The organism is Algoriphagus taiwanensis (assembly GCF_036245645.1).
GTDB classification, from domain to species: Bacteria; Bacteroidota; Bacteroidia; order Cytophagales; family Cyclobacteriaceae; genus Algoriphagus; species Algoriphagus taiwanensis.
The window spans coordinates 1-57,671 of record NZ_BTPE01000017.1; the positions used below are offsets into that span (position 1 = coordinate 1).

Sequence of the window (57,671 nt, forward strand, 5' to 3'; positions counted from 1 at the left end):
GAAGAATGAAGCATGAAAAAAGGGCTCCGAAAAACGAAGCCCCTTCATTCCACTTGGCAGATTCTATTGCTGGTAAGTTGCTCCTCAGCAGAGCTTATGTCCTCTTCAAACCTGCACGGGATTTTAAGAAATTTTCTAATCAAAGGCACCAACTATTTTTGACCACATTACCTGTTTTTCCATAAATCGGCTTCCGAGGGAGGCTGGACTATGCAGACCCTGAATTTTTTCTCATTCGTTTTCGAAAGGAGAAATCTTACCTATTTTTAAATTTCGAAAGCCTAGGTACTATGTGGAGAAGACTATTAAATCTACAGGATAAACCTGTTTCTCTTGAGGAACTCCAATACCGAATTGCCGTCATTTTCGTTTTATTGACCTTTGCAGCAATCGTGATTTTCGGTTTCACGGATTATATGCTTGGACTCAATCCCATACTGGGCAAAATCAGGATAGTTTATGCTCTTGTTTTTGTTTCACTCTTTGTCCTGATGATCAAATATCAAAAGGTCTTTTTGGCCATGAACCTTATGCTCGGGCTGATTCTTACCTTTAGTTTTTTTAACTATTATTTTAACGATGGGTTTCAAGGCCCTACCATATTCAACCTATTTGTTTTTGTCGTTGCTATTTCCATTTTTTTCAAAAACCCTGTAAACATCATTTGGTGGTCAGCAGCAATTCTGGGGTATTTGCTTTTGTTTTATTTCGAAATTGAGGGCTTTATTGAAGTTCCCAAAAATTACGATTCACCTCAAAGCCTATTTTTGGACAATGCCATTTCGATCTTTCTCTGTGCCATTTTCATATTTATAGGGATTTACTTTTTGATCATAAATTATCAAAAACAGCAGGAGCGATTAATGCTACTCCAAAAGGAAAATGAGAAAAACCTGGCAGACCTCACCTCACTCAATCTCAAAAAAAATGAACTCATTGCCCTGCTATCGCATGATCTTCGTGGCCCAATTTCTACGCTTGGGTCTACCTTGGAATTTGTGGATAAAGGGATTTTGGATGAAAATGAACTGCATCAGATCCTTTCAAAATTGAAATCTCAGAGCTTTCAATTAAATCAAGTGCTCAATAATACCCTGGCTTGGGTATCCGCTGAAATGCAGAATACCACCGCAGAAAGGCATCTTACCGATTTGGCAAAGCTTGGAGAAATCATGCGGGACACCATGGAAGGTCAAGCTCAAAGTAAAAATCAAAAGATCCAGTTTACCCTTCGAGGGGTAAATAAGTCTATTTTTCTTGAAAGCAAAGAAGTCAAAATTGTTCTCAAAAATCTCCTGGATAATGCCATCAAATTTTCCAAAATCGGCACTACCATCAAATTGAATCTGGATGTACAGGACGGCAAGATTCGGTGGGAAGTGGTAAATCCAGGAGAAATGATCCCGGATAATATTAAGGCTGGCTTGTTTGAATTTAAAGGGAAAAGTTCTCTCGGCACCCAAAAGGAAAAAGGAACAGGAATCGGATTGTCACTTTGCAAGAAGATCGCAAAAAGCCTTGGAATGAGATTAGGCTATCAATACGATAATCAGGAAAATATATTTTTCCTGGAAATTGATTTGGAGTCAAACTAAAACAACCCGTAGACTCTTTGCCCCATGAGCTCCAATCACTAAAGACTGCTCAATATCGGCTGTTTTGGAAGGGCCAGCGATAAACAATCCAAACCCGGAATGGGCAGCACCAATTTTTTCATATGCCTGATGCATGTTTTCTACCAGACGTTCCTTCGAAAGTACCAATACCAAGTGCTCGGTAATGAAAGGCATGGCGCGATGAGGTAGCTGGGCGTCTTCTAGCCAGATTGCCCCATTTTCTGCTACTCCAAACTGTCCCTCCAAAATGGCTAATTGCAGGTTTTCCAGGTCGTGCGGATCTTCCGGCAAGGTCACTGTGGAAAGCCTTTTGTATCCAGAAACCGATGAAAAAATCCGATTCATTCCGCAGGTTTTTATCCAGGATTCAAATGCCGAAGCATCCATCACCTCTGCTTTGTTTCCGGTCAAAGAAACGGTGAATTGTTTTACCAAATCACTATTCATCCTGAAATCCGGCACATCTGGCAGGGGCTTGGGTTCACGTTGGATTCCTCGGATTGAGTTCAAAATGTCTTCTCTGCTGCTCATGGTCTGTTTCTTTTGAACCAATCTTTGAAGGACATCTCAGGAGTTTCTGGCAGATTTCTGCCTTTTCCCCAGCTGTTGATAGGATGATAAATAAGGGATTTAGGCAGGTTTTTAAGTGCAGAACGCATCAAGTTGCCTGAAATTTTATAGGCTAAAGGGCTTTTAAAAATTCCGCTTGCCAGCTTCATAGAGAGGCTTTTTCCTAGTTCTCCATGGGTTTTTGTGATCTCTTGCCTCCATTCATACAGTTGCTCATGGATGTTGATCTTGACCGGGCAGACATCCGAGCAGCTCCCGCAAAGGGTGGAGGCGAAAGGAAGCGTGCTGTGTTTTTTCATGTCCAATCCAGGCGATAGGATAGATCCAATTGGTCCAGGGACAGTACTGCCATAGCTAAAACCTCCGCTCCGGCGATAGATCGGACAGGTATTCATGCAAGCCCCACATCGAATGCATTTGAGAGAATTGCGAAACTTCTCCCTAGCTAGCTGGGCGGTCCGGCCATTATCAACTAGTACTACATGAATTTCCTTCCCCGGGGATGGGCTGCGAAAGTGAGAGTTATAATTGGTAACGGATTGACCGGTGGCAGATCGGGCTAAAAGTCTCAAAAAGACTCCCAAATCGGTTCTTCTTGGAATTAGCTTTTCGATCCCCATGCAGGCAATATGCACATCTGCCAGATGTACGCCCATGTCTGCATTGCCTTCGTTGGTGCAGACTACAAACTCACCGGTTTCTGCAATCCCAAAATTAACTCCGGTGATGGCTACTTTGGCTTTTAGAAATTTCTCGCGAAGGTGAATCCTTGCTGCTTGGGTCAGGTAAGTCGGGTCTTCATTTCCTTTCTCTGTATGGAGCTTTTCATGGAAGAGTTCAGAGATTTCACCCTTTTTCAGGTGAATAGCAGGAAGGACAATATGGCTAGGTGGTTGATTTAGGAACTGGACTATCCGCTCTCCCAAATCCGTGTCCACCACTTCGATTCCATTCTTCTCCAGATAGGGATTGAGATGGCATTCCTCTGTCAAAATGGACTTACTCTTGACGATGGCTTGGCAGTCGTTTTTTTGCAAAATCCCCAAAACAATCCGATTATGCTCTTCTGCATCCTTGGCCCAATGGACCTGGATTCCGTTTTTTAGGGCGTTTTTTTCAAACTCTTCCAGATAAAAATCCAGCCGGGACAAAGTATGATCCTTGATTTCAGAGGCGAGATTGCGGAGATTTTCCCATTCCGGAATGGTTTTGGAAATCCGGTCCCGCTTATCCCGGACAAACCACAAAGTCTCATCATGCCATTTGGCTTTGACCTGATCTTTTAGAAATTCTGCTGCTGCTTGGGGATGACTCATCGGGTGGCCTGATTTAAGATTTCTGCTACATGCATAAACTTCATCGGACTGCCTTCCCGACTCGCTATACCCTGCAAATGCATGATGCAGGACATATCTCCTCCGGTAAGGATTTCTACTTGCTTTTGCTGGTGGTCTTCTAGTCGATCTTTACCCATTTGAATGGACAGGGCCTCTTCTGTTACGGAGAAAGTACCTCCAAATCCGCAGCATTCGTCGGTTCGACTGAGTTCCACCCATTCCAAACCTTCCAGATTTTCCAAAAGTTTTTTCGCTTTGTTAAATGGAGAAATATGCATCTCCGAACTAGAAGCCAATCTTAAACCCCGCTGTCCATGGCAAGAAGCATGGTACCCGACCCTATGAGGGAAAGCTCCCTCCAACTGTTCCACTTTCAAAACATCCGTCAAAAATTCCGTAAGCTCGAAAATTCGGTCATGAATCTCCTGCTGGGTTTTTTCCATGCCGGAGATGGGAGGAAAATGCTCCTTGACATGAAGGACACAGCTTCCTGAAGGAGCCACGATGTAGTCAAACTCACCGAAAATTTCCAAAAAGTGTCGGCTTGTACCCACGGTGTCCCGCTCATACCCTGCATTGGCCATGGGCTGTCCGCAGCAAGTTTGCTCCAAGGGGTAGCTCACCTTACAGCCCAGTTTTTCCAGTAGTTCCAGAGTAGCTATCGCCACCTTGGGATAAAACTGATCCACGTAGCAAGGAATAAAAAGGCCAATATGGGGAGTTTGGGTATTCATCGGGTAGAAGATAAGATCAAAAATTCATATTGACGAGCATAGCGGCCCCTAATGCAGAGCCATTCGGAAAATCGCTAGGGATGATCTCCTTTCCGGGAAGTTTGATTCGAAGCATTTCCAGAAATATGTCATTGGCATTGAATCCTCCGTCCACATAGATTCTGTTCACTTCTGCACCCTCCAAAACCAGTTGGAGTGAGGCCACCTGGATGTCAGTCAGCTCATAAATAAAGGTGTAATAGGCTTCCGTAAACTCAGGAAAAGAATTCCAATCTGACTGTTGGGCTCTTCCCAAGCCGTAATCCTGGGGCTTCAAATAGTGAAAGCCGATTCTTTTTTTAGAGTTTTTAGCTACTTTTTCGAAAATGGCCTTATCGAATTTCAGTTTTTTGTAAGTGCCCAAAGGGAGGTCCCAATGAGTATACATTTGCTCCACTTGGTACTTATGTTCCTCCCCGATAAAGAGTCTGGAAATTTTTATCGGCTGGCCTGAAATACTCAAGAATTGAAGGCAGTCCTGATTGAGCTGGGCTTCAGTCAGCGCGGTTTTGTTAAACGGATTGATACTGATCGCCCAAGTGCCTGTAGAGAGCAAAACAAAGGGATTTTTCTCCTGATTCAAATAAGGCAATAGTGCTCCGGATGAGTCATGAACACCTATTCCGCAGGGGATGCTGCCAAGTTCGGGCTTGGTTTGAAGGAGAGAATCTCCCGGTAAAATGGGAGGTAATAAGGGTTCGATTCCCTCTCGCTTTACCCAATCATGATAGTCCATTTGGGCAAAATCCCATAATCCGGTGTGACAACCGATACTGGTATAATCCGACACCATTTGGCCGGTGAAAATCAGGCTAAGGTATTGAGGAAGATGGAGACAATGCTTTACCTTTTTAAACTGCTCGGGTTTGGCATGTTTCAGAAAATAGATCTGGAGGCCGGAATTCAGCATAGCCAAAGGAGGGGAGGAAGTTTGCTGACAAAAGGCCATTTTCCCTCCGTTTTCCTCATAAAACTTTTCTAATAAATCCTCCGGAAAAGGCTTGAGATAATCGTAAAGTGGGGTAACAGGTTCTCCTGAATCATCGACATGAACGAATGATGCCCCGTGACCGGAGAAGTTGAGTTTTTTGATTTCAAACTCCTGGAATTCCAGGGCTTTTTTGAGCGTGTCCAGCATCCATTCCCGGAGTGGCAATACAGGCTCACTGGGGAAGCCATCCTCATCCGGAATGGCTTCCAAGCGGGTGTAAGTGTGATACACTTCCTTCAGGTTTTGATCAAAAAGGAAGAACTTTTTATTGGTTTTCCCGATATCAAAGACAGCGGTAACGGGAGTTTTGGACATTTAAAGGTTCGAGTTTCGAGTTAGATAAACGAGGTTTGGGAAAGTCTCATTTAAAGAATTTTCAAATTTTTCAATCTAAAGCGACTTTCTGAGGGTCATCCGGAAAGGGTTTTTGATAGGGATTCGATCCTCTTTACCCATAATTTGCTCTGCGATGGTCTTTCCCATACTCTGAAAATCCGTGGAAATAGTGGTGATTCCATCTGCAAGAATTTCCTTCAGAGGGGTGTCGTTGTAAGAAATGACGCCCACGTCTCTACCGAGTTTGAAGAGTTGCTCCCTTGACTTTTTGACGATATTGACCAAGTCTGACTCAGCGAGCACGATATGGCAATCCCCTTCGTCGAGTGGCTCGTCATCATCCACTCCATCCACGATGAGATTTTTGAAATCGTGGAAAAAGCAAAAGCGCTTGAACCCGTCCATGATTTCTACCGGATAGAGGTCTCCTTTAGGAAAGACCAAAATCAGTCTCCTGTATTTTTTCAAGTGGGAAATTCCTGACTCCAGCACCTCGAAAATATCCTTCGCAAAATCCTGATAGACTCCGGGGAATTCGTTTTCATGTCCTTTTACTGCCCGGTCTATGATCAGCAGCTTGTCTTTTGGAATCCGCTTGATCAAATCGTAAGCGGTCTCCGGGTGTCCTTCCTGATCAAAAAAGTGGGGGGCAAGAATGTAATAATTGTAATTGCCCAGATTTTGCTCCAGCAGGTCCTCAAATAGATTTCTGTTGTAATGATGGATGTGCAGATCTACGGTGGCATTGCCGGAGAGAGTATCCACGATGGAATAGTAGATGATCTTTTTGTAGGAACTCAGCTTATTGAAGAGCAAAAGTACCTTGGTCTTTGTGCTCATATTGGTTGAGCAGATGTAAAAACCCTTGCCTCTGACTGAGGTAATGATCCCCCGATCCCGAAGCTCATTGTATGCCTTTTCTACCGTATCCCTGCTCAGCAGGAAATCAAAACTGGTTTCATTGATCGAAGGAATCCGATCACCTACATTCAGTTTACCTTTTTCAATATCTTCAAGAATAAGATTGACCACCTGAAGGTACTTTGGCGTGCGGGAGTCCACCGCAATTTTTTCGGATTTATCAAGTAGCATGGGTTATAGGGTTTTGGGTTGTATTATTGTAAAAGTAGGCTTACATGTTTTGTCACCTTGGGAAAGCTGCTGCAAGGCCACCATCCACATTGAGCATATTGCCAGTGGACTTGTTGAGCATACCGCTGACGAAAGCAAAGGCCGCATCAGCAATGTCACTGACTTTGACACTTTCTTTCAAAAGGGTTCGATTGGCATAGTACTGAGGAAGGTCTTTGACTTCTATGCCATAGGCTTTGGCTCGGTTTTCGGCCCAGCCCCCTTCCCAGATATTTGAATTTTCGATCACGGCGTCGGGATTGACCACGTTTACGCGAATTTTATCATCGGCGAGTTCTGCAGCCATCAAGCGGGACATGTGGAGCTGAGCAGCTTTGGCAGTGCCGTAGGCCACGTTTTTCGGCCCAGCGACCAATGCATTTTTGCTGACGACATTTACCAAATCTCCGCCTAACCCCTGTTCTCTCAGGATTTTTACCCCTGCTTTGGATACATGGTATTGGCCCATGACCAGGATATCGTTGAGTCGGGCCCAGTCTTCATCGGTATGGGCCTCAAAGGCTCTGGATATGGAAATTCCTGCATTGTTGACCACGATATCCAAGCCGCCGAATTTCAGACAAGTTGCCTGAATCGCCTCGACGAGACTTTTTGAGTCAGTGACATCCAGTTTCACACCCAGGATCACATCCTTTCCGAATTTCTTTTCAAACTCCTTCACGGCTTCATTCAGTCTTCCCTGATCGATGTCAGTCAGAACTACACAGGCACCTTCCTGCACGAATTTCTCTGCTATGCCTTTGCCAATCCCCCCGGCACTTCCTGTGATCAATGCGATCTTTCTGGAAAGTGGCTTTTCCTTTGGCATTCTTTGAAGCTTGGCTTCTTCCAACAGCCAATATTCGATATCAAATGCCTCCTGAAGCGGCAAGGATACATATTCAGAAACAGCTTCCGCCCCTCTCATCACATTGATCGCATTGATGTAAAATTCAGAAGCTACACGACTGGTTTGTTTGTCTTTTGCGAAGCTGAAAAGCCCCACGCCCGGCCAAAGGATAATGACCGGATTCGGGTCACGCATAGCAGGACTATTGGGGTGCTTGTGTTTCTGATAGTAGCCTGCATACATCTCCCGATAAGATTGAAATGCTGCGCCTATTTTTTCCTTCAATCCTTGAGGGTCTGAAAGATCAGCATCCGCCGCCAAGTCCAAAACGAGTGGAGAAATCTTGGTTCTCAAAAAGTGATCAGGGCAGGAAGTACCCATTGGAGCCAATTTTGTCAAATCATGGCTGTTGATAAACTGGAGTACGGTATCACTGTCGTTGAAAGTGCCGACCATACGCTTTTCTGAAGAAGCAAGACCTCGTAAAACAGGAGCGATTAGTGCAGCTTGGGATTTTCTTTTTTCCGGTGCAAGAGAAGCTACTTTTTCTCCCCCAAAAACAGGCCTTTTCTTACCATAATTGGCGGCAAGGTGGGCAGAGGCAGCTTCGATGACTTCGAGACTGTTGATATAGCATTCGTAAGCGGTATCAGCCCAAGTAAACAGGCCGTGTCCCCCGAGCATAATGCCCCGAATGCCTGGGTTTTTCTCCAAAGCTTCTCGGAGCTTCAACCCCAAGTCAAACCCAGGTCTCTGCCAAGGCACCCAAGCAATAGCTCCTTTCCAAATGTCCTGTGTGATTTGCTCTCCATCTTTGGAAGCTGCAATAGCAATAGCTGCATCAGGATGCAGGTGATCGATATGCTTAAACGGAAGAAATCCATGCAAAGGCGTATCGATGGAAGGAGCTTTGGATGCCAAGTCATAAATACAATGGTTGAAAAGCTCCACCATTTCGTCTTCAAATTCAATACCCCGGTAGATTCCCTCCAATGACCTTAATTTGTCTACATATAATCCAGCCAAACCGGACCGGGTGAGTGTACCTATATCTCCCCCCGAGCCTTTGATCCACATTACTTCCACAGGTTCTTTGGTCAAAGGATCAAGTTCTATGGTCTTGCAGGAAGTGTTTCCGCCTCCGTAATTGGTGATTCTGAGGTCTGCTCCCAAAATATTGGAGCGATATAATAAAAGTGCTACTTCGTTGCCTTCAAGCTCAGATGCTTTGGACTCATCCCAGAGGTAGCTAACATGCTTGAAACTCATAATAGGTGTATTCATGGTTGTTTGAGGGCTTCTTGTTATAATTTGAATTTCAGGGAATCCTGATTTTTAAGTATCCTGTAGTGTCTTGAGGGATAGATATTTTTTGGTCGAAAAATTCTCTTTGGAATTTCCTTCTAAATATTCTTATAATCTAGCTCAATTGGCTTTTTTCACAAAATGAATAGGAAATAAAGTCAAAATCGGCTTCGGACACAGCAGGATGGGTGAGTAGACCCATTTAATTTTCTTCAATTAAATCTTCACCCAAATGGCCAATCCTTTTTTTAAGAAAATAGTATCGGAAACCAACGAATACGAGCGAACGCCCATTCCTGAGGCCCAACTGAAAGGCAACAGGAGTTTCCTGGGCATGTATGCCGGAGAGCACACCGCCGGAACCGAGTTTGTCATCGGACCACTTTTCGTGGCTCATGGAGTGAGTGCCGGGGACTTGGTGCTGGGGCTTTTGATCGGGAATCTATTGGCAGTTTTAAGCTGGGCCCTGATTACTGCACCGATTGCGGCATCCAAGCGACTGACTCTTTACTATCAGTTGGAAAGGATCGCCGGAAAACAGGTGGTTCGCTGGTACAATCTGGTCAATGCGCTTATGTTTTGCTTTTTGGCCGGATCCATGATTGCGGTATCGGCTACTGCGGTGGGGATTCCATTTGATTTGGAAATGCCCACCCTTTCCGATTGGTTGCCAAGGACTCCGGGTTGGATTCTGACTGTTTTATTGATGGGAGGGGTGATTACTTTGGTGGCGATTCAGGGGTATAATCAGGTATCCAAGTTTGCCAATGTGATGTCGCCTTGGATGATCCTGATTTTCTTTGCTGCAGGCATTGTGGGATTAGCTCAATTGGGAGTAGGATCGGCGGAAAGCTTGGTATCCATTGCTCAAGAGGTGATTTGGAATGGGGTCCCTCTACCCGGCATGACACAATTTACTATTTGGCATATCATCTTTTTTGCCTGGTTTTGCAATATGGCCATGCATATCGGGATGTCGGATTTGACCATTTTACGCTATGCCAAATCCTGGACTTCCGGGTTTTCGGTATTTGCCGGGGTTTATTTGGGGCATTTTGTGGCTTGGATTGCTTCAGGGATTCTCTATGCGGTGTTTCTTCAGGCAAATACGGGGTCTCAGGAATTTGCACCCGGACAGATTGCTTATCAAACACTCGGGATTGCCGGAGCTGTCTGCGTGATCATTGCAGGATGGACTACAGCTAATCCGACCATCTATCGGGCAGGATTGGCTTTGCAGGGGATTTTTCCTAAGGTTCCAACCTGGAAAATCACCGCAATCGTGGGGGGAATTACCAGTTTGGCAGCATGCTTTCCAGCCTTGGTGATGAAGCTTTTGGATTTTGTAGCCCTCTATGGATTGCTCCTGATGCCGATGGGAGCGGTGATCTTTGCTGATTTTTATTTTTCGGAGAAAATGGGTTTCCGGTCCGAAGGAGCTTTGAATTCCAAATCTGATTTCAGCTGGCCTGCCTTGCTCAGTTGGGTATTGACTTTGGTTTTTTGTTTGGGATTAAATCTGCTTTATGGGGTGGAAATTTTCTTCCTCGGACTTCCCGGCTGGTTTGTAGCCGTAGCCATATTCGTGATTGCATCCAAAGTAAAGTATCCGATCTCTAAAGCTCTTACCGCATGAAATCGAGCATGTCTAAAAAGTCACACTCTGGAATTATTAGGTGCCTTGCGGGATTCCATGTGGCCTCAAAAATTAAATTATAATCACATGAAAAGCTTATTGAAATTTATGTCCCTGGTAGGATTGGTATTTACCATCTATCCTCCTGTCCTTTATTTTATGGGAGATGCCAGTTTGGAAAGGATGAAATTTACCATGGGAATTGGAATGGTCCTTTGGTTGGTTTCTGCGCCGTTTTGGATAAATAAGTCAGCGGGCAGTGAACAGTCCCAGTAGGCAGGTCCATGTAACAGAGTATACAAGCCAAATCATTTCTTGCCAATAACTTAATAACATAATAACCAAAATCTCAATAACCATCACTCTTCCATGTCCAACCTATTCCACCAAAAATCACTCAACCTACTTTCTGAGCAATTGACCGAAAAAGGAATCGATACATCCGAATTGATTTCCAAGATTGCCCAATTCCAGATTGCAGTGCCAAGTTGGGCGCTTGGAGCTGGAGGAACGCGTTTTGGTCGCTTTTCGATAGGTGGCGAACCTAGAAATCTGGAAGAGAAGCTGGAAGATATTGGGCTTTTAGCCCAGCTCACCAAAAGGACCGATGCAGTTTCCCTTCATATTCCATGGGACATCCCTCAGGATACGGAGGCAGTGAAGCAGAAGGCGGCAAGCTTAGGAATAGGCTTTGACGCGATGAACAGCAATACGTTTCAGGATTATGGGCAGCCGCTTTCCTACAAAATGGGTTCCCTAAGCAATGCCGATGCAGCAGTTCGGAAGCAAGCAGTAGAGCATAACCTTCAGGTAATAGAGATTGGGAAAAGTTTGGGGAGTAAAGGGCTGACCGTTTGGTTGGCGGACGGGAGTAATTTTCCCGGTCAGGCACATTTCCGAAAAGCGCTTCAATGGACGACGGATTCGCTCAAAGAAATCTATTCCGGAATGCCTTCAGACTGGAAACTCTTGCTGGAATACAAGCCCTACGAACCCAATTTTTACCATACGGTTATTCCCGATTGGGGTACTTCAGGGCTGATTTGCCGACAGCTGGGAGATCGGGCCAAAGTGCTGGTGGATTTGGGACATCACCTGCCCAATACCAACATCGAGCAGATTGTAGCCACACTCATGCATCAGGACTTACTTGCGGGATTCCACTTCAATGACAGCAAATATGGAGATGACGACCTGAGTACGGGTAGTATCAAGCCCTATCAGCTGTTTTTGATTTTTTGTGAATTGATCGGAGGAGCAGAAGAAGGAGCGCAAGCTTGGGATTCGATTTCCTGGATGATCGATGCGAGCCATAATACCAAAGATCCGCTTGAAGACTTAATCCAAGCCTTGGAGGCTATTTCTCAAGCCTATGCCAAAGCGCTTTTGGTGGATCGGGAGAAATTGAATCAGTGCCAAAATGAAGGTGATGTCGTCGCAGCCCAAGAAGTGCTTCAAGAAGCCTTTTTGACCGATGTACGGCCTTTGGTAAGAGAAGCCCGAATTCAAAGTGGGGGAGAAGGGGGTCCCTTAGCTTTTTATAGAAAGGAAAAAATCAGGGAAAAACTGATTGCCAAGCGGGGAAGGAGTTCGCAGGCAAGTGGTCTTTGATAGTTTATTAAAGGTCTGAGCAGGGGAAGTCCAACGAATTCGCTTTATTGACGTATGTTTTCTCAGGCGAAAGCTTATCGTTGATTTTTTTCCGAACCCAAAATTTACCTATGCGAATTAGATTGTTGATTTTTGGCTTGTTTATCACAAGTAATCTTTTTGCCCAGACCATCACAGGTACTGTCCGAGAGAAGGGTTCGGGTTTGCCGCTTCCCTTTGCCAATGTGTTTATCAGCAATACGACCCTGGGAAAGGCGACAGACAAGGAAGGTCGCTTTCGGATCACAGGAGATTTACCACAAGAAATCGAGGTTGTGGCATCTTTTGTAGGCTACATTACTGAGGTAAAGAAGATATCTACCGGTGGGAAAGCCGAAATCGAACTTGATTTTGAACTAGAGATTAATGAATCCAACCTGACAGAAATTCAACTCAAAGCCCGTAGGGATAAAAACTGGGAAAGGGAATTTCGGAGATTTGAGGAGGTTTTTTTGGCACTTCCAGACGATCCCTATAAGCCCAAAATTGAAATTACCAATCCTTGGGTGGTGGATTTTGAAAAAGTGAAGGTTCAAGGTGCTCCCAACTACGTGAAGGCCACAGCCCAAGAACCTCTGAAAATTATCAATGAAGCTTTAGGCTATGAGGTGGATTATTATTTACAGGATTTTCGGGTCAGTCGTGCAGGATCGAGATTTTATGGACAGGTTTTTTATGAATCCCTGGGCCAAGATTCTTTAAAGGAAAATTGGGATGAGGTAAGGGATGAAAATTATTACCAATCCATCCGGTTTTTGAATCAGGCAATCCTACTAAACAGTACCGATACCGCTCACTTTCGGGTATATCATGCACTAGCTGAGCGACTGGACCGAATTCGAACCAATGATTTGACTATGGAAATTGGAGAGACGGTAGTTCCAATTCCTGTAGACTCCATCCTCAGAAGACCGAATGGTGATGGGACTTTTCGGATTTTTCTTCCAGGGAGGATGGAAATTCACCACATAGACAAACCTTGGAAAAACGACTATTACACTAACGTCTATCACGCGATCAGCTGGATCATTGCCCCGGATGGATACTATGATGTGGACCGTAAGGGGATTTTGATCAATCCTACCCAATTGGTCTTGTCCGGGTATATGGGAAGACAGCGAATGGCGAGGATACTTCCACTGGATTTTGAGCCGAAGTCTGCCTATCTGGCGACTGGATTTGAGGGAGAAGTCGTCCAAAACCCTTTGGAGAAATCAGATCGGCTGAGAGAAAAGGCCTGGTTTACCACCAACAAACCGTATTTCTATCCTGGAGAGACAGCTTGGCTTGGGGGACATATGCTCTATCAGGAACCGGCTTGGTCCGACACACTCAGCAGGGTACTGTATGTGGACTTACTGGATCAGGACTCCATATATCAATCCTATACTTTCCCTTTAGAGGAAGGGAGAATATCAGGTGGATTTGAGATTCCAGCCTCCCTCCCGACGGGAGATTATGCCCTTCGAGGATATACTACTTGGGGAAGAAATTACTCCGAATCGGACCAGTTTCTTCTTCCTTTACCGATTTTAGATCCGGGATTTAAGCCCAAAGCGGATAGTTTGATCCAGGAAGGGGTGTTTGGAGTTATCCAAATCCAGTCCTCTTTTTCCATCTCAGATTCGCTCTCTTATCGGGTGATGGACTTGGACTTGAGTTTTTTGGATGAATTCCAAAATCCCATAGATGCGACTTTTGTACTTTCCTTGACGGATGGGGAGGAAGTTCCATTTCTCCACCAGGAAAATGACTTGGAAAAAGCGCTTGATTGGTTGGACAAGGATCTTCCTGACGATTTTGTCACTGACTTTTCCTGTCCCATCGAATACGGAATATCTGTAAGAGGAAACTTTATCCCGGACAACCGGCGGATGCCTTTGGCGCAGCCCATTACTATTGTTCGAGGTGATTTGGAAGATTATGGCCAAGTTCAATCGGATAGTCTGGGGAGATTTTGGGCTACAGGAATGTACTACCGAGACACTGCTCAAATTGCCATTTCTGCGGTCAACGAGCGTCTGAGGTCTTTTGGTTCTATAGAATTGATTCCCTTTTCCAAGCCGGATTTACCTGCCTCTCTGCCTAAACTGACCTATGAATTAGAACGGGTTTCGAATGAAAATCCGCTATTGGACACCTCGGGAGATTATATTTTGCTGGAAGAGTTTGTCAAGGAGGAAGTCAAGGAACGAGATACCATGGCAGACCGGAATTACGGGTATGGGATTCCAAACCGGGAAATGGGAGAAGAGGAATTGGCAAAAATGGGGGATTGGACTCAGGTTTTTGGGAAATTGGCTCTTTTTGGGAATTATACTTTCGGTGAAAAAACAGGTCCCCCATTGATTATTATTAATGGACAAAAACTTCCTGGTATGGATCCTGCAGAAATTTTCCTCACTATAGTTCCTGCCGAAGTGGAGTCGATCAAAGTGTACAATGACAATATCAGTAAATCGATTTTTGGGATGATGGGGTATGGAGGCGTTTACATGATCGAGACCAAAAAAGGATTTAAGTCAGGTCCGGAATCGGACCGCAAGTTTAATTCTGAAGGCTTCCAGATTTTTCAGATTCCCGGGTTTACCGATTTCAAAGAGTTTCCCAATCAGCCTCCTTCTGACCAATTCCTAAAGAGAAAGCCTACCATTTACTGGGATCCATTTGTGGAGACAGAAAACGGAATTTTCAAAAGCCAAGTAAAGGTTCCTTATGGGGTGAAAGTGATTCGAGTGAAACTGGATGGCAGAACCACGGATGGGGAAGTGATATCTAAGGTTTTGGAGCTGAGGTTGTAATCAACTTATCGACTGAGGTTGTCTCAAAAGTAAATTTTGGCACATTGAGTCTTAAATATTCCGCGAACATACAAAAAGGAAATGTCGGGTAATTTGCCTTGGATTAGGGTCATTGTCACCTTGAGCACTTGAAAGACGGGAGTCTTGAAATCGAAAGGTCCTCGTACTTCCCGACTCTCGTCGGAAAGGTGCTCGGACTGACTCAGGCTTTATTTGGTTCAAGTCTCCTGACTTGGACCAAACAAGTCTATTTATATAACTCAAAGAAATTCGCTGGCGTTATCACCTTAAAGCTAGAATTGGGATAGGTTTCGGAAAATTCTGCCGGAAACTTGCCTGGAGCTCCTTCCGCATACTTGAATTCGAAGCAGGTCAGGTGTCCGTCTTTTTCTTCGATGTAGTCAATCTCCTTTTGGTCGTAGGTTCTCCAAAAGTAGGTGTTGACAAATCTCCGGTGGTTTTGGTTGAATTTGATCCGTTCGTTGATGCAGAAGTTTTCCCAAAGTCCTCCCACGTCCGTTCTAAGGTTCATTTCATTGAAGTTGCGGATCACGGCATTGCGGATTCCCACATCGTAGAAGTAGATTTTTTGGCTTTTGGCCAGCTCTTTCCGCAGGTTTCGGCTGAAGGAATTCAGACGGAAAATCACAAAGGACTTCTCTAACAGCTCCAGGTAGCGCTTGACCGTGTGCACGTTCGTGCCAGTGATTTGCGCCAGCTCATTCAGTGAAGACTCACTTCCAGTCTGCAAGGCAATGGCTGCCAAAAGCTTGAACAGCAAGTCCGGTTTTTTGATTTGCTCAAATTGGAACAAGTCCTTGTACAGGTAGTTGGAAGAGATCTCGGCGAGTTCTTCGATTTTTTCGTCCCCAATACTGTTGAACACCTGCGGATAGAGTCCAAATCTCAGGAAATTGGGCAAGTTGGCTTTAATTTGAATGGGATTGAGCGACTGTCCGATTTCTTCGAGGGAAAAAGGCAGTAGCAGAAACTGACGCGATCTGCCCGTCAGTGGCTCGGAGACCATTCCCGAAAGTTCGAAGCTGGAAGAGCCCGTTGCTATAAATTGAACCTGCGGAAAGGTATCTACCAGTACTTTCAATACCAAACCGATGTTTGCGATATGCTGGGCCTCATCAAAAATGATCAACTCGCGATTTCCGATAAATTCGGCCAAAAGCCCCGAATTAGTCGTGGAAAGGGCGTCTTTGTATTCCTGAAGCTCACAGTTGATGTAGGCTGATTTTTCAGAAAACTTCGTCAGTAGGTATTTTACCAAGGTGGTTTTCCCGGTTCGTCTGGCACCATAGAGGATCAGAACTTTTCCTTTGAAAAGCTGATCTTCGAGTTGGGAGATAATGGTTCGGGATATTTGCACGAGTTTGTTTGATCTAAATACATGAGTCCAACTTCACAAAGTTAACCAAATATATGAACTAAACTTCACAAATTTGGCTAAATTTATGAAGTCAACTTCACAAATTTCAACGAATTTATGAAGTTGGTGGTCAGGGAGAGTGGAAATGACTCGCAGTCGGCCTACTTAGGTGCTCTCAAAACAATTGGCCGGCCGGTTGATTTTTCAACAGGAAGATTGGCTTTGGTTTCAATCAGCCATTCATATAGGACGGTGTAGAGTTCACTGGCTTTTTCAGGATTCTCACTCATTAAGTTTCGGGATTCCGAAATATCCTCAGCCAAATTGTAGAGCTCGATTTTTTGAGTCTCATAGTGCAAAATCAGCTTCCAGTCTCCTTTCCTGACCGCGGCGGCCGGCATTCCCAATTGATTGGAAAAATGGGGGTAGTGCCAAAAAAGAGGGGTTTCTCGGGTTGATTCGTTTTTGTCCAACCAGCTATTTTTCAAGGAAACCCCATCCCATGCGGTTTGTGGACTGAGACCGGCGATTTCTGCAAAAGTGGGGGCGAAGTCTAAGTTGGTTGTCGGAAAGGAGCTGACCTGAGGCTGGATTTTCTCTGGCCAAAAAGCAATCAATGGAACCCGAATTCCTCCTTCATAAGGGTGACCTTTCCACTTTCTTAGGGGTTCCAGATTGGTGGGGATGGGGCCGAGTTCAGGCAAGCCCACCCCTCCATTGTCTGAGGTGAATATGATTAGCGTGTTTTTATCCAATCCTTTAGCCTTGAGTTTTTCCAGTATAAAACCGATCCCATCATCCACCGACTCGATCATGGCTGCGTAGTAGGGATTGTATTTTCCTCCAAACTGCTCGTATTTCCGAAGGTATTTGCTGACTTTGTCTCCTCTTGGTACCACAAAAACATGGGGCACCGAGTAGCTCAAATAGAGGAAGAAGGGTTGATTTTCTTCCTTTTTATCCAAAAACTCCAAAGCATAATCCGTCAGGCGATCGGTCAGGTAATAGGTGCCTGAGTCTTGGAAGATTTTTTCATAGCTGTCCTCAAAAATCCCATAGTGGTAATAGTCAAGCCCGTTTTTCCCGATCATTCTTGAATAGTCAAAGCCTTGAGCCCATGGGGTTTGGTCGTCCTGATTACCCAAATGCCACTTGCCAATCATGGCCGTTTCGTAGCCTTTTTCTTGAAACAGCTCGGCTAAAGTAACTTGGCTGCCTTCCAAAAATGGATTCCAAGAGGCTGGATCGATGGATAAAGAGTCTGCCTTTCGATTCCCGGCTATGAAATTGGTAAGTCCATATCGGGTGGAATGAATGCCTGTCAGCAAGCCCGCCCGGGAAGGAGAACAGACTGGACTCGAAGAATAGGCGTCGGTAAACCGGATTCCATTTGCTGCCAGAAAATCCAGATTGGGAGCTTCCTGAAAGGGATTGCCATAGGAAGGCAGGTCAGTGTAACCCAAATCGTCGGTAAGGATAAAAACTATATTGGGAGGGGACTCCTGGGCTTGAAGAAAAGAGGGTGCTTGGAACAAAAAGAGGAAAAGCGAATAAAAGAAACGTTGCAAGGCCATAGCATGTGGGGTTGGGCTAAGTCAAATTACTTAAATTGGAGAAAACATAGCCAGTGAAATGAAACACTATTCAATATTCGCCTCCTTCCTGATTTTGCTGTCCTGCACTTCCCCAAAGGAAAAGCTCGCGGAGGCACCTCCTAAATTCCAATCAATCGGTTCGGTTGAGCGTCTTGATTCGGCTATCAATTCTCTCATTTCTTCTGAAGCTAAAATTGAAGTCTTAGCTTCGGGTTTCGAATGGGCAGAAGGTCCGCTTTGGCTGGAGGAGCAGCAGGCTTTAATTTTTACGGATGTTCCGACTAATAAAATCTGGAAATGGACAGAAAAGGACAGTCTTTCGCTTTACCTGAGTCCTTCCGGTTATTTGGGAGATCGAACCGATAAGCGTGAACCCGGAGCCAATGGTTTAGCTTTGGACGCGGATGGGAATTTGATTTTGTGTCAACACGGAGAAAGACAAGTCGGGAAAATGCTGGCTTCGCTCAATGCGCCAAAATCTGAATTTGAAGGGTTGGCCACCGGATACGATGGGAAGCGGTTCAACAGTCCCAATGACTTGGTTTTTAACTCAAAGAGCCAGCTTTTTTTCACCGATCCTCCTTATGGAATGGACCCTTGGGATGAAAAAGAATTGGATTTTCAGGGAGTATATCGTTTAGATACCGACGGTAAAGTGAATCTATTGATAGATACACTTAGCCGACCCAATGGAATTGCCTTGAGTCCCGACCAAAGGATGCTTTATATCGCACAATCCGATCCGGGGAAAGCTAGATATTATGCCTTTGATTTCGATGAAATGGGAAATGTGATTTCCGGGAAAGTGATATTTGATGCCACTTCGCTTCAAAGCGAATCTCGAAAAGGACTTCCTGATGGACTGAAGGTGCATTCTGGCGGTACTCTCTTTGCTACCGGACCGGGTGGGGTTTTGGTGATTAGTCCAGAGGGAAAGCATTTGGGTACGATCCTAACCGAAAATGGAACGGCGAACTGTGCGTTTGATACCGGAGAAAACTACCTCTATATGACTGCTGATGCGTATTTGATGAGAATTGAGTTGAAGTAGGGGGTAGGGAAGTTTGGGGGCAAGGAGGTTAGGAGGTAGGGGAGTCAGGAAGTTTGGGATGTAAGGAAGTGTCGTCACTGCGAGGAGCAAAAATAATCCTTCAATTATTTCCAAATTTTGCTGCGACGAAGCAGTCTTTATGTGGAACTCTACTTCGAAAGATTGCTTCGGGGCTTGTCCCTGTGTTTTGATATTCAAAGTCTACTAAAAGCCCCTCGCAATGACGATAGACGTCACTGCGAGGAGCAAAAATAATCCTTCAATTATTTCCAAATTTTGCTGCGACGAAGCAGTCTTGATCGGGTACTCTACTTCGAAAGATTGCTTCGGGGCTTGCCCCTGTATTTTGATGTTCAAAGTCAATTAAAAGCTCCTCGCAATGACGATAGACGTCACTGCGAGGAGCAAAAATAATCCTTCAATTATTTCCAAATTTTGATGCGACGAAGCAGTCTTTATTTGGAACTCTACTTCGAAAGATTGCTTCGGGGCTTGCCCCTGTGTTTTGATATTCAAAGTCTACTAAAAGCCCCTCGCAATTACGGTAGACGTCACTGTGAGGAGCGACAACAATTCATTAATTGATTAAGATTTTTGCTGCGACGAAGCAGTCTTGATCGGGTACTCTACTTGAAAAGATTGCTTCGGGGCTTGCCCCTGTGTTTTGATATTCAAAGTCTACTAAAAGCCCCTCGCAATGACGGTTAAACCTTCGGCAACTTCCAAGGTTCCCGATACTCCGGCCAAATCATCGCATTGGCTGCCCCATTCCCGATAAACTGTCTTTTTTCATCATCCCAAGTCAGGCTTTCGGCCCCAATTCTTGCAGCAATATTCGGGATATGGGCATGTAGAGCTGCCAGTCTTCCTGCCTCGGGAGGGCAATTGGGTTGGTTTCGGGTTTTGATGCATTCCACAAAATTGGCCACGTGGAGATTGTGGGATTCTTTGGTGCCTTCCAGCTTTTTGACCTCGCATTTTGGGGCATTGGCAGTTCCATCCCATTCGGGGTAAATTTCGTAACCGCCTCGGTTGACAACCAGAGTGCCCAATTCACCCACATAAGCAATCCCATAAGGTTTGTTGTAAGGTCCGCTTTGCAAACCCCCGTTCATATCGTAATTGATCAGAAAATCTTTTTTGGGAAATAGCACATTCATCGTGTCAAAGGTGTCCCGGTCCCGGTTTTCCTTATTGACATTTTTGGCGTAAGTCATCACAGTCGAAGGTGCAGCGGGATTTTCTTCTACCCAAATCGCCATATCCAAGAGATGTACACCCCAATCCGACATCAATCCTCCTCCGTAATCCCAAAAGTGTCTCCAACTCCCATGGAAGCGATTGGGATTGAAGTCCCGCTTGGGTGCGGGTCCCAGCCAAAAGTCATAGTCCACCCCATCCGGAACTGGTGTGGCAGGTTTAAACTCGTTGCCGAGACCGTAGTTGAAATTGGACCAAATGTTGATTTTTCGGATTTTGCCCAGATAGCCGCTTTTGACCAAATCACGGGACTCGATAAATGCTTGTCCGGCCCGCTGCTGCTGCCCGACTTGGATGATCCGCTGGTACCTGGATTCGGCTTTGACCATGAGCTCACATTCCCCGATGGTATTGGCCATGGGTTTTTCCACATAGACGTCTTTTCCGGCTTCGCAAGCGGCCAAAGTAATCAGGCAATGCCAATGGTCCGGAGTGCCAATGATGACCGCATCCAAATCTTTTCTTTCCAGCAGCTTTCTGAAGTCGGTGTATCGCTCGGGTCTTTTTCCTGTGGCATCTTCCACCTCTTTCAGTCGCTTGTCCAGTACGTTTTGGTCCACATCGCAGATTGCCACGCAGCTCACCTCGGGTAAGGCAAGGTGATGTCGAAGGATGCCAAAGCCCATATTATTGGCACCAATCAGGGCCACCCGGATTTGATCACTTGGGGCAATGCTTTGCTGGGCTTGCAGTAGTGCGGGTGATAGCCAAAGGCCACCTGCAATAAGACTGGATTGGCGGATGAAGGTTCTTCGATGGGTCATTTTGGGTCGGGATTGGAGATAGTCATTTTCAATTTAGCTGAAAATGGAAGGATAGAAAATCGACTTCTAATGAAAATACTGATCTCTGTCAGCTTTTTAAAAAATTATTCTAGAAAATGTGAATAAGTCAAAAATAATGGTGGATATCATGTGTTTATACGAGCATTTATTCGGGGAAAAGTTGTGGGAAAGTTTTTAGTTAAAGGCTTGTTTTCAGGGCTTTATTGATGCAACTTTGATTATACCAAGTGAGAGATAAAAGGCCGAAAGTAAGATTTCGGACCGTAGTTTGACAGGATGAGATCAGGCGCGAAGGGGAGTTTGCCGAAAGGTAAATTTCTGAGACGGACCACCGCAGAAGTGCCAAAAACGATGAACTGAATCTAAGTTTCTCTTCGGAGAATTTAGAGTTCCGGCATGAAGGATTGAGAAAGCAATTTCTCTTTTGAAAGAGGCAACTCCAGAAATGCAACCACGGATTAATCAGCGCTTGAATCCCTCGGGTGAAAAGCAAAACCATCGGGCACAAAGGAACAGCTGCTCAAATGCAGCCGTTTGAAACGGACCACCGCAGAAGTGCTATCACGATCGGCCCTAGAATCCGCCCTCGGGCAGATTCAGGATACCGGGCATGAAGGGGCTTTCCTTCGGGAAAGTCTGAGAAGGGCAACCGCAGAAATGCAACAAGGTATCTGAAAACGGGGACATGCTCTTAGGAGCGACTTCAACCTCTCGGTTTTGACTCGGGCAACTGGGAATAGCCATATGAACTGTAGCTTGGAGTGAATTGGGGACTATGGTTTTCAACTCACTAAATGGGAAGCTTTCGTCAAGAAATGCTTCCCATTTCTGTTTTTAGCTGTTTTTTATTTTAACACTCTCATTCTTTTTTTCCAATCCATTAGGTAGTCCAACCGATATTTATTTACCGTTCGGGCTCCTGGACGGTCATTTTCGATGAATTCCAAATCTTCTCGATCAGTCCAATAGTTGAGCCTATCAGGATTTTTGGAAAATGAACCTCCCCAACTTTCTCCTTCCGGATTTTCCGGATTTCCATTCAGCAGATAGAGGACGCTGGGTGTGTCCCCCATTTTGATATCCGGCTTTTTTTCAAAAAACAGCTTACCCATTGCTCCAAAGTCTTTGACTGAATTTTCTACAAAGGAAATATTCCCCCAAGGTTCCTCTTGAATCCCTCCCATGTACATTCCTCTAAAGGTGGTGTTATTTTCAATCCACCAAAAATCCGGATGCTCATTCCATAAATAATCTCGTGATTTGGGATCCTGTTGGGTGTTCCAAGAACCTATTGAATAAACCAGAATCAAGGATTTAATCTCCGGATAAAAATGAATGGCCTGAGCCAAATCCGTAATTGATCCCCAAATGAGAACATAGACCGGCTGGCCAAAATCGAGAATTTGTTTTGCCATAAATTCAGCCCCTGCACTCAGTTGTTCCGGCTTTTCTGTGCTTTGGATTTCAGTTTCTCCCTGACTGGAGACTTTTCGAAGTTGTCTAGGTTCAGGGTAATCCAGACCGGTAGCTTTCAAGGTTGGGAAGTCAGATTCATAGGCTTTCAAGACCTCCTCGATATCACTTAAACGACCTTTTCCTGGAGGGGAAGAGATGATTCCCAAGATTTCAAATCGGTCAGCATAGAGTAAAAAATGAATCAATGATTGATGGTCATCCGGATCATCGCCTCCGATGTCAGTCGAAATGATCACTGGGATCTTTTGTTGGGCAAAAGTCAGGGCTGACCAAAAGAAAGCTAAGGCAAGTAATAAATACCGGATTGTCTTCATTTTATGGAATTTGGAAAATCAAAATACTCCCACTTTCTTATTTTTGAAAACAATCCCCTAGCTATGAAGCATTCGCCCTTATTCTTTTTGATGGCATTCTTTTTTTGGAACTGCAGTTCTCCAAATCAAACCCAATCCACATCCCCCACCGATCGACCCAATGTGATCTTTATTCTCGCCGATGATCTGGGTTATGGAGATTTGGGATTTTTGGGGCAGAAGTACATAGAGACTCCAAATATTGATCGGCTGGCTGCTGAGGGGATGGTTTTCCTCAATCACTATTCCGGCTCTCCGGTCTGTGCACCTTCCCGCTCTACCTTGTTAACCGGTCTGCATACCGGGCACACGCCAGTTCGGGGTAACTATGAAGTCCAGCCTGAAGGACAATACCCGATGCCCGACACGCTTCAGACTTTGAGTAAGATTTTTCAGCAAGCTGGCTATGCCACAGGAGCCTTTGGCAAATGGGGCTTGGGCTTTATCGGAACTTCCGGTGACCCAAGCAATCAGGGCTTTGATCAGTTTTATGGGTATAACTGCCAACGCTATGCGCATCGCTATTATCCAGCTTACCTATGGGAAAATCAAACTCAGGTCAATCTTCCTGGGAATGACTGGACCAATAAAGTCACTTATGCACCGGATTTGATTCAGGAGAAAACGCTGGATTTTATTGAGAAAAATGCCAAAAATCCCTTTTTCCTCTTTATTACCATCGTGATGCCCCATGCCGAATTGGCTGCGCCTAAAGATGAGATTTTTCAAAAGTATCGGGCGAAATTGGGAGATGAAACACCACATAAAGCCCCAAAAGGAGGAGATTATGGACCCGAAATGTTGATTCCAGGTTATCAGTCAACCGACTATCCCCGAGCGACTTTTGCCGCGATGGTGGAGCGGATCGATCGATATGTGGGAGAGGTGGTAGCCAAGCTGGAGGAATTGGGCTTAAGTGAAAATACAATGATTGTCTTCACCTCGGATAATGGAGCACATTTTGAAGGAGGGGCGGATTACGATTTCTTTGACAGCAACGGGCCTTTTCGTGGGCTTAAGCGGGATTTGTATGAGGGAGGAATTCACGTTCCTATGGTCGTGAAGTGGCCCGGAAAAGTGAAAGCCGGAAGTCAATCCGATCATGTGTCGGCCTTTTGGGATTGGTTGCCCACTTTTGCAGATATTTTAGGAGAAAAGTCTCCGGAGGGAATTGATGGGATTTCTTTTTTGCCAGCTCTGTTGGGAGAATCCAATCAAGCCAAACATGATCATTTGTATTGGGAATTTCATGAATTGGGAGGCAGGCAGGCTGTACTGAAAGACGGTTGGAAGCTGGTTAAATATCAGATAAAGGATTCCACCAAGACCAGCACTGAGCTTTATCACTTGACAGATGATCCGGGAGAAACAAAGGATTTGGCAGAGCAAAATGCGGTAAAAGTAAAGGAATTGGAGGGGTTGATACTAAATGGCCGAATACCCAATCCCGTTTTTCGCTTTTTGGAAAAATAAAAAACGGGAGCCATCCGGCCCCCGTTCCCTTACCCAATCATTTACTTATTACCCTATAAGTTGGATGAATATATTTTTCTTTTGATCGGAGACTATCCTTCTCTGACCTGCCTTGCCCTTCAGGTCCAATCCCAAGCCACAATAGCCCAATCGAATAGGTCGTCTTTGAATTCATGGATGACCTCAAAGCCCACTCTACGGTGGGCAGACAGGGACCGGGTATTGCTTTTCGCAATTTCGGTGATGGCAAAAGAATAAGTTTCTGAAAAAGCTTCTCGATAGGCTGCATACATCCGATCAAAAAGTCCCTGTCCCCGATGACTTTTCCCCACACAAATCTGACCGATGACTAGGTACTCAAAATCTGAAACTCTCTTCCCCTGATAGTACAATTGATCAAATTGAGCGAACATCGGGATCAAAATCGGAACCAAATCCTTGCTCGCTTTGGTCATCGCCAAAATGTACCCCACCACTTTCTCTCCATCTTTGGCTATGATGTGGGGAGCGATGGAATTCATCAGCTGAAGCTGGTCCATGTTGTGTCTCACCGTCACGAAACCTTGCTCATTCTTTTCCGACTCGGTGACGGTGTGGAGGTGGTTTTCCCATTGCAAATCAAGGATTCCTTGTAATTCGGTCTGAGTCTCTGCAGATTTTATTTCAATCATTTGAAAAAGGGTGGATTAGCATGGAGAAAAATACCTCAATTTTTTCTGTTAAAATTCAGAAATCACCAAATATCCCAAGCAGGACAGATTGAATTTGAAATTGCTTAGTTTTATCCAACTCAACCCAACTTTATCTCAATGAAATTCAACAAATACTTCTTCGGAACTTGGATTTTCCTGTTTGCCCTATTCGCCTATTGGCAGTTTAACGATCCCGATCCGGAGGTTTGGGTCAGTATCTATGGAGTTGCCATGATTTTCTGCTTGCTGGGTGTTCGGGGGATTTTCCCAAAACTCCCTCTGACGCTGGTTGTGGTCTTAGCTGTTTTAGGAGCGATTTACTTCTTCCCGGGCGGAGTTGGAGACTGGATTGCAGATGAGTGGGCACAAAAAGACCTGACCATGAAGACTCCTGAAATGGAAGAAAACCGAGAGACTTTCGGACTTGCAATAATTGCATTGGTACTTAGCCCGGCTCTGTATAAGGCCTGGAAAAAAAATCCGTAGCATAGACCTTTATTTCAACCTCCGAAGGAGGTTTTATTTCCATCGTATTTCAATTGTATTTCCCTAAATCAAACCCACTAACCTGATGAAAAAAGTACTTCTTTCTGCTTTGGCCATTTTGCTTTGCTTTGGAGCCTTTGCTCAACTACCTAAGACCTCTACTTCCAGATATTTTGAAATCCGAAAGTATATCGCTCACCCCGGTAAACTCCCGGATTTGATCAAGCGCTTTGAAGATCATACCCGCCATCTCTTTGAAAAGGCCGGGATGGAAAATATCGTTTATTTCGTGCCTGAGGAAAACACGGACAATTCCCTGACCTATATTTTGGGCTATCCGGATGAGGCTGCCAGAGAAAAAAGCTGGGAAATCTTCCTGAATGATCCGGTGTGGAAAAAAGCCTATGAAGAATCCCGGGTGAAAGGTCCTTTGGTCAAAAGTATTGAACAAACCTTTATGGTTTTGGCGCCGGAACTGAATGATACTCCGATTCCAACCGGAAGTGGGATTTTCCAAATGAGAACCTACCACTGCTTTCCCGGCAAAATCGAAAATATTCAGGTCCGATTCCGAGACCATACCAGAGCCTTATTCGAAAAGCAAGGTCTGAAGAATTATCCTTATTGGCTGACTGTGGAAAAAGACGGTAGCCAACCCAAATTGGTTTATTTGCTCGGACATGATTCCAAAGATGCGTTCAATGCGGCATTTGACCGGTTCCGTGTAGATCCAGAGTGGATCAAAGCTCGAGATGCTTCAGAAGAATCAGGAAAAATTGTGGAGAAAGTAGATGCTGTCTTCTTCAAAACGCTACCATTTTCTCCGATGAAGTAGGAAAGTTAGGAGGTAAGGAAGCCAGGAAGTTGGATGATCAAAAGTTGACAATTGAATATTCTGAAATTCAAATAAGGGTCCTTCGAAAGGATCAAAAAAAAAGCCATTCCGAAAATCCGGAATGGCATTTTTATTTAGTTAAAGAAGGAGGTTACTTGGCATTGAAAGTCATACTTATAATGATGGCAGTACCTAAATCTGACCCATTTGGATCACTGACGAAGTAAAGCTTGTGCTTCTGTCCGTCTTGCTCGCCGGTCAGTTGAATATTGGCCATAAACATAGGTAAAGGCATCTGAGGCACTTGCATTCCCGGTCCAGGATTGACGGAACCTTGACCTACTACCGGACCATCTGGGCTATCCAGTCTGATTTCGAAGGTAATAGGATTGGTAACTTCTCCTTGGATAGCCATGTTGAGAGTCACCGAACCAATACCAGTCAGGTCAGTTGCTGGCATGGCAAAAGAGGCCGCCTGAGCTGGAATAGTCAGGAGAGTTTGGCCATTGAATACCATTTTGTTGTAGCCGGCAAATTCTCCTGCCATAGCAAGACTAGGGGAATTGGAAGTCAGCATGGCTGAGTTGGCTCCTGTCAAAGGTTTGATATTTTCTCCTCCCTTATCTGTATAAGTTGCTGAGATCACCAAAGCTCCCGTAGGGGAAGCTTGCTTACCCATTGTTGGCTCGACCGAGCCCTTAGTAGGGAGACTTGCTTTCGCTTCATTTCTCAAGGATAGGATATAGGTCACCAAAGCATTGGCATCGGCTGATTTCAAATCCGGATTTGCTGGCATGGCTGTTTCCCCCCATACGCCTCCGCCTCCGTTTTTGATCTTATTGAGGAGGTAGTTTCGATCTCTTTCCCGATATTTTTTAGCAACGTCGGTATAAGCCGGTCCGATGGAAGCTTCATTTTCTTTGTGGCAAGTCTTACAAGTGAGCGATTGTACCAGCGATTTTCCGGTCATTGCTTCACTCATCACTTTGTGTCCCATGTCTGCTTCTGCTAAATCCACACCGGATACGTAATCCGCTGACACGTACATCGAGCTCATATCCAAGCTGGCTTCCGGCTCATCCGGATCGACGGCTGTTACAGTATAGGATACTTTCTTGCCTGGGAAATAGAAGGATTGATTGCCCTCAATCACAATCTGAACCTCAGGAGCCGTGTTTCCGGCATATACGCTTACGGGTACGCTTACTCCACTCAGTCCGGCAGGATCATTAGCTGTGACTTTGATCTCAAAGTCCCCCATAGAAGTATAGGTATGGGTTAATGTTGGTACTGTGGTTGTTTTGGTTTCTCCGTTTCCGAGATCCCAAGTATAAGACAAAGGATCGTTCTCTGGATCACTAGCACTGGCTGTAAAGGTTACAGTCAAAGGATTTTTCCCGGAGGATTTATCTGATGAAAGACTGGCTACGACAGGTGCTCTGTTGCCTCCATTGTAATCGATTCGGAACAGACCGGCATCCGGGTTTTTGGTAAACCAACCATTTCCATATTCCAAAATGTAGATTTTTCCGTCAGGACCCATTTCCATATCCATCAGGGCGTTGAACTTGGTCCCTGCCATAAATGGCTCCATTTTGTCAAAGCTGCCATCCTCAGTCATGGTCACTACTTTCACCCAACCTCTGATCCATTCGTAGATGAACAGTTTTCCGTCGAAATAATCCGGATATCGGGTTTCTGCTGGATACATGTCAGAGTAGTAAACTGGTCCTGCCATTGCATTTCTTCCGCCTGTACCCACGGACGGGAAGTCTGGAGAAGCGGCATAAGGATACCAGATGAAAGCAGGCTGCACAGGAGGCAATTGCTTTAAACCGGTATTATGCGGAGAGTTGTTTACTGGGCCAGCCGGGTCAAAAGCCGGCCCTGTTTGGCCGGTTTCGTAGTTGAACTCGCGATAAGGATAATTATTCCCGATGATATATGGCCAACCGAAATGTCCGGCTTTCTTCGCCTGATTGACTTCGTCATACCCTCTTGGACCTTTGATGTCCAGAGAGTCGTTGTTGGCATCTGGACCGACCTCTCCCCAATAAAGGAACCCAGTCTTTTGGTCCACTGAGATTCGGTAAGGATTTCTCAAGCCTTGAACGTAAATCTCCGGACGGGTGCCTTCTGTTCCTTGCGGGTAAAGGTTGCCCTCTGGGATGGTATAACTTCCGTCTTCATTGACCTTGATTCGGATGATTTTTCCTCTCAGGTCATTGGAGTTGCCGGAGCTTCTTCTGGCATCATACTGCTTGTTGCCGTCGCGTCCATCAAGAGGTGCATAGCCATTCAGACGGTAAGGAGTGTTGGGTTGATTGAAAGGAGTGGAGTTGTCACCTGTGGAAAGAAATAGGTTTCCCTGAGCATCAAAGGCAATGGAACCTCCGGTATGACAGCAGATATTTCTCTGAGAATACAGGTCCAAAATCACCTGCTCAGAACCCATATCCCATGATCCATTAGCAAATTTAAATCGGGAAAGACGGTTGATTTCTTCTGATCCGGTAGGAGAGTAGAACACATACACCCAATTGTTTTGGGCATAATTTGGGTCTTTTTGTAGGCCCATTACCCCTTCTTCCGCATTGACTCCCTGCACTTCTGCCTTCCAATACACATCCAGTTTGGCGACTTCTTTGAGTTCACCAGTCGCATTGTTGTAGTGTAGAATTTCCCCTCTTCTTTGGGCCACCAAAATGTCCAAATTAGGTAACACGGTCATCTCGGTTGGTTCGGTAAACTCCCCGATGGAAAGGGTGGTCTTGGTAAAGCGGTTTTCTTCAGGAGTTCTTTTGGATTTGGCTTTGGAGTAATCCAATTCTTCATTATCCCCGATGGCATACTGAATACCAGCCAAAAGGTGCTTAAGGAAATTCTCCTCAGAGAAGGATTCGTGTGTATGTCCTCCGCCGGTATACCATGCTCTTCCTCCGTCAAATTCGTGATACCAAGCAATGGGATGCTCACCCATGTCAGCTCCTCCCTGATAAGAGGCTTCATCCAGCATCAGGAGCTTTTTGGTGTTGGGGTTGATGTTTTTGTAGCTATACCATTCGTCGGTTCGCTCCCAAGATTCCGGAAGGAAGTCCACGGAAGGATGATTTTCTCCAGTTTTGGTAATTTTTCCCGGTTGCACATTGGGATGAGGATCGTTGATTCCGGGATGGTCTTCAAAATACCCCCCTACCAATCGTCCATACCAGCCCCATTCGTACTCGGTATCGGCAGCTGCGTGGATTCCAACAAAGCCACCACCCGATTGGATGTAGCGTTCAAAATCTGCTTCCTGGAAATGATCCAGAACATCAGCCGTAGTGCTGAGGAAGATTACCGCCGCATATTGAGCTAAGTTTTCCTCGTTGATGTTTGCTGCATTTTTGGTGGTATCCACCTCAAATCCATTTTCTGCGCCTAGTTTTTGGATGGCAGCAATTCCTGAGGGAATGGATTCATGATAATATCCAGCTGTTTTGCTGAAGATCAGGACTTTTGGATTGCCTTCCCGCTTTTTGGAACAAGCAACCAATCCCAATCCAATGAGCATAATCACCACGATTAGGCTCCTTAGGTTATTTGGGTAATTCATGAGGTTTGAGAATTTTTTTTGGGGAAATTAGGAAAAAAGTCCAAATGCTTGATTGATAAGAAATACAAGGAGCGATATAATGGATCAATCGGTCGATTTTGTCGATGAAATCCCAAACTAAAGTATTCTTGCTCCCTCAGAAACTTCTACTGGAATAAATTCCGGGGACTTTAAAAATCTTTTTTCATAGCCAATTTGTATATGGCTTTTGAATTTTTCCAAAAAATCCGTCCTCACCAGATTGATCGTGCATCCTCCAAATCCTCCTCCCATCATTCGGGAACCCAGGACTTCAGGCATTGAAGTGGCCATTTGAGCTAGAAAATCCAGTTCGGGGCAGCTCACTTCAAAGTCTTGGCTCAGGCTGGTATGGGATGCATCCAGAAGTCTTCCGAATGTGATTAAATCTCCAGATTGGAGAGCCTTTGCGGCCTTATGCACACGGGCGCATTCGGTGATGATGTGTTTTGCTTTTGGGAAAAGGGACTCAGGTAGGAGCAGTTCTACTTTTTCAAGGTCAGCTACTGATAAATCACGGAGCGTTTTGATATCTGGAAACTCAGCTTGTAGGATTTTGACACTTTCCTCACAGGCTTCCCGGCGCTTATTATACGCAGTATCCGCCAAGGTATGCTTCACTTTGGTATTGACGAGCATAAGGAAATAGTCTCCAAGCTGTACAGGGATTTCCCTGTGGGTATTACTCCTACAATCCAGCAAAAGAGCCTTTCCTTCCACCCCGAAAGCCGAAGCATAAGGGTCCATAATCCCGCATTTCACTCCGGCATAGAGATGCTCGGATTTTTGGGCATACAAGGCCAAGTTTTTCTTTGGGATATTGAAGTCAAAAAGCGCTGAAATCGCAGTTCCAATTCCAACTGATAGTGCGGCCGAAGAAGAAAGTCCCGATCCTACCGGAATATTTCCTCCAATGACCATGTCAAATCCCATTACTTCATAGCCAGACTGCTTCATTAGGGCGCACATTCCCATGGCATAGTTTGCCCAGTGGCCCTTTTTGGGGGATAATGAATCCAGATCAAAGCTGAATTCCTGTCCGAAGTCTGCAGAAATCAGCCTACAGGTAGGGGAATCGTTTTTCTGAATCGCCACCCAAATTCCCTGCTTCACGGCAGCCGGAAATACAAATCCTTCCTGATAATCTGTGTGTTCTCCGATCAAATTGATCCTGCCAGGAGCAAAGGCAATTAAAGGTGAACTTGAAAAGTTGGAATGAAAAGTAGAGAGGAGTAGGGGGTGCATTAGATTTGGTAATTGGTAAATAGTAAATGGTAATCAGTATCTGAAAATACTACTGACTATTTACCGTTTACAATTCACTATTCACAAAATATAGATAGTTAATGGTTTTGAAAATGTTGGGAAGACTTCCTAGGCACCAGCGTGGTTTCCAAAATGATCGAAATGGGATCTTCGGAAGCAATTCCGTCCAATTGGTCCAAGAGGTGAGTGGCAGCTAATTTTCCCATCTCATATCCGGGTTGAGATACTGTAGTCAAGGGAGGTTCTACTACTGCGGAAGTGGGATTGTTGGTAAATCCTGCCAGGGCTATGTCCTCAGGAATACGAATTCCCTGCGCTTTCCATTCGGTAAGCACATCCACAGCTACCGGGTCAATCATGCAAAAAACCGCATCCGGTCTTGGATCCATTTTTAGGATTTCCTGGGCAACTTGAATGTTCCCAGACTCAGTTAGATCGGTGATTTTGATCAAAGACGGATCTTCTTCCAATCCATATTCTTTCAATGCCTTGAGATATCCTTCCTTCCTTTTTTTGGAAATATAGAGATCTTCCGGTCCTGAGACATAGACGATTTTTCGGGAACCATTTTCCAAAAGATGCTTTACGACTTGATAAGCACCACCAGCATCATTGAAAGTGACTTTGGATACGGGAATATCTTCCTGAACCCGGTCAAAAAGAACGAAGTTGATCTCCCGGTTGTAGAGGTCGTACAAATGCTCAAACCGATTGGTTTCTCGGCTGAGAGAAATCAAAAGCCCATCTACTTGGCTGGACACCAAGGTGCGAATATTGGCTTTTTCCTGATCTAGGGATTCATTGCTTTGGCAGATGATGACATTGTAGCCGCGAGTATTGGCGTGATCTTGGATTCCGCTGATACAGGAAGCGAAAAAATGAGAAGTGATTTCGGGGACGATGACACCCAAGGTTTTTGATCGGGAAATCCGGAGAGATTGGGCCAGCAGGTTAGGCTGGTAATTCATCTCTTTGGCCATTTCCACAATTTTCCTTTTGGTTTCCGGATGGAGCTCAGGAGAGTCCTTCAGGGCTCTGGAAATAGTAGACACAGATACACCAAGTTTTTTGGCGATTTCCTTCATCGTGACCTGATGCCCTTTTTTCATACTTCTTCCTTCTTAATTCCCAAAATTGCAATCGTCTGCATTTACGAATAAAGCAAAGATTTTTAGAAAAATCGCTATTCCTGATAAACTGTGAATAAAACGGTCTCTCCTACAGCCTTCAATGTGCGGGAGTCGATCAGTTCCATATTGTCCTGATGGGTATGGTGATAGTGGCCAAATCCAAAATCAGGAGAAAATTCGATAATGTCGATCATTGGGATGCCAGCCTGAGCATTGACAAAATAGTGGTCGTCTACGATCTCTGGAGCGTCTTTTTGGATAAAAAACCCGGAATGCCCCAATTGGGAAGCGTGTCCCCATACTTTGGAAACAATCCCCCCGGCAAACTGTCTGGAATATCCTTCCCTGTAAAACCGTGCATTTTTAGCTCCCACGAGATCTACCAAAATTCCGTAATAGGCCGAGTAATTCGGGATGTGCTTGTTTTTGGACCAGTATTGCGAGCCATGGCACCACCAGATTTGGGAATTATTTCTTCCGGAGGACATTTCAGGTTCTCCATCATCCTCTCCGTCAAAGAAAATAAAGTCAACTCCCACTTCTGGCTTCAGACCTTGGCTGGAAATGGTTCTTGCGATTTCCAGAAGAACCCCTACCCCGGAAGCACCGTCATTGGCTCCGTCGATCGGTTCATTCATCCGCTCGGTGTCTTTGTCTGCGATTCTGCGGGTGTCCCAATGGGCTGCCAAAAGGATTCTCTTGGTAGCTTGGGGATTATAGGAAGCGATGATGTTGCTTAAATCCCAATTTAGTCCATCGTAGGTTTTCACCTGAAAATCCTGAGTTTGAACACTCATCCCATAGGATTCCATTTGGGAAATAATCCAGGCTTTAGTGGCTGCATGACCGGGTGTGCCGGGTACTCTCGGCCCGAAGTCTACCTGCTTTTGCACAAAAGCATAAGCCGAATCTGCATTGAAGGCAGGATAGGGTTTGACAACTACTTCGGCAACCTGCGTTTCTGTGTTTTTTTCACCGGAACAAGCCCAGGCCAATATCAACAGGGCAAAAAGCCAAATCTTGTTATTCTTCATATGCCCAGTCGATTTTGTCTTTCATGTCTTTGACCACAAATCCCATTTCTTTCAGGCCTGCGCGGATTTCATCTACCTTGGCGTAATCTCGGGCAGTTTTTGCTTCCCCATACAGCTTGAGCAAAAGATCCAGCATGGAATTCTGCACGTCGCTTTTCTCCTCAATCAGCCCCAGAATATCCACCACAAAAGTGATGAAGGTATCTTTCATTTTCTGGAATACCTCTTCTCCCAAAGCGGCAGAGGAAAGTTGCCCAGTGAAAATGGAATTGATCTTTTTCAACAGGTTGAACAAGTGTCCTATCGCCTGTGCAGTGTTGAAATCATCGTCCATGGCGCGGTAGGCGGCCGAGATGCTGCTTTCGACTTGCTTGATCTGATTCTCATCCAAAGCCACTTCTGCATTGGGATTGAACTCCAGCATTCGGGCGATTCTCAGCCCGTTGATGATCTTTTTGTAGCCCTTTTGCGCAGCCTTTAGTGCCTCATTGGAAAAGTCCAAAGTGGATCGGTAATGGGCTGTCAACATGAAATACCGGATGGTCATCGGACTGTAAGCCTGTTCAAGTAGCTTATGGTTGCCGGTAAACAACTCCTGAAGGGTAATGAAATTCCCCAAGGACTTGCCCATCTTCTGCCCGTTGATGGTAATCATGTTGTTGTGCATCCAGTACTTGGCTGGATCACGGTGATTGCAGGCATTGCCTTGAGCGATTTCGCATTCGTGGTGGGGAAACATCAAGTCCATTCCGCCTCCGTGAATGTCAAACTGGGTGCCGAGGTATTTAGAACTCATGGCTGTACATTCCAAGTGCCAGCCCGGAAAACCCACTCCCCAAGGGGATTCCCACTTCATCAGGTGCTCCGGAGCTGCATTTTTCCAAAGGGCAAAATCAACGGAATTACGCTTTTCACCCTGACCATCCAAGTCTCGACTTCCACTGATCAACTCGTCGAGGACTCGACCGGATAGCTTACCGTATTTGTAGGATTTGTTGTATTTCAACACATCGAAATAGACCGAGCCATTCACCTCGTAGGCCAATCCTTCCTTGAGAATGGCTTCTACCAAGGCGATTTGCTCCGGAATATGACCGGTGGCGCGTGGCTCGATACTGGGTTTCCAAGTATTGAGCAAAGCCATGTCTCGATGGTAGGTGTCCGTATATTGCTGAGCCACTTCCATGGGTTCGAGCTGCTCCAACTTGGCCTTTTTGGCGATTTTGTCCTCACCTTCATCTGCATCTCCGGTCAGGTGACCCACATCCGTGATATTTCGGACATAGCGAACTCGGTACCCTAAATGAGTCAAATAGCGGTTGACCGTATCAAAAGTGACTGCAGGACGGCCATGGCCCAAGTGTGCATCCCCATAAACGGTCGGTCCGCAGACATACATGCCCACAAAGGGCGGGTTGATGGGTGCAAAATCTTCTTTTTCCCTAGAAAGGGTATTATATAACTTGAGATGGTGCTGTTTCATGGAAAGATGCAATACGCAAGATTCAAGAACCAAGAACTGCAAAATGAGCTTTTGGGTTCGCCTTGCAAATTAGCGGATTTGGCTTGGGAAATGAAAGGAATTGAATTCTTGGGCCAGTTAACTTTTCAAAAGATCAAAACTTTGAAAAAGTTGAAGAACAAAAATCCCAATAATATCCACCTCTAAATCACTTTGTTTAAATCAAGCCAGTTTTTTTCAAAAGATCTACAAAAGTTTCTTTTGGCAGACTTTCCAACTCACTTTTATCAAAAATGTGAATCAAATAGATTTCATTTTGTTTACTTACAAAAAAGTAGATTACCCTAGCACCCCCTGATTTTCCCTTGTTTTTACTTGAGATCGAAATTCTGATTTTGAAGAGATTGGAACCTAGGGGAGTGCCTATTTTATAATCCTTTTCAAGTTTTTGAATGAGTTTTAAGAGGTCATCCTTTAGAGAAGGGTACTTTTTAAAAAGCCGTTTAAAGAACTTTTTAAAATCTGGTGTGAGAATTACCTCTTAATTCATTTAAAAAGTCTTTTGCAAGCTCTTTCTTTTGTTTTCCCAGCTTTATTTGCTTTACCTGAACTAGGCTAGATTCCATTTCTGAAATGAAATCCAAAAAATCTTCTTTTTCTACCAACTCAAATTCGATTCCCTCTTTTTTCAAAAAATCAGCGATAGACTGAATTTGTTTTTTGCTTTTTGGGTATGCTTTGATTCTTAGAGCTTCCATTTTTGGGAAAATTTTACTTCAAGTTAATTGATGAACGTTTAAAATAAAAAAAGTGAGGGAGAGAAAAGAATTTAGTCAAAATGCCTTCCTAAAATTTAAATCTTCGGGAACCTTGGATTGAAAACGTAAATTCTACTTTGGATAATGAAAAGCCCTTGTGGTGATGAATAACTAGAGCAAAGCTCCATGAAAGCCCACCTGATCCCATCATTTTCTTTTTATACTAAAAAAACCTCCGATCCCATTGGAGCCGGAGGTCTTGATACTATTATCTTGATACTAGATACTTTGATTAATGCTTAAAGTGTCTCACTCCGGTCATCACCATGCTCATGCCATGTGCATCGCAGAAGTCAATACTATCTTGGTCTTTGATGGAACCACCTGGTTGAACTACCGCAGTGATTCCTGCTTCGTGAGCGATCTCCACGCAATCTGGGAAGGGGAAGAAGGCATCGGAGGCCATTACAGCTCCTTTCAAATCAAATCCAAATTCTCCAGCTTTGATGATGGCTTGACGCAAAGCATCTACTCTGGAAGTTTGTCCAACTCCAGAAGCGAATAGCTGAGAATCGTTACTCAAAACAATCGTGTTGGACTTGGTGTGCTTGCAGACTTTGGCTGCGAAAACCAAAGCATCCAGTTCTTTTTCGCTTGGTGCAACTTTTGTTACCACTTTGAAATCAGCTTTGCTTTCGGTAGCCAAATCCTTGTCTTGCTCGATCACTCCGTTCAAAAGGGTTTTGATCATTTTGGTACCCGGAAGAGCCATTTTCTGGCGAAGCAGGATTCGGTTCTTTTTGCCTTTCAGTACTTCCAAAGCCTCCTCGGTAAATTCCGGTGCAATCAACACTTCGAAGAAAAGGGAATGCATTTCTTCAGCAGCCGCTTTGTCCACCGTCTGGTTGGTCACCAATACGCCTCCGAAAGCGGAAGTGGTATCTGCTGCAAAAGCTTTTTGATAGGCTTCCTTCACCGTATCCGCAGTGGCACATCCGCAGGCGTTGGTATGCTTCAGGATGGCGAAGGCAGTTTGTCCGTCAAATTCAGCAATCAGGTTGACTGCTGCATCTACGTCGACCAGGTTGTTGTAGGAGAGTTCTTTTCCGTTGAGCTGATCGAAAAGATTGTCCAAGTCTCCGTAGAAATGTGCAGCCTGATGGGGGTTTTCTCCGTAGCGGAGGGCTTTAGCCTTGTTTTCGGAAACCTTCAAAGCAGGAATTCCCTCGCTTTGGTTGAAGTAGTTGAAAATATGGGTGTCGTAGTTGGAGGACACTTGGAAAGCCTGAGCGGCAAAGTATCTTCTGTCTTCGATGGTGGTGCCTCCGTCTTGGGCCTTCAGTTTTTCTTCCAATTCTCCGTACTGGTTTTTGGAAGCAATGATGATCACATCCTTGAAGTTTTTGGCAGCGGCACGAATCAGGGAAATTCCACCGATATCGATTTTCTCAATAATATCTGCTTCTGATGCGCCCGAAGCGACAGTTTCTTCAAATGGGTACAAATCCACAATTACCAGGTCAATGGCAGGAATGTCGAATTCGGCTGCCTGAGCCAAATCCCCCTCATTTTCTCTTCGATAGAGGATGCCTCCGAATACTTTTGGGTGTAGGGTCTTTACTCTTCCTCCGAAAATGGAAGGATAAGAGGTGAGTTCTTCCACAGGGATGACTTCAGCGCCTTGTTCTTCGATAAACTTTTGCGTGCCACCGGTAGAGTAGATTTTTACTCCGTGTTGCTTAAGTAGGGCGATGATTGGTTCGAGGTTGTCCTTATAAAAGACTGAAATAAGAGCAGATTGGATTTTTTTGACAGCCATTTTTTAGATGGAAAGGTGAGAAATCAAGAAGTCGCAAAGGTAGGGAAAAAGCCCCTAAAGCCCCTAGATTTTCCTTTTATTCCCCTTTAGAAAAGACAGAATATTTGGAGTGAAAAGATTTTATTGGCTTAATTTTTCCTGAAAAACCCCCTGATTATTAATTAATTTCTATTTTGGATAAAATTCAACCTTCATTCCGATCCCCCAAATCCCATGAAGATGAAGCTAGTTTTTTATCTGCTCGTTTTTCTTTTGGTATTTTTTTCTGCTGACTTGGCAAAAGCCCAATCTGATTCGGAGTTGATTCTCGAATTGAAGCAAAAGCTACAAAGTACAACTTCTGATGAGGAGGTCGTCGGCTTGCTCAATGATATCGCTTGGGAATATTATTATCAGGATTTTGATAGTGCCATGCATTTTGCCAACAGAGCGCTGGCAATGGCTGAGGAAATGGAAAGCGTCTACTGGAAATCTGTCTCCTTGGAGATGAAGGCCATTTTGATGGAGCTCTCCGGGAGATTTGAGGAGGCTATTGCCCTTTATCTTGAGGTAATCCCTCTTAGGCAGGAAGTCGGAGGTGAAGGCTTGGAAAACACTTACAACAACATGGCAGCTCTATTTCAAAATCAGGAAAACTATGAGCTTTCTCTCATTTATTTTAAGAAGTCACTGGAGATTGAGGAATCCAGGAAAAACGAGGCCGGTATCGCGGCATGCCTGATCAATTTGGGGATTTCGTACAAAAATCTGAACCAATTGGATACCGCTGGGGTGCTTTTTCAGGAAGCAAACAAAATCTCTGAGGCCATTCAAGACTCCATACTGATCGTTCACAGCAGCTTGAGCTTGGGGGATTTTTATGGTAAAAAAAGTCAATTGGATTCAGCCAGATTTCACTATGAAAAAGCAAGGAAATTGGGTTTGGCTTCAAAAGACTACAATTCTGTGGGAGTAGCACTTCAGGGGTTGGGAACTCTTGAGCAAGTAGAAGGGAGATTGGGTAGAGCCTTGGAATATCTCAATCAGGCGGAAGAATATTTGGATAGGGTCAAGAGTTTTCTTGGGCTAAGTAATCTCTATTATCGAAAAGCACAGATTCTCAAAGACGATGGAAAGCCCGAGCAGGCCAATGAATACTTTGAAAAACACATAACACTGAATGATTCCCTAAGGACCATGGAAATACTCCGGCTCACAGCAGACATGGAGCAAAAATATGAGTCGGAAAGAAAGGAAAGGCAAATAACAGAACTTGAGCTGCAGGCTGCCGAAAGGGAACTTGCAGCCCGGGCCAACCGAACCAGACTGGGAACACTGGCAATCATCGCTCTTTTACTCCTCCTGTTGGGAGGATTTTATGCCTATCGGTATAAAACACAAAGAAGAAACGCGTTGATTTTGGGCGAAAAGAACAGGGCGATCCAAGTAGCCCTGCAGGATAAGGAAGTACTGCTGAGAGAAATCCACCATCGGGTCAAAAACAACCTGCAAGTGGTCAGTAGTCTTCTGAGTATCCAAGGCAGGGAGATCGAGGACGCCAAAGCTTTGGAGGCTGTGAAAGAAAGCCAAAACCGGGTCAAATCTATGGCCTTGATCCATCAGTATCTCTATGGAGAGAATGATCTGAAAAGCATCAATATGCAGGAATATGTAAGCCAACTCAGTCAGAATCTTTTTGACACTTATCGATTGGATCGGGACTTAGTTACCTTACACTTGGAGGTAGAACCAATCCATTTGGATGTAGATACGGCTGTTCCGGTTGGGATTATTTTAAATGAATTGATTACTAATTCCCTGAAATATGCTTTTCCGGAAGGGGAAACCGGAAATCTTCAGGTTAAATTTTTGGAGAAGGAAGATCTGCTGATTCTCCAAGTCAAAGATGATGGTGTTGGAAAAAAGGCCAGCCAAAACTCAGGGACTAATTTCGGAATGAAGTTGATCAAGGCCTTTCAGCATAAACTTGGAGCTTCGATTACTATCGAAACTGAGGATGGCTATAGTGTCACCTGTACCATTGGAAAATACAAGCGCATATGGGTAGAAAATATCGCATCCTGATCGTGGAGGATGAGCCGCTGATTGCAGAGGACATTCGGGGTTATTTGGAAGAAAGCGGCTTTGAAGTACAGGGGATAGCCCATGAAGGGGAAGAAGCACTTCAGCTATTGCAAGACTCTCAGCCTGATGCACTTTTGTTGGATATTAACTTAGGAGAGGGAATGGATGGGATTACCCTAGCCGGTGAGATCAGAAAGCTCTACCAATTTCCCTTTGTTTTCCTGACCAGTCATGCAGACAAAGCGACGCTGGAGAGGGCCAAGCAGACCATTCCGGCCGGATATCTCCTGAAGCCCTTTGATGGTAACAGCCTCATGACTTCTCTGGAAGTCGCCATTTTCAATTTTGAATATGCAAGGCAGGGTAACGATTCCATGGATTTAGAGAAAATCAATGAGGTCTTGCCCAATGCCCTCAGCGAAAGGGAATTGGAATTGGTAGAATTGCTAAAAACCGGGAAAACCAACAAAGAAATCGCTGAAGAACTTTTTATCTCGGTGAACACGGTCAAAACCCACCTTCAGCATCTCTTTGAAAAGCTCGATGTCAAAAACCGGACACAGGCACTTTTCCGGATCAAAGAACTGAAAGAAAACCTTTTATAGCATTTATTTTGCCTCTTTTTCCATAGGAAGAAGATTAAATCACCCATTTGGGTGACCCTGATTCGCTCCGACATTTTCAACTTGAAGCATTGATTTTGTTCCAAGAGAAATGGTGGCTATTCGGAAGTCTAAGTTGTTTACCTATTCCTTTTCTTTGATTCTCTGTGAATTGAGTGAAAGTGTTCTTCTTTTTTCAGGAGTTTTTTTATTCGCTTTTGGTCAAGGGGAAGCCATCGGGGTGATTGGCTTGTTGGATACGTTTTTGCTTTGTTGTTTTGCAATCGGTAATGCACTGACCGATAGTTATCATAATTTTTATGCAAGGACAAAGCACCACAGCCGGCTTCCCCTTGCCAAAAGTGTCTTCAATCGCTCCATTCGGATTTTTTTGTCCCGCGGCTTGAGAGTGTTTATCCTTACCGCTTTGTTGGGTTCTTTGTTGAGTGGGTGGATGTCGAGCGATTCGATCGAAATGCTCCTCGAAAGCCTTCCTTTGCTCCTTATTTTGGTGCTTTTGTTTTTTCTGGGTTTGAGCCATCATGCGCTCTTGGTAGGCATGGGGCAGCTCAAGACTGTTGGTGTCCTGGCCTTGATTTCCATCTTGGTCAATACCGGATTGGTCTTGGGCCTTCAGACCTTAAGCTGGGAATGGTTCAATCCGGTCAAAATCGTATTGATTTCAGGTATTCTATCTGAACTGATTTGGGTGATTCTTCTTCGATTTCAGGTATACCAATGGTTCAAGTCGGTGCCTTCTGTACCCCGAAAATCATTTCGAATAGACCAAGTATTAGTCAGGGCGGCATTTCTGCCAGGATTATCCGTGTTCTTTTTTTATCTCTTCACCTACTTGTTTATGGGGTACCTTACCATTTGCTGTGCCAGCTCCGAAGTGACTTATTTTTCTATGGTTTTTGCTTTGTGGAGTGTGATGATGGCTCCAGCCAACGGAGTCTATGAGGCGGCTCTTCATCTTTTTTCCAATGAATGGAGTAAAGGGAATCTGGAAAGATTTGAAGCCATCCGACGTTCGGTTTCCGTTCTCTCTTTTCTCCTGAGCCTTGGTGTTTTTTTCTCTCTTTTTTGGGTCTTAATTTACACCATGCCTGATGATCGATATCTATGGTCTATCCTGATCCTGCTCCCGGGGCTTGCCTTGCTAAATAGCCGAACCAAGTTTGGTTTCCTTTCTCTTTTCGTTCAAATCAGAATCCGTCGTTTTTCCCAACTAAAAGTGATCTATGCGCTATTGGTATTTGGGTTGATGGGGGCAGGATATCTGTTTTTTGAAATGAATACTCTCACCTTAGTCTTGAGTCTGGTATTGGGCCAAGGGGTGTTATGTTTTCTTTTGAATAAAGAGCTTCGTTGGGAAAATTTACTGATAGCCCCTTTTGCCACCTTTCCTCAGTTTAAAAGTGAGTGGTCTAGGTAAGTATCCTATTGGATAGGGATTTTTCAGAAAAGATGGACTCAGGATTTAAGATTTTCCCCATCCCTAAAATGAAGCCTTCTAAAAACCAGACCTGAGATGATGGTCAAGCTTCCTATGATCAAAAAGGTATAGCGGAAAGCTTGGTGGATTTCACTTTGGACGAGCTTTTCATCTCCTTCAAAAAGCTTCAGTATCAATAATCCCAGAGCCACCCCAAAGCCTATGGACAACTGCTGATTGACCGAAAGCAGGGAGTTGCCGCTGCTCGTGTGATAGGGTCGTAGGTCTGCAATGGCAATGGAATTCATCGAAGTAAACTGAATGGAATTGAAAAATCCCAAAATGGCGATGATAGGCAAGTGCCAATAGATGGACGCTTCCAGGCTTGGAATAGCAAAAGAGCAAATCAAGCAACCGATCAGGAAAGTGTTATACATCAATGTTTTTCTGTATCCTATCCGGTTCAAAATTCCCATCACCACAGACTTGCCAAGCATAGCGGTCAGGGCCATAGGAGCGACTATCCAGCCCGAAATCACAGCAGACTTTCCATAGGCAATCTGAATCATCAAGGGCAGGAGTAAGGGAACTGAACTGATTCCCAATCGGGTGGCGAGATTACCAAGGATACCGACCCGGAAGGTTCTTACCTGGAAAAGGTCCAATGGAAACAGTGGGTTGTCCTCTCGCCTTGCATGGCGGTAATAGAAATAGAGTAAAAGAAAGCCCAAAAACACTCCAATCAGCAAGGGGGTGAGTTGGACCGACTCTCCCAAAAGCTCAAGGGAAATGGAAAGGATAAAAGTGGCTGCTCCAAAAATCAGAAATCCTCTCAGGTCAAACTCTGATGAAGGAGAATAATAATCAGGCAGAAATTTCAGACTGAGCAAAATACCAAGGACAGCGATGGGGAGATTGATCAGAAATATCCATTGCCAAGACAGATAGTCCACCATATAGCCTCCCACTAATGGTCCCAAAATCGGTCCGATAAGGGCTGGGACAATGGCAAAATTCATCGCTTGCACCACTTCGTTTCTGGGAAAGGATTTGATCAGTGTCAGTCGGCCCACAGGCGTCATCATGCTGCCCCCCACTCCCTGAATCACCCGGGAAAGCACCAGCTGATTTAGATTTTGGGAAAGAGAACAGAATAGTGAACCTAAAGCAAAGACCATCAATGCCCCGATAAAAACCCGCTTGGTGCCAAATCGGTCCGCCATAAATCCACTGATGGGCATCAGCAAAGCCACAGTCAGCACGTAGCTGATGATGGCATTTTGCATATTCAGCGGAGACTCATCAAGGTCATAAGCAATGGCAGGAAGGGAGGTGTTTAGGATGGTGGAATCCAGCATCAGCATAAAGATGGCCGTAGCCAGAATGATTGGGAGAATTCGTTTTTCCTTGGAGTTTAAAGAGGTGGGATTCATTTGATTTTCGAAGAAAAATAAAGGGTAAACTACGGTAGTTAAGGAAATTAATCTCCTTTGGGTTCATTTCTTTTTCCCGGCAATACCATCCAATGAAGTCTTGGAATTACCGAGGATTTGTGCCAACTCCAATGCACATCCCCAAGCTACGGTGTATCCTGCTCCTCCATGTCCGTAATTGTGAAAAACAGAGGGGAAATCCCGATCAAATTCAAACCTCACCGAGCTTCGCTTGGGTCTCAGCCCCACCACAGTTTCCAGAATTTTTGGTGGCTCCCCTATCCCGAATCCCCGAAGTCGGGATAGGATTCTTGAAGTATCCTCGGGGTCTTCTTCTTCATTCCAATCCTGATCATAATCGGTACCTCCTATAATGGAATCACTGCTTCTTCCGATGATGTAAGAAAGTGCACCTTTTTGCGTAGGGTCGGCAAAGGAGGGGATATCCAGCTTTTCTGCCCGCAAAATCTGACCCCGCATAGGATGCAAATCCTCGTCTTTACAAAGTGCTTTGGCTCCCAAACCAGTACAATTCACCACCAGGGAATCTTGAGAAGCTATTTCTTCCAGGCTGCTGAAAGTTCTCAATTCAAAGCTTCCGCCCTGATTCAGGAATTGATCAAACAAATAAGGAAGATAAAGCGGTGGTTCGGTCAGGGGTACATCTGCAATCAGCCCTTTTTTCATTCCTTTTGGGAGCTCATCCCATGTGGCTTCTCTTACCGTTCCTGCAGGCAACTGATGAATCCATTCCTCGTCCTTCAGGTCTTTGTAGGCATTCAAGAACGAAATCATCGATACCCCCGCAGCATATTCGGACTCTTTTTCATAGCGGGCATAGCTGACTGCTGCCCATCGATCCACTTTTTTTCTGGGCTCGATAGTGTAGGGAAACCACACCGCGCCGACTTTATGGGATAGGGTAAAATCGAATTTCTCTTTGGCAAAAAGGCGAACATCAAAACCTGCCTCTTGTAGGGCTATGGCAGAAGTAAGTCCAATAATTCCTGATCCGACTACAGTGACCTTTCTGGCTTTCATTCAGAAGTATTATGCGGTTCTAAGGATCTTTTCCATCTTTTTTCCTTTGGCCAATTCGTCTACCAACTTGTCCAGGTAGCGAACTTTCTGAGTCAAGGGATTTTCGATTTGCTCCACCCGGTATCCACAAATAAGTCCGGTGATCAGATGGGCATTGGTATTTAGGTCTGCCTGATCAAAAAAATCATGAAAGCTGACTTTTTCATGGATTAATGATTGAATCTTCTCTTTCGAAAAGTTGGTGAGCCAAGTGATGACTTCAAGAAGTTCTTCTTCTGATCTTCCCTTTTTCTCCACTTTGGTCACGTAGTGGGGGTACACAGAGGAAAATGTCATTTTGGCGATTCTTTCGTCGGAATTCATATTCGGCTATTTAGATTGAAACCATCGAATCCAGTCCTGTTCAGCAGCGATATAGCCAAAAGAGGCAAAAGAACTAGTTTCCAGCAATCCCTGCATCATCTCTTTGGCTCTGGCCGTGTCCTGATGATACAGATACCAATTGGCCACACCGTAGCGAACCGCATCATTGGAGGGATTTCCTCCCGGACCTTGCTGGATGAGAGAATCCACCGGAATCCAGCCCTTGTACAAGTGGCAAAGATCGGCATAGCTTTGATTTTCGATCACGGTAGAATCCTTATGAATTGGAGCCAAAAGCGAATCCGCTTTGGCTGGATTGCCGAGTCGCTTCTGAATCATATACAGCCAATGGGTGCTGGAGACAATATTGTCGTAATGCGAACCGCTATCCCGGCATTTGAGATAAGCCTCATAGGCTTTCTCGTAGTCTCCAACCAGATAATAAGCCAGGCCCAAATGGTAGTAAATATTGCCATGGAGGGAACTGACTGGGATGTTCAGGGCATTGGGCATGCCATCCGGCTCGATTTCATTTTCGGTTCCCTGAATCAATTCAGCGGCTTTTTCTAAGTCTGAGATGGCTTTTTCATATTCCCGAATGGAAATGTATCGATGACCCCGATGGCGGTAAAGTTTGGGTTCGTTGGGGAATTTTTCAATCCCTTGGGAAAATATCTGTATGGCCTGATTGTACTGACCCAAGTAGGCTGTCCTTCTCCCATACCAAATCAAGGCTTCGACATCTTCTGGATTAGCATTGTAAGCTACTTTTGCTTCTTGGTATTGGGTTTGGAGTTTTTCGGAAGGGGCAGGGATTTCATAGGTTTTCCCGATAGGAGTTGTAAATGTACTATCCCCAGATATTGAATTGCCAGTCTCTGCTATATGGCTAGTGCAGGAATGGGTGATCACAACAAAAAACAGAAAAAAGACTTTTAAAGTCAGGTGTTCATAATACTTCATATGCCGTATGGAATGCTTGAGTTCTTTAAAATAATTTTGAATTCATCTTCAATTTAACAACTCAGCACCATGAAAAAAATCGGATTACTCGCGCTTAGTCTGTATATAGGCTACAGCTCATTTGCCCAGAGCCCATATGATCAGGTAGATTTTCTCAAAGAAGGGAAAGCAAACGTCAAAATGGGTGGAAAAGTGGCTAAATCCTTTGTGGAAAACCCCACTTTTATCAACGATTACTATTTCAATCAGGCCACTTTCATGAAGGGGGAATCCCAGGCAAAACCAGTAAGTAATGCTGCTTCGGTCTTTTCTGATGTCACCTTGTTGGGGATTAGCCCCGAAGGAATGCAAAAATTGGTAGAGGAGCTATATATCCACATGGTGGGTGAGTTGGATAAAATTGGATTTAAACTGGTGGATGGAGATGCTCTTTTGCAAACCAAGGCTGCTCAAGATCAGATCGCAAAAGGGAAGAATAATTTTATGATAGGCCAGACTGGAGACGAACCCATTTTTGATAAGCAATCGGCATTTGATATTGGAGTTTATGGGGTAAAGGAACGTTTGTATTTCCGTCCAGCTGGCAAGAATGTTTATGTTTTTACCGGCAATATTCCCGGGACTTTTTATGGGAAGGTGGCTGCTGCCGAAAAAACGAATATGATAAGCGTGGGATACAATATTACGTTTGCCAATTTTAAGGGATCCTCCACCATCAGTTCCAATAAGCTGAAAACTCAGGCTGGGTTGGAAGTTACCCCTGTGATTCAGTTGGTAAATCCAGACGGGCTGTTTACTTGGATTACTTTTGGCCAATCCTATGAAGGAAAGAATGATTGGAGTGAAGGCTTGATAGAAACTGACAAGAATGATGGATCATATTGGGGAATTTCTTCCAATGCTGCCTATTCCCTTGTGGCCGATGAGGCAAAATACTTGGATGAGCTACGGAAAATAATCATGGCGATGCAGGTGGATATTGCTGCCGCGATCAAAGCCGAAATGTAAATCCTTTTTTCCGCCAGGAAGGAAGGGGACTCCTTCCTGGCTTATTTAGTTCATCAAAAATTTACAAAAAGTAAATCAATCAAGAAGAATTCTATATCGGAAAATTAAAGTCCAGACTTGAAAATCCGATCCATGAGCACCCATTTTTCTCCGGGTTTGGCCCAAGGCAAAGGTTGCTGAAATCCCAACATCAACTCCTCCCACTTGGCAATGATGGGATTTGCGGCGTCCATTTCTGCCTTTTTCTCGAAAGTAAACTCATCCACTGTTTCCAAAATCATAAACATGCGGTTGCCTGTTCGGAAGATCTCAATATTCAATATTCCACAGTCAATGTCATGCTGAGTCACTTCCGGCCAGGCGGCTCCCGGAGCATGATGGGCTTCATATTTTTTGATAGATTCCGGATCATCGATAAGGTCGAGGGCAAGGCAAAATCGTTTCATGAGGAGAAGTTTGGAAGTTGGGGAGAATGGGAGTTGGGAAGTATGGAGGTAAGGAGGTATGGAAGTTAGGAAGTCATTGTGCCATATATCTAGCGAAAGTATTTTTTGAATTGCTTGATGGTTTGTTTTGCTGCTTCGTCCGGACTGGGGTAGGGGAAAGCTTCTGCAGAAATGTAGCCGGAATATTCCGATTCTTTCAGGGCTTCAGCAATCGACTTCATGTCCGTATGACCCAAACCTATCGGTCTCCGATTGGAATCAGCGAAATGAACATGTCCGATTTGTTTGGCATTTGTCACTAGACTATGAGGGAGATTTTCCTCTTCGATATTCATGTGGAAAAGGTCAGCCAAAAGGCGAATTGCTTCCAAGTGATTTCGCTCCAAAAACTCACTTCCTGACTGAAGGGTATTTATGAGATTGCTTTCGTATCGGTTCAAGGGTTCATAAATCAAGACAACCCCAGCAGATTTTGCGGTTTTTTCCAATTCTGAAAGCCCCTCGGCCAACAAGCCTAAGGTTTCTTCTTTAGTATGTCCTGTAGAGAAATTTCCCTGCATGGAACCGATGATCGCCGGAGCACCAAACTGAGCTCCGAAATCGATCATTTCTTCGATATAGCCAATCGCCCTTTTTCGGATTTCGGGATCAGGGTCGGTTAGGGTCAGGCCTTGAAGTACCTTCCCGGCACCCGTTCCCACTGCCGCAAGTTTGAGTCCGTAATGCTTGAGCTGGTCTTGAAGGTGGTTGGCATCCAGATCTGAACCCGATCGGGTAAAGAGTTCTACTCCGTCAAAACCCAATTCAGCAGCTTTTTTGAGGCTTTCCTCCAAGTTGTGCCAAAAGATCCATGGACCGATGGACATGCTATTGATAAGATTAAGCGTAATGGCAGATTTGATCATTGGTCTTCGAGATTGAGCATGATTTTAATGATCCCTTGAGGATTGCTGGCCCATTCTATGAGGGTGGCGGGGCCTTCTTCGATTGAAATGGTTTTGGAATTAACTGCTTCCACCGGGAATTTGCCGGATTCTAGGTATTCGATCACCTCGGGGAAGTCGGTTTTGCCCACACAATTCCTCGAACCCAAGATTTCAATTTCTTTTTGGACAAACAGCGAAGTGTTGAACTCCACAGGAGCTTTGGCGTAGCCGATGCAGACTACCCGGCCCAGAAAAGCCACTTCTTCCACCGCACTTCGGTAAGTATTTGGGCTTCCAACTGCCTCGATAATTACATCCGGGCCATCTCCATTTGTGATTTCTTGTAAGCGCTCGTGGAGGTTTTCTTGACTCGGATTAATGGTGTGGGCTACGCCGATTTTCCTCGCAACTTCCAGTTTGCTTTCGTCCAGATCGATGGCAATGACCTGAGCGCCTCGATTGACAGCGGAAGCCACAGCTCCCAGTCCCACGATTCCGCAACCTAAAACCGCAACCCAGTCTTCAGCGCTTATTCGTCCTCGGTTGACAGCATGAAAGCCCACCGTCAAAGGTTCCACCAAAGCCAGTTCTCTTAGGCTCAACTTTTCTGAAGGAAATACATCCTGCCAAGGTGCCGTAATGTATCGCGTCATAGCCCCTGGTCGGCGAACTCCCATGGTTTTGTTGGTTTTGCAGGCATTGGGCTGGCCTTTTCGGCAGGCTATGCAAGTGCCACAGGCGAGGTAGGGATAAAGGGTAACCCGAGTTCCGATAGAAAGGTCCTCTGGGACTTCAAGTCCTTTTTCTACAATCGTTGCTCCGACCTCATGGCCGAGGATATTGGGATATTCCTGTAGGGGGAAAAGTCCTTTGAACCCGTTCAGATCTCCTCCGCAAAATCCCACCATTCCTACCTCAAGTAGTACTTCTCCCGCTTTTGGGCTCGGTTTTGGGATTTCCAGAACTTCCGATTTTCCGACTTCGGTGAGAAAAAGAGCTTTCATTTGGATTTATGATTTACGAATTCAGATTTACGAGATTTTTAATAACTACAAACCCTTCTTTAGGGAGCCTAACTTTACAACCTTACAACTTTACAACCTCTTTTTTCTCTCTCTCCGATTCCTGCCTGCTCAAACATTATTCTCCGCTTTCCCTTCAAACCACATTCGGTTTTTGACCGGCTCGACAAGCGTGAGGATTCGATCTATTAATTCAGAGGGGATGTCTAAATCCACCGCTTCCAGATTTTCCCGGACGATTTTCACTTCGCACATGCCCACGATAGTCGTAGCAATAAGCGGATGATCCATCGCAAAGCGCAGGGCCACTTGACTGAGTTTATACCCATAACTTTGGCAGAGCTCTACTAAAATGGGTTGCATGGCTTTCACCTCATCCGGTGAGCGATGCCAAGCAGGAAGGGAAGCGTCCGAAAGGATCCGCTGCATCAAAGGAGCAGCGTTCATCAATCCAAAATCCATTTCCTGAGCCAGCGGCACCAATTCCTCATTGATCTCATCCTCGAGCAGATTGTAATGGGCCCAAGAAAGCACGGTGTCGGGATTGGTTTCCCGGGCAATCTGCGCCAAATACCGGACAGGCAAACCCGTAATTCCCCAAAATCGAGCTTTCCCGGATTTAACTACCTCTTGAATGGCAGGAACTGCTTCCTCCAAAATGACTTGTTTGTCCACAAACTCAATATCGTGAAGCTGAAATAAGTCCAGGTAGTCGGTTTTCAGCCGAGTGAGGGATTCATCGATGCTTTCCAGGATTCTTGTTCTGGAAAAGTCAAAGTGTTGAAGATCATACCTCCCGCATTTGGAGGCCAAAATGATATCTTTTCGTTTTCCTTCCAGAGCTTTTCCCAATCTGCTTTCTGCTAGAGTTAACCCGTAAAATGGTGAAACATCAAAGAAATTGACCCCATGATCCAAGGCTAAGTGCACTGCTGAGATGGCTTCTTTTTCATCCACCGGATCAAATACATTGCCCATAGGGGAGGCACCAAAGCCTAAAATGGAGACTTCTAGTTCGGTTTTGCCAAGTCTGCGGTATTGCATTGGATAAAAGCGCTGAGTGAATAGGTTAAAGCAAAATAGAAGATTTTCCCGAAGAAGGAATCCTGTGAGAGGAGGATCGGTTAAAGTCGGGTTTATTGGTATAAAAAAAGGGGACTTACTCCCCTTTGACATATTTTCTCCAGTTGTGTTGCTCTTTGAATCCCAATACTTCCCGGATTTTCCGATTGGAAAAAAGCGCTTCGTGCTCATCCAAATCATGCTTTAGAGGTACTCCTGGGAAAAAGCGTTCTGCCAGTTCCTTGCTCGGAATGATTGCTCCATTATGGTCATTTCCAGCATTGAAGACTTGATAGCCCAAACCGTCCTTTTTCAGGCATAAATCCACAATCTGTCCCAAATCACGGGCATCGATGTAGCAAAAGGCATTTCTTCTTCTCACCTCAGGATGCTTGAAGTAATGAGGAAAAAGTTGCTGGTATTCGTGGGGCTCGATCACATTGCCAATCCGAAGGGCATAAATATCCACTCCCGTTCTGCGCTGAAAAGCCCGGGCAGTTTGCTCATTGACTACTTTGGATAGCCCATAGCTGTCCATGGGATTGACGTCGTATTCTTCATCAAGAGGCAGGAAAGCCGGGTCGGTTTTTCCATCTGAGAAGCAAATCCCATAAGTCGTTTCCGAAGAAGCAATGATGATCTTTTTGATGCCAAGTTTGACTGCGGCTTCGATCACGTTGTAGGTGCCGACGGTGTTCACTCGGAAAGTTTCATTGTCGGGTTTGATCAGAATGCGTGGCACTGCGGCAAAGTGCACAACCGCGTCAAATTTGGGCACCCCAGTCCCGGGTTCCATTTCATCAAATCCCGCATACATACTCATCGCATTGAACATCTGTCCGGAATCGGTGATGTCCGCCGTGAGATTATCCACTCTGGGATGATTCAAAGGGGTCAAGTCTACATTGAGAACTCGGTGTCCTTGGTCAAGCAGGTAGGGGATGACGTGTTTTCCGGCTTTTCCGGAGCCTCCGGTGAAGAATATTCTCATGGTGAATTTTTGTCTTGGATTAAGGTTTTATTTTTAAAAACGAAAATAGAAATAAATACTTGGCTCTTAGTGAGTAAAACAGAAGATGCTTTTAGGTTTTAGCCTTGAGAAGCAACAATTACAGTTGTATCCCTGAAAATTCTTAATAAGAACCATTTCAAACTTATTCCTTAACTACAATCAGGGTATCCTCCGTTCCGGCATAGAAGACAACGATTTCGGCGGGCACATTTCCCTCATTTTTTCCATAATGCACTTGATTGACCAGCTCGATGATGGGATCTCCGGCTTTCATCTTTAGTGTATTTCCTTTCGAGTCCACCACGGTCAGTTCACCGCTGAGCAAAACGCCTGCGTTGATGACCGGGTGATAATGTTTGGGCAATTCGGAGTGGGGAGGAATGGTCACTTTCACAATGGAAATCTTCGGCTTGCCCGAGGGATAAGCTGGAAGAGAGTCCCCGTTCCAGGATTGGAAGGACTCAATCAGGACTTGGGAACTCGGAGCTTCCGTATTGTTTTTGTGGCAGCCGAGCAGTGAGAAAAAAAGAAGTGCTGCAAGGGAGTTTTTCATTGAGTTGGATGATTATTTGGTTTTTAGGTGTCTTGATTTGATTTATATTTTTGAAACCAAAATCAAGGTCAAACCGATAGTAAATACTCCAAAAAACAGGATCGAGCCCAAAATCTGAACCAGCAAACCCTTGACTATGGAAATTCCCCAACTTTGACCAAAAAGATCCCGATAGGCCCAAATCGAATAGGCATAGCCTACCACTAGGTAGATCAAATACAAACTCATATTGTCAAACAGCTCGGATACCAGAATGAAAGGTATGAAAATCAGTGTCATCTGATTGAAGATAAAGAGATTGGCTATAAACTGTTCCCAATAGGTAAGTCCTGACTTTTTGAAAAAAAGGTAGGAAAACAAAGCAACAAAAAACACGGCCACTGCAAACCAAAGGGAAAGGTAATCTATAAAGACAGACTGGTACACTTCGGAGAATTGCTGATTGAAAGCCTGCTGTTCCGGACTCAGGCTGGCAGATTCTGCTCCGCTCAAAGCCATATTTTGCTTGATCCAGAAGTCATATTTGATCGTGAGAAAAGCACTGATCCCTACCACAAAAAAGAAGTACCGAAGAGGATTGGTGATGGTGAGCCTATCCATATCGAGATATTCCCGGATGATTTTGCCCGGAAATTTAAACAAACCGATGACGGTGTAGACTATCCCTTGGTCCAGTTCAAAAATATCCAGAAAACCCTGCAGTAGATTGCGGAAAGTAAAGCGTCTTATCTTCTTTTCCTTGGTAATGACAGTCTCTTCGACTTCCCAAATTTTGAGTGGCTCCATGGTGGTTGATTTTCAGAGAAAAATAAAGAAATAATCCCAGCCTTTTGAGCTGGGAATAGGGGTTTGGGCCTGTTTTTCTGAAATTTATCTCTTCAGTCTGACTGGGATTTAGGATAGAAACCCCATGAATCATAGATGGGGCTGCATGGATAAGGGCTTCGCTTTTGTGTTTGTTATTTGGCTTGAATGACTGTAATGGGCTATACTTCAATGCCAGATATTTTATTCTATATCAAATATCACTTTGTGAAGGGTTCCGTTTTTAAAATTGAATTTGCCCATAGATTCATATTCTTCATTGACAGGTAGGCCTTCGTCTCTTCCGATATCGAAGGTTTCATGTCCTGTGAAAGCAGCATAGACAGTTGCGGTAATGTCCATTTCTCCTACTTTTTGGTCATTGATGAAGAATTCTACCAAAGACGGTCCATTAAGTCTTGCCTCCTTCATGGTGTGCTTCAAGGTGATTTTGACTTCACCAATCGGAATTTTTACGTTTCCATCGAAGTCATGCCAATAAAGCCCCAATGTGGAGTAGCTGTATCTCAGCCTGCCTTCTTTGATAAATAAGGCCTGACCTCCCAATCTCTCACCCACAGCGTAGATGACTCCTTCCGTTTGAGTGGTAGTTGTCATATAGGCGTTGATCTCGTAATTGGTGGACTTGATCTCCGGACCGGCAAGTTCGGGGACCCGATAGACGTTGGGAGTGAGTTCCCAGTGTTTTTTGGCTGCTCGCTGAGGATTGGACTCAGGCTGGAGAGACCTTCCCATGGAGCCGCCAATGGGAAACACATCGTATTTTTCTGCTTCCTTCCAGAAAAGCTCCTCCAATTCTTTGACTTTTTCAGGGTATTGATCAGCCAAGTTCACTGATTGGATTGGGTCTTCATCGACATTATACAATTCCCATTCTGTATTCAGAGGATCAAAGTTCTTTAGGGCTTCAGGATCTACGGTCCAGGGTACCCGGTAGGGTTTTCCGGAGATGGTCCATCCTTCATGGTATAGTCCTACAAAACCGGTCATTTCAAAGTATTGGGTGGGATGGTTGGTTTTGGCATCCGGATCATTCCAAGCGTAAGTCAGGGACTTGCCTGGGTATTCTTTTCGTTTTTGGCCGTTTACGTAGTCGGGTGTAGGCACTCCGGTCACCTCCAAAATGGTGGGAACGATGTCAGTGATATTTTGGAATTGCCTTCTCCATTCGCCGTGAGCTTTTATGGCTTTGGGATAACGAATGGCAGTCGCGGCAATAGTGCCGCCAAAATGCGAGGCGATTTGCTTGGTCCATTGGAAGGGTGTGGAAGAAGCATAGGACCATCCTACCGAATAGTGATTGGCAAGATGAGGCCCGCCCCACTCCTCAATTCCTCCAAATTCTTCCAGCTTTTCCAGTTGTTGTTCCATGGAAAGTGGAGGGAAGCCATTCTGGAACAATAATTCAGAAAAGGTGCCTGTAGGCGTTCCTTCTGCAGTGACTCCATTGTCCGCGGTCAAATAGATTACCAGAGTATTGTCCAGTTCTCCCATTTCCTCAAGTCGATTTATCACTCTTCCCACATGATGATCCACGTGCTCCATAAAGGCAGCATTGACCTCCATTTGTCGGGACAAATATTTTTTTCCTTCCTCACTGAAAGAGTCCCATTCGGGAATTACTTCTGGCCATTTTACCAGCTGGGCATTTTCAGGGACCAAGCCTAGTTTCTTTTGCCTTTCCAATAATTCCTGTCGGTAAGCATGCCAGCCTTCGTCGAATTTCCCTATGTACTTGTCTCTCCATTCCTCAGGGACCTGAATCGGGGCATGTACCGCTCCCGGGGCATAATACATGAAGAATGGATTGTCTCTCAGACCTTTCCAATTGTCCAGCCACTTGATCGCTTGATCTGCCAAACCATGAGAAAGGTGGAAGGTAGAGCCATCTGCATTGGTTTTGGGTGTTTCTATTGGGGTGGTGTTTTCATAGAGCAAGGGATGAAACTGATTGGTTTCTCCTCCTAAAAAGCCCCAGAAATATTCAAATCCCCAGATTCCTGTGGGCCAGCTTTCAAAAGGTCCTGCCGGAGAAGCTTCTTCCATTGGGGTGTTGTGCCACTTTCCAAAGGCGGAAGTGGCATATCCATTTTCGGTAAGAATTTTGGCGATAGAAGGGGTGCTGTAGTCGATCTGGGAGTTGTATCCAGGATACCCGGTAGCAAACTCGGATATGATTCCAGTTCCGATTTGGTGAATATTGTAGCCCGTCAAAATGGAACCACGACTCGGAGAACAAACGGCAGCTACCGAAAAATGGGTGTATCTAATCCCTTCATTCCCAATCCGGTCAAAAGTCGGAGTTTGCATGACTCCGCCAAAAGAAGAGGCATTGGAATAGCCCGCATCATCAAGCAGGATAATCAGAACGTTGGGAGCGCCTTCCGGTGCTTTGGGAGGGCCGATAAAATAGGGTTTGGAATCTACCAGCGTTTTTCCCTGTACCCCTTTCCATTCTTCATTGGGATAGGGGATTGAGTTTTCTGAAGAAGTTGGAGCGGGTTTTTGGCAGCTAAATAGGATTCCGATTAGTCCGAAGATGAGAGAAAGCTTTTTCATTGGTCTGGGTTATTGATACAAAAAAACAGGCAAGAGGACGGGGCTCTTGACACTTCTTTAAAATAGGAATTGAAATAGAAATTGTCTTGGACAGGGTTGTCTAATCTGGAGGATTTACCTCCTTTTTTCAAAAAAAAATTCAAGAAATCGCGGAGCTTTGGCCTACTTATTTTTTGGCGAAACAGACCCGGAGAAGAGGCCAAGGGTGTTTTCCATAATATCCATTGCCAAATCAATCATGCTTTTCACGGTAAATTGGTTGGGATCCAAACGGATATACCACGCATCGGTAAGGGTGTGGTAGAATTGGATAAACTCTTCATTGGAACTGCTGGAAGGAAAAAGACCCTTGATTTGAGGTAGAAGAACAGTGAAAGCCCGCTCGTTTGCGCTTTTGTAAAGTGAATAGAAATCCTCCTTCTCGGAATGCAAAAGCAGTTGGCGGTGAAAAAGTATCCCTTCTTTGTGGGAGTAAATGACCTCATAAAGATCCGGAATCAGATTCTTTACCTTCGATTCCAGTTCGATTACGTAGTCGTTAATTTTTTCCTTATGGAGGGAAAATAGCTCTTCCAAGAGCGCTTCTTTGGAATCAAAATGATAATAAAGGGAAGCTCTGGGAAGCTTGTTTTTCTCTGAAAGGGCTTTCAGGCTGAAATCGGGTCCTGCCATTGCAAATTCAGAGTAAGCTGCATTTACCCATTTTTCTTTGATCCCTTGTTCTAATCCCATAGCTGAATCTAAAATTCAATTTTTGGAAATCCTATTGAGAACTAATCCTTTTTAACGAATGATTAATTCTGATTTTGAATCGAGATATCCTAAGGACTGTAAAAACTCATCGGCCTTTCGAAGGGTCTTTTCATAAAATTCAAAATTCCGGTAATTGAAAAAGCCGTGAGGCTGCCCTTCGTAGAGGAAAAGCTCACATCGGCTTTCCACTTTTTCCATGACGGTTTGGTAGTATTTCATCGTTTCCACCGGGATCAGATTATCGTTTGTGCCTAGGAAAATGACCGTTGGGGGAGCCCCTTCTTGGATATTGTGGAGAGGAGAAAAGTCCTTGTAAGCTTCCCCAATGCGTTCAAATCCATATCCTCCCGGACCGTTGTCGATTACAGGATTGAAGAGGACCAAAGCAGCGGGTTTGCTGCTGACGTTCAGATCATCGGTTGGGTCATTGTAGCCATCGATCAGGGCTGTGGCTGCTGCCAAATGTCCTCCTGCCGAACCGCCGGAAGCGATGATTTTATTGGGATCGATCTGGAATTTATCAGCATTGCTTCGGATGAACCGCATTGCTGATTTGGCATCCTGAAGGGATTCAAAAGGGGTGGTTTGATTCCTCGAGCTTACCCGATATTCTGCCAAAAAACAGACGATGCCCCGCTCCGAGAAATACTTTGCTTGGGGCTCAAACTGAGCGGTAGTGCCACCCGTCCATCCCCCTCCAAAGAAGAAAACCATTGCTGGAAACCCGTTTTCATCTGGTTTTCCATCTGGGCGGTAAACTTCAAGGCTAAGCTCAAGGGTGTCTATGGTTTTGTAGACTACTTTTTCCTGGGCAACGGAGGACAGCGATAAAAAAAGACAAAAGATGAGACCTAGGATTGTCAGAACCAGATTAGTAAAGCGAAAGACTTTCAAAACCATCATATCCAATTATTTTTCAAAGCTAAATTCAATCGCGCGGGCTGTAGTGGAGGCAGTCTCCTCAGTGATCCCATACGGGAAGAATGTGTCTTTTCCTGCTTCCACAAAAGGTCTAAGATTCCCCTCTGCATCAGAAATATTCGAAAAATCGACTGTGTCGACCTTCAGAACAGTTTTGTCTTTGGAAAACAGGGTGACTTCAAATGTTACCGTGTAAATGTCCTTCCCGGAGTTGTTTTCGACCGTGAACAAAGCCACTTGGTTTTGTAACTTCATCAACTCCACGTGGATTGGATCTTTTTTGCAGGATGTAGCTAGGGCAATAAGTAGACTTGTAAACAGGAAGAGACTTACCTTGGATTTCATATCTATTTTCTCCACGATTGAACTTTCTCCAAGAAAAATGCAAAATATCTTGCTAAAAACCGCTATTGGTTTGGGCTTCGGTACTTGGATTGACTATGGATGGGAAGATCTAGTCAAAAGAGTTAATTCATCTGGAATGGAGTTGCTAATCCAGTTGGGAGAAGAAAATAAGTGAGAATAAAAGAGGTGGTTTCAATATTCTTAAGTGTTGTCCAACTAGATAATTGAATCCAGAAAGGATTTGGAAAAGGGCTTCAGCACTGTTTTTTTGAGAAAATGGAACAAAGCAGAAATTCTTTCTTTCATCAAAGAAGCATTTGGCAGACTGGGCGAAGGATTTAACAACTTCCTCCTCTTTGCTTAGAGCGATTAGGTTCACCAGTCACCTTCGCCCACTCTTATTTTCCGATATTGAAGACAAAAGCCCGGTATTTCAGCAAGGCTACGAATATCGCTCCTCCAAAGGCATTGCCCAAGAGAGCGGTGGATTGAAACGAAAGATAATCCACTAAACTCACCCTGTCAGACGTGATCATTCCAGTAAAGATTTCAATATTTCCTATAATACTGTGGTGCAAGCTTGCGAATGAAAGTACGGACGTAATCAGAAAAATAATCACGATTTTGCTGATCGTGTCTCTGACCGATGCCAATAACCAAGACAGCAAACCCATCAACCAACCAGCTACTATGGCACTGACAAAAATTACATGGATTTTTGCCTTGAGAATATGAAGAGCTATCGTCTCTACCACATGTAAATCGAAAATCTCCAATCTTGGCCCTAACCACACCAGAAGCATACCGATAAAATAGCCTCCCACAAGATTCCCGCTGATCACTAGTCCCCATAATTTGAGCATGCTGAGAGGA

Annotated in this window: 51 protein-coding genes (1 of these 51 running past the window's edge); 16 read left to right on the top strand and 35 right to left on the bottom strand. The window is 44.8% G+C overall.

Annotated features, from left to right (window positions below):
* Both AAA938_RS18000 and AAA938_RS18005 read left to right on the top strand, forming a co-directional pair.
* On the top strand, positions 1–185 hold a 185-nt coding region (locus AAA938_RS18000; protein ID WP_338230155.1), incomplete at its 5' end, for a hypothetical protein.
* Between the two features lie 105 nt (positions 186–290).
* Positions 291–1,595, top strand: a complete 1,305-nt coding sequence (locus AAA938_RS18005; protein WP_338230156.1) for a sensor histidine kinase — start codon at positions 291–293, stop codon at positions 1,593–1,595.
* Here the strand turns inward: AAA938_RS18005 and AAA938_RS18010 are convergent.
* The 6 genes from AAA938_RS18010 to AAA938_RS18035 form a co-directional block, all read right to left on the bottom strand.
* Positions 1,587–2,147 carry a LutC/YkgG family protein gene (locus AAA938_RS18010; RefSeq protein WP_338230157.1) on the bottom strand — a complete coding sequence of 187 codons (561 nt, stop codon included), beginning with the start codon at positions 2,145–2,147 and terminating at the stop codon, positions 1,587–1,589. The two genes, AAA938_RS18005 and AAA938_RS18010, sit on opposite strands and share 9 nt — an antisense overlap.
* On the bottom strand, positions 2,144–3,502 hold the full coding sequence (locus tag AAA938_RS18015; RefSeq protein ID WP_338230158.1) for a lactate utilization protein B: 1,359 nt from the start codon (positions 3,500–3,502) through the stop codon (positions 2,144–2,146). The genes AAA938_RS18010 and AAA938_RS18015 overlap by 4 nt, the downstream gene beginning before the upstream one ends.
* Positions 3,499–4,257 carry a (Fe-S)-binding protein gene (locus tag AAA938_RS18020; protein ID WP_338230159.1) on the bottom strand — a complete coding sequence of 253 codons (759 nt, stop codon included), beginning with the start codon at positions 4,255–4,257 and terminating at the stop codon, positions 3,499–3,501. Before AAA938_RS18020 ends, AAA938_RS18015 begins: the two co-directional genes overlap by 4 nt.
* Before the next feature lie 16 nt (positions 4,258–4,273).
* A complete protein-coding gene (locus AAA938_RS18025) occupies positions 4,274–5,602 on the bottom strand; it encodes an FGGY-family carbohydrate kinase (RefSeq protein ID WP_338230160.1) in 1,329 nt (442 codons plus the stop codon).
* 75 nt (positions 5,603–5,677) lie between these two features.
* Positions 5,678–6,715: a GntR family transcriptional regulator gene (locus AAA938_RS18030; RefSeq protein ID WP_338230161.1), complete on the bottom strand. Its 1,038-nt coding sequence runs from the start codon at positions 6,713–6,715 to the stop codon at positions 5,678–5,680.
* Between the two features lie 52 nt (positions 6,716–6,767).
* Positions 6,768–8,888: a bifunctional aldolase/short-chain dehydrogenase gene (locus AAA938_RS18035; RefSeq protein ID WP_338230162.1), complete on the bottom strand. Its 2,121-nt coding sequence runs from the start codon at positions 8,886–8,888 to the stop codon at positions 6,768–6,770.
* Positions 8,889–9,141: 253 nt separating this feature from the next.
* On the opposite strand from AAA938_RS18035, the gene AAA938_RS18040 reads away from it, so the two are divergent.
* From AAA938_RS18040 to AAA938_RS18055, 4 genes are all read left to right on the top strand, one after another.
* Positions 9,142–10,545 carry a purine-cytosine permease family protein gene (locus tag AAA938_RS18040; protein WP_338230163.1) on the top strand — a complete coding sequence of 468 codons (1,404 nt, stop codon included), beginning with the start codon at positions 9,142–9,144 and terminating at the stop codon, positions 10,543–10,545.
* Between the two features lie 87 nt (positions 10,546–10,632).
* The gene (locus tag AAA938_RS18045; RefSeq protein WP_338230164.1) at positions 10,633–10,821 is read left to right on the top strand and encodes a hypothetical protein; all 189 of its coding nucleotides are present in this window, start codon (positions 10,633–10,635) and stop codon (positions 10,819–10,821) included.
* A gap of 93 nt (positions 10,822–10,914) precedes the next feature.
* Positions 10,915–12,156 carry a sugar isomerase gene (locus tag AAA938_RS18050; protein WP_338230165.1) on the top strand — a complete coding sequence of 414 codons (1,242 nt, stop codon included), beginning with the start codon at positions 10,915–10,917 and terminating at the stop codon, positions 12,154–12,156.
* Between the two features lie 110 nt (positions 12,157–12,266).
* Complete coding sequence (locus tag AAA938_RS18055; RefSeq protein ID WP_338230166.1) at positions 12,267–14,996, top strand: carboxypeptidase-like regulatory domain-containing protein; 2,730 nt, start codon at positions 12,267–12,269, stop codon at positions 14,994–14,996.
* A gap of 247 nt (positions 14,997–15,243) precedes the next feature.
* On the opposite strand, the gene AAA938_RS18060 is transcribed toward AAA938_RS18055, so the two are convergent.
* Both AAA938_RS18060 and AAA938_RS18065 read right to left on the bottom strand, forming a co-directional pair.
* On the bottom strand, positions 15,244–16,374 hold the full coding sequence (locus AAA938_RS18060) for an ATP-binding protein (RefSeq protein WP_338230167.1): 1,131 nt from the start codon (positions 16,372–16,374) through the stop codon (positions 15,244–15,246).
* Positions 16,375–16,535: 161 nt separating this feature from the next.
* A complete protein-coding gene (locus tag AAA938_RS18065; RefSeq protein WP_338230168.1) occupies positions 16,536–17,948 on the bottom strand; it encodes a sulfatase in 1,413 nt (470 codons plus the stop codon).
* Positions 17,949–18,006: 58 nt separating this feature from the next.
* Between AAA938_RS18065 and AAA938_RS18070 the strand changes: the two genes are divergently transcribed.
* A complete protein-coding gene (locus AAA938_RS18070; protein WP_338230169.1) occupies positions 18,007–19,020 on the top strand; it encodes an SMP-30/gluconolactonase/LRE family protein in 1,014 nt (337 codons plus the stop codon).
* A gap of 704 nt (positions 19,021–19,724) precedes the next feature.
* Here AAA938_RS18070 and AAA938_RS18075 read toward each other — a convergent pair.
* Positions 19,725–21,044, bottom strand: a complete 1,320-nt coding sequence (locus tag AAA938_RS18075) for a Gfo/Idh/MocA family protein (protein ID WP_338230170.1) — start codon at positions 21,042–21,044, stop codon at positions 19,725–19,727.
* Positions 21,045–21,599: 555 nt separating this feature from the next.
* Between AAA938_RS18075 and AAA938_RS18080 the strand changes: the two genes are divergently transcribed.
* Positions 21,600–21,740, top strand: a complete 141-nt coding sequence (locus AAA938_RS18080) for a hypothetical protein (protein ID WP_338230171.1) — start codon at positions 21,600–21,602, stop codon at positions 21,738–21,740.
* Between the two features lie 170 nt (positions 21,741–21,910).
* Here the strand turns inward: AAA938_RS18080 and AAA938_RS18085 are convergent, their stop codons facing one another.
* A complete protein-coding gene (locus AAA938_RS18085) occupies positions 21,911–22,855 on the bottom strand; it encodes a nucleoside hydrolase-like domain-containing protein (protein WP_338230172.1) in 945 nt (314 codons plus the stop codon).
* A 63-nt stretch (positions 22,856–22,918) separates the two neighbouring features.
* Between AAA938_RS18085 and AAA938_RS18090 the strand changes: the two genes are divergently transcribed.
* Positions 22,919–24,367, top strand: a complete 1,449-nt coding sequence (locus AAA938_RS18090) for an arylsulfatase (RefSeq protein ID WP_338230173.1) — start codon at positions 22,919–22,921, stop codon at positions 24,365–24,367.
* Between the two features lie 119 nt (positions 24,368–24,486).
* Here the strand turns inward: AAA938_RS18090 and AAA938_RS18095 are convergent, their stop codons facing one another.
* Positions 24,487–25,038, bottom strand: a complete 552-nt coding sequence (locus AAA938_RS18095; protein WP_338230174.1) for a GNAT family N-acetyltransferase — start codon at positions 25,036–25,038, stop codon at positions 24,487–24,489.
* A 138-nt stretch (positions 25,039–25,176) separates the two neighbouring features.
* Here AAA938_RS18095 and AAA938_RS18100 point away from each other — a divergent pair, with 138 nt between their 5' ends.
* Positions 25,177–25,545, top strand: coding sequence for a transmembrane 220 family protein (locus AAA938_RS18100; protein WP_338230175.1), 369 nt, complete (start codon positions 25,177–25,179; stop codon positions 25,543–25,545).
* Between the two features lie 85 nt (positions 25,546–25,630).
* A complete protein-coding gene (locus AAA938_RS18105) occupies positions 25,631–26,380 on the top strand; it encodes an NIPSNAP family protein (RefSeq protein ID WP_338230176.1) in 750 nt (249 codons plus the stop codon).
* 151 nt (positions 26,381–26,531) lie between these two features.
* Here AAA938_RS18105 and AAA938_RS18110 read toward each other — a convergent pair whose 3' ends face one another.
* The 8 genes from AAA938_RS18110 to purH all read right to left on the bottom strand — a co-directional run bounded on the left by AAA938_RS18110 (position 26,532) and on the right by purH (position 37,462).
* On the bottom strand, positions 26,532–29,975 hold the full coding sequence (locus tag AAA938_RS18110) for a ThuA domain-containing protein (RefSeq protein WP_338230177.1): 3,444 nt from the start codon (positions 29,973–29,975) through the stop codon (positions 26,532–26,534).
* 117 nt (positions 29,976–30,092) lie between these two features.
* A complete protein-coding gene (gene galK / locus AAA938_RS18115) occupies positions 30,093–31,238 on the bottom strand; it encodes a galactokinase (protein ID WP_338230178.1) in 1,146 nt (381 codons plus the stop codon).
* A 98-nt stretch (positions 31,239–31,336) separates the two neighbouring features.
* Positions 31,337–32,368: a LacI family DNA-binding transcriptional regulator gene (locus AAA938_RS18120; protein ID WP_338230180.1), complete on the bottom strand. Its 1,032-nt coding sequence runs from the start codon at positions 32,366–32,368 to the stop codon at positions 31,337–31,339.
* A 74-nt stretch (positions 32,369–32,442) separates the two neighbouring features.
* Positions 32,443–33,423 (bottom strand): M28 family peptidase, encoded by a 981-nt coding sequence (locus AAA938_RS18125; RefSeq protein ID WP_338230181.1) that lies wholly within the window; start codon positions 33,421–33,423, stop codon positions 32,443–32,445.
* Positions 33,413–34,906 (bottom strand): cysteine--tRNA ligase, encoded by a 1,494-nt coding sequence (gene cysS / locus AAA938_RS18130; protein WP_338230182.1) that lies wholly within the window; start codon positions 34,904–34,906, stop codon positions 33,413–33,415. Before cysS ends, AAA938_RS18125 begins: the two co-directional genes overlap by 11 nt.
* Before the next feature lie 196 nt (positions 34,907–35,102).
* The gene (locus AAA938_RS18135) at positions 35,103–35,420 is read right to left on the bottom strand and encodes a type II toxin-antitoxin system RelE/ParE family toxin (RefSeq protein WP_338230212.1); all 318 of its coding nucleotides are present in this window, start codon (positions 35,418–35,420) and stop codon (positions 35,103–35,105) included.
* A complete protein-coding gene (locus AAA938_RS18140; protein WP_338230183.1) occupies positions 35,401–35,577 on the bottom strand; it encodes a hypothetical protein in 177 nt (58 codons plus the stop codon). The genes AAA938_RS18135 and AAA938_RS18140 overlap by 20 nt, the downstream gene beginning before the upstream one ends.
* A 358-nt stretch (positions 35,578–35,935) precedes the next feature.
* On the bottom strand, positions 35,936–37,462 hold the full coding sequence (gene purH, locus AAA938_RS18145; RefSeq protein ID WP_338230184.1) for a bifunctional phosphoribosylaminoimidazolecarboxamide formyltransferase/IMP cyclohydrolase: 1,527 nt from the start codon (positions 37,460–37,462) through the stop codon (positions 35,936–35,938).
* A gap of 219 nt (positions 37,463–37,681) precedes the next feature.
* Between purH and AAA938_RS18150 the strand changes: the two genes are divergently transcribed.
* The 3 genes from AAA938_RS18150 to AAA938_RS18160 all read left to right on the top strand — a co-directional run bounded on the left by AAA938_RS18150 (position 37,682) and on the right by AAA938_RS18160 (position 41,566).
* Positions 37,682–39,526 carry a histidine kinase dimerization/phosphoacceptor domain -containing protein gene (locus AAA938_RS18150; protein ID WP_338230185.1) on the top strand — a complete coding sequence of 615 codons (1,845 nt, stop codon included), beginning with the start codon at positions 37,682–37,684 and terminating at the stop codon, positions 39,524–39,526.
* Positions 39,502–40,131, top strand: coding sequence for a response regulator transcription factor (locus AAA938_RS18155; RefSeq protein WP_338230186.1), 630 nt, complete (start codon positions 39,502–39,504; stop codon positions 40,129–40,131). The genes AAA938_RS18150 and AAA938_RS18155 overlap by 25 nt, the downstream gene beginning before the upstream one ends.
* 133 nt (positions 40,132–40,264) lie before the next feature.
* Entirely contained in the window at positions 40,265–41,566 is a 1,302-nt protein-coding gene (locus AAA938_RS18160) for a hypothetical protein (RefSeq protein ID WP_338230188.1), read from the top strand.
* 38 nt (positions 41,567–41,604) lie between these two features.
* On the opposite strand, the gene AAA938_RS18165 is transcribed toward AAA938_RS18160, so the two are convergent.
* The 4 genes from AAA938_RS18165 to AAA938_RS18180 form a co-directional block, all read right to left on the bottom strand.
* Positions 41,605–42,999 (bottom strand): MFS transporter, encoded by a 1,395-nt coding sequence (locus AAA938_RS18165; RefSeq protein WP_338230189.1) that lies wholly within the window; start codon positions 42,997–42,999, stop codon positions 41,605–41,607.
* A gap of 63 nt (positions 43,000–43,062) precedes the next feature.
* Positions 43,063–44,040: an FAD-dependent oxidoreductase gene (locus tag AAA938_RS18170; protein WP_338230190.1), complete on the bottom strand. Its 978-nt coding sequence runs from the start codon at positions 44,038–44,040 to the stop codon at positions 43,063–43,065.
* Between the two features lie 9 nt (positions 44,041–44,049).
* The gene (locus tag AAA938_RS18175; RefSeq protein ID WP_338230191.1) at positions 44,050–44,403 is read right to left on the bottom strand and encodes a DUF2200 domain-containing protein; all 354 of its coding nucleotides are present in this window, start codon (positions 44,401–44,403) and stop codon (positions 44,050–44,052) included.
* 6 nt (positions 44,404–44,409) lie between these two features.
* A complete protein-coding gene (locus AAA938_RS18180) occupies positions 44,410–45,366 on the bottom strand; it encodes a tetratricopeptide repeat protein (protein WP_338230192.1) in 957 nt (318 codons plus the stop codon).
* A gap of 69 nt (positions 45,367–45,435) precedes the next feature.
* On the opposite strand from AAA938_RS18180, the gene AAA938_RS18185 reads away from it, so the two are divergent.
* Positions 45,436–46,374: a hypothetical protein gene (locus tag AAA938_RS18185; protein WP_338230193.1), complete on the top strand. Its 939-nt coding sequence runs from the start codon at positions 45,436–45,438 to the stop codon at positions 46,372–46,374.
* Positions 46,375–46,478: 104 nt separating this feature from the next.
* On the opposite strand, the gene AAA938_RS18190 is transcribed toward AAA938_RS18185, so the two are convergent.
* The 11 genes from AAA938_RS18190 to AAA938_RS18240 form a co-directional block, all read right to left on the bottom strand.
* Complete coding sequence (locus AAA938_RS18190; protein ID WP_338230194.1) at positions 46,479–46,820, bottom strand: L-rhamnose mutarotase; 342 nt, start codon at positions 46,818–46,820, stop codon at positions 46,479–46,481.
* Positions 46,821–46,909: 89 nt separating this feature from the next.
* Positions 46,910–47,725 carry a TIM barrel protein gene (locus AAA938_RS18195; protein ID WP_338230195.1) on the bottom strand — a complete coding sequence of 272 codons (816 nt, stop codon included), beginning with the start codon at positions 47,723–47,725 and terminating at the stop codon, positions 46,910–46,912.
* Entirely contained in the window at positions 47,722–48,750 is a 1,029-nt protein-coding gene (locus AAA938_RS18200; protein WP_338230196.1) for a zinc-binding alcohol dehydrogenase family protein, read from the bottom strand. The genes AAA938_RS18195 and AAA938_RS18200 overlap by 4 nt, the downstream gene beginning before the upstream one ends.
* Positions 48,751–48,879: 129 nt before the next feature.
* Positions 48,880–49,812 carry an aldo/keto reductase gene (locus AAA938_RS18205; RefSeq protein ID WP_338230197.1) on the bottom strand — a complete coding sequence of 311 codons (933 nt, stop codon included), beginning with the start codon at positions 49,810–49,812 and terminating at the stop codon, positions 48,880–48,882.
* 115 nt (positions 49,813–49,927) lie between these two features.
* Complete coding sequence (locus AAA938_RS18210; protein WP_338230198.1) at positions 49,928–50,821, bottom strand: NAD-dependent epimerase/dehydratase family protein; 894 nt, start codon at positions 50,819–50,821, stop codon at positions 49,928–49,930.
* Positions 50,822–50,984: 163 nt separating this feature from the next.
* Positions 50,985–51,395 (bottom strand): cupin domain-containing protein, encoded by a 411-nt coding sequence (locus AAA938_RS18215; RefSeq protein ID WP_338230199.1) that lies wholly within the window; start codon positions 51,393–51,395, stop codon positions 50,985–50,987.
* A gap of 42 nt (positions 51,396–51,437) precedes the next feature.
* Positions 51,438–52,181, bottom strand: a complete 744-nt coding sequence (locus tag AAA938_RS18220) for a DUF3667 domain-containing protein (protein ID WP_338230200.1) — start codon at positions 52,179–52,181, stop codon at positions 51,438–51,440.
* Between the two features lie 222 nt (positions 52,182–52,403).
* Complete coding sequence (locus AAA938_RS18225; protein WP_338230201.1) at positions 52,404–54,779, bottom strand: arylsulfatase; 2,376 nt, start codon at positions 54,777–54,779, stop codon at positions 52,404–52,406.
* A 162-nt stretch (positions 54,780–54,941) separates the two neighbouring features.
* Positions 54,942–55,511, bottom strand: coding sequence for a TetR/AcrR family transcriptional regulator (locus tag AAA938_RS18230; protein ID WP_338230202.1), 570 nt, complete (start codon positions 55,509–55,511; stop codon positions 54,942–54,944).
* 51 nt (positions 55,512–55,562) lie between these two features.
* A complete protein-coding gene (locus AAA938_RS18235; protein WP_338230203.1) occupies positions 55,563–56,435 on the bottom strand; it encodes an alpha/beta hydrolase in 873 nt (290 codons plus the stop codon).
* 6 nt (positions 56,436–56,441) lie between these two features.
* On the bottom strand, positions 56,442–56,798 hold the full coding sequence (locus AAA938_RS18240) for a hypothetical protein (RefSeq protein WP_338230204.1): 357 nt from the start codon (positions 56,796–56,798) through the stop codon (positions 56,442–56,444).
* Between the two features lie 37 nt (positions 56,799–56,835).
* Here AAA938_RS18240 and AAA938_RS18245 point away from each other — a divergent pair, with 37 nt between their 5' ends.
* Complete coding sequence (locus tag AAA938_RS18245) at positions 56,836–56,973, top strand: hypothetical protein (protein WP_338230205.1); 138 nt, start codon at positions 56,836–56,838, stop codon at positions 56,971–56,973.
* A 223-nt stretch (positions 56,974–57,196) separates the two neighbouring features.
* Here the strand turns inward: AAA938_RS18245 and AAA938_RS18250 are convergent, their stop codons facing one another.
* A protein-coding gene (locus tag AAA938_RS18250; RefSeq protein ID WP_338230206.1) for a formate/nitrite transporter family protein crosses the window boundary here: on the bottom strand, positions 57,197–57,671 show its 3' portion. It continues 401 nt past the right edge of the window; 475 of the gene's 876 nt are visible here — the last part of the coding sequence; its start codon lies off the right edge, out of view; it ends in the stop codon at positions 57,197–57,199.

Bases quoted from the DNA above. Each gene is read 5' to 3' on its own strand.
- AAA938_RS18005 (WP_338230156.1), top strand. From the start codon at position 291: ATGTGGAGAAGACTATTAAATCTACAGGATAAACCTGTTTCTCTTGAG.
- AAA938_RS18210 (WP_338230198.1), bottom strand. From the start codon at position 50,821: ATGAGAATATTCTTCACCGGAGGCTCCGGAAAAGCCGGAAAACACGTC.
- AAA938_RS18245 (WP_338230205.1), top strand. From the start codon at position 56,836: ATGCAAAATATCTTGCTAAAAACCGCTATTGGTTTGGGCTTCGGTACT.
- AAA938_RS18175 (WP_338230191.1), bottom strand. From the start codon at position 44,403: ATGAATTCCGACGAAAGAATCGCCAAAATGACATTTTCCTCTGTGTAC.
- AAA938_RS18200 (WP_338230196.1), bottom strand. From the start codon at position 48,750: ATGAAAGCTCTTTTTCTCACCGAAGTCGGAAAATCGGAAGTTCTGGAA.
- AAA938_RS18195 (WP_338230195.1), bottom strand. From the start codon at position 47,725: ATGATCAAATCTGCCATTACGCTTAATCTTATCAATAGCATGTCCATC.
- AAA938_RS18120 (WP_338230180.1), bottom strand. From the start codon at position 32,368: ATGAAAAAAGGGCATCAGGTCACGATGAAGGAAATCGCCAAAAAACTT.
- AAA938_RS18220 (WP_338230200.1), bottom strand. From the start codon at position 52,181: ATGGAGCCACTCAAAATTTGGGAAGTCGAAGAGACTGTCATTACCAAG.
- AAA938_RS18170 (WP_338230190.1), bottom strand. From the start codon at position 44,040: ATGAAAGCCAGAAAGGTCACTGTAGTCGGATCAGGAATTATTGGACTT.
- AAA938_RS18110 (WP_338230177.1), bottom strand. From the start codon at position 29,975: ATGAATTACCCAAATAACCTAAGGAGCCTAATCGTGGTGATTATGCTC.
- AAA938_RS18100 (WP_338230175.1), top strand. From the start codon at position 25,177: ATGAAATTCAACAAATACTTCTTCGGAACTTGGATTTTCCTGTTTGCC.
- AAA938_RS18230 (WP_338230202.1), bottom strand. From the start codon at position 55,511: ATGGGATTAGAACAAGGGATCAAAGAAAAATGGGTAAATGCAGCTTAC.
- AAA938_RS18085 (WP_338230172.1), bottom strand. From the start codon at position 22,855: ATGAAGACAATCCGGTATTTATTACTTGCCTTAGCTTTCTTTTGGTCA.
- AAA938_RS18015 (WP_338230158.1), bottom strand. From the start codon at position 3,502: ATGAGTCATCCCCAAGCAGCAGCAGAATTTCTAAAAGATCAGGTCAAA.
- AAA938_RS18095 (WP_338230174.1), bottom strand. From the start codon at position 25,038: ATGATTGAAATAAAATCTGCAGAGACTCAGACCGAATTACAAGGAATC.
- cysS (WP_338230182.1), bottom strand. From the start codon at position 34,906: ATGAAACAGCACCATCTCAAGTTATATAATACCCTTTCTAGGGAAAAA.
- AAA938_RS18125 (WP_338230181.1), bottom strand. From the start codon at position 33,423: ATGAAGAATAACAAGATTTGGCTTTTTGCCCTGTTGATATTGGCCTGG.
- AAA938_RS18105 (WP_338230176.1), top strand. From the start codon at position 25,631: ATGAAAAAAGTACTTCTTTCTGCTTTGGCCATTTTGCTTTGCTTTGGA.
- AAA938_RS18010 (WP_338230157.1), bottom strand. From the start codon at position 2,147: ATGAGCAGCAGAGAAGACATTTTGAACTCAATCCGAGGAATCCAACGT.
- AAA938_RS18150 (WP_338230185.1), top strand. From the start codon at position 37,682: ATGAAGCTAGTTTTTTATCTGCTCGTTTTTCTTTTGGTATTTTTTTCT.
- AAA938_RS18025 (WP_338230160.1), bottom strand. From the start codon at position 5,602: ATGTCCAAAACTCCCGTTACCGCTGTCTTTGATATCGGGAAAACCAAT.
- AAA938_RS18090 (WP_338230173.1), top strand. From the start codon at position 22,919: ATGAAGCATTCGCCCTTATTCTTTTTGATGGCATTCTTTTTTTGGAAC.
- AAA938_RS18050 (WP_338230165.1), top strand. From the start codon at position 10,915: ATGTCCAACCTATTCCACCAAAAATCACTCAACCTACTTTCTGAGCAA.
- AAA938_RS18240 (WP_338230204.1), bottom strand. From the start codon at position 56,798: ATGAAATCCAAGGTAAGTCTCTTCCTGTTTACAAGTCTACTTATTGCC.
- AAA938_RS18020 (WP_338230159.1), bottom strand. From the start codon at position 4,257: ATGAATACCCAAACTCCCCATATTGGCCTTTTTATTCCTTGCTACGTG.
- AAA938_RS18065 (WP_338230168.1), bottom strand. From the start codon at position 17,948: ATGGCCTTGCAACGTTTCTTTTATTCGCTTTTCCTCTTTTTGTTCCAA.
- AAA938_RS18030 (WP_338230161.1), bottom strand. From the start codon at position 6,715: ATGCTACTTGATAAATCCGAAAAAATTGCGGTGGACTCCCGCACGCCA.
- AAA938_RS18205 (WP_338230197.1), bottom strand. From the start codon at position 49,812: ATGCAATACCGCAGACTTGGCAAAACCGAACTAGAAGTCTCCATTTTA.
- AAA938_RS18055 (WP_338230166.1), top strand. From the start codon at position 12,267: ATGCGAATTAGATTGTTGATTTTTGGCTTGTTTATCACAAGTAATCTT.
- AAA938_RS18155 (WP_338230186.1), top strand. From the start codon at position 39,502: ATGGGTAGAAAATATCGCATCCTGATCGTGGAGGATGAGCCGCTGATT.
- AAA938_RS18035 (WP_338230162.1), bottom strand. From the start codon at position 8,888: ATGAATACACCTATTATGAGTTTCAAGCATGTTAGCTACCTCTGGGAT.
- AAA938_RS18180 (WP_338230192.1), bottom strand. From the start codon at position 45,366: ATGAAGTATTATGAACACCTGACTTTAAAAGTCTTTTTTCTGTTTTTT.
- AAA938_RS18075 (WP_338230170.1), bottom strand. From the start codon at position 21,044: ATGACCCATCGAAGAACCTTCATCCGCCAATCCAGTCTTATTGCAGGT.
- AAA938_RS18045 (WP_338230164.1), top strand. From the start codon at position 10,633: ATGAAAAGCTTATTGAAATTTATGTCCCTGGTAGGATTGGTATTTACC.
- AAA938_RS18165 (WP_338230189.1), bottom strand. From the start codon at position 42,999: ATGAATCCCACCTCTTTAAACTCCAAGGAAAAACGAATTCTCCCAATC.
- AAA938_RS18225 (WP_338230201.1), bottom strand. From the start codon at position 54,779: ATGAAAAAGCTTTCTCTCATCTTCGGACTAATCGGAATCCTATTTAGC.
- AAA938_RS18070 (WP_338230169.1), top strand. From the start codon at position 18,007: ATGAAACACTATTCAATATTCGCCTCCTTCCTGATTTTGCTGTCCTGC.
- AAA938_RS18235 (WP_338230203.1), bottom strand. From the start codon at position 56,435: ATGATGGTTTTGAAAGTCTTTCGCTTTACTAATCTGGTTCTGACAATC.
- galK (WP_338230178.1), bottom strand. From the start codon at position 31,238: ATGCACCCCCTACTCCTCTCTACTTTTCATTCCAACTTTTCAAGTTCA.
- purH (WP_338230184.1), bottom strand. From the start codon at position 37,462: ATGGCTGTCAAAAAAATCCAATCTGCTCTTATTTCAGTCTTTTATAAG.
- AAA938_RS18040 (WP_338230163.1), top strand. From the start codon at position 9,142: ATGGCCAATCCTTTTTTTAAGAAAATAGTATCGGAAACCAACGAATAC.
- AAA938_RS18185 (WP_338230193.1), top strand. From the start codon at position 45,436: ATGAAAAAAATCGGATTACTCGCGCTTAGTCTGTATATAGGCTACAGC.
- AAA938_RS18215 (WP_338230199.1), bottom strand. From the start codon at position 51,395: ATGAAAAACTCCCTTGCAGCACTTCTTTTTTTCTCACTGCTCGGCTGC.
- AAA938_RS18190 (WP_338230194.1), bottom strand. From the start codon at position 46,820: ATGAAACGATTTTGCCTTGCCCTCGACCTTATCGATGATCCGGAATCT.